This window comes from Asticcacaulis aquaticus (assembly GCF_028550415.1).
Lineage (GTDB): Bacteria > Pseudomonadota > Alphaproteobacteria > Caulobacterales > Caulobacteraceae > Asticcacaulis > Asticcacaulis aquaticus.
The window spans coordinates 56105-112310 of the sequence record NZ_JAQQKX010000012.1 but is presented as its reverse complement, the minus strand read 5'-3'; the positions used below and the strand labels follow the sequence as shown (position 1 = coordinate 112310).

58 protein-coding genes, 4 pseudogenes and 1 riboswitch (1 of these 63 only partly in view) are annotated in these 56206 nt (G+C 56.7%); of the genes and pseudogenes, 38 read left to right on the top strand and 24 right to left on the bottom strand.

Features of this window, described 5'->3' with window-relative positions; genetic code table 11:
• Positions 1 to 70 precede the first annotated feature (70 nt).
• The gene (locus PQU92_RS14450) at positions 71 to 199 is read left to right on the top strand and encodes a type II toxin -antitoxin system TacA 1-like antitoxin (RefSeq protein WP_368407114.1); all 129 of its coding nucleotides are present in this window, start codon (positions 71 to 73) and stop codon (positions 197 to 199) included.
• Here the strand turns inward: PQU92_RS14450 and PQU92_RS14445 are convergent.
• A protein-coding gene (locus PQU92_RS14445) for an IS3 family transposase (RefSeq protein WP_272748993.1) occupies positions 196 to 1352 on the bottom strand; the annotation gives its coding sequence in 2 pieces (ribosomal slippage) (positions 196 to 1112 and positions 1112 to 1352; 1158 coding nt in all). The two genes, PQU92_RS14450 and PQU92_RS14445, sit on opposite strands and share 4 nt — an antisense overlap.
• On the opposite strand from PQU92_RS14445, the gene PQU92_RS14440 reads away from it, so the two are divergent.
• From PQU92_RS14440 to PQU92_RS14335, 23 genes and pseudogenes are all read left to right on the top strand, one after another.
• Positions 1318 to 1590: a type II toxin-antitoxin system TacA family antitoxin gene (locus PQU92_RS14440; protein WP_272748954.1), complete on the top strand. Its 273-nt coding sequence runs from the start codon at positions 1318 to 1320 to the stop codon at positions 1588 to 1590. The two genes, PQU92_RS14445 and PQU92_RS14440, sit on opposite strands and share 35 nt — an antisense overlap.
• Positions 1591 to 1664: 74 nt before the next feature.
• Complete coding sequence (locus tag PQU92_RS14435; RefSeq protein WP_272748953.1) at positions 1665 to 2114, top strand: GNAT family N-acetyltransferase; 450 nt, start codon at positions 1665 to 1667, stop codon at positions 2112 to 2114.
• Between the two features lie 364 nt (positions 2115 to 2478).
• Positions 2479 to 3258, top strand: coding sequence for a transcriptional activator FtrB (gene ftrB / locus PQU92_RS14430; protein WP_272748952.1), 780 nt, complete (start codon positions 2479 to 2481; stop codon positions 3256 to 3258).
• A gap of 127 nt (positions 3259 to 3385) precedes the next feature.
• Positions 3386 to 4084: an alternative oxidase gene (locus PQU92_RS14425; protein WP_272748951.1), complete on the top strand. Its 699-nt coding sequence runs from the start codon at positions 3386 to 3388 to the stop codon at positions 4082 to 4084.
• Positions 4085 to 4130: 46 nt separating this feature from the next.
• The gene (locus PQU92_RS14420) at positions 4131 to 4310 is read left to right on the top strand and encodes a hypothetical protein (RefSeq protein ID WP_272748950.1); all 180 of its coding nucleotides are present in this window, start codon (positions 4131 to 4133) and stop codon (positions 4308 to 4310) included.
• Positions 4311 to 4499: 189 nt separating this feature from the next.
• Positions 4500 to 5216: a sulfite exporter TauE/SafE family protein gene (locus tag PQU92_RS14415; protein WP_272748949.1), complete on the top strand. Its 717-nt coding sequence runs from the start codon at positions 4500 to 4502 to the stop codon at positions 5214 to 5216.
• Positions 5217 to 5245: 29 nt separating this feature from the next.
• A complete protein-coding gene (ccoN, locus tag PQU92_RS14410; protein WP_272748948.1) occupies positions 5246 to 6736 on the top strand; it encodes a cytochrome-c oxidase, cbb3-type subunit I in 1491 nt (496 codons plus the stop codon).
• Positions 6736 to 7500, top strand: a complete 765-nt coding sequence (gene ccoO / locus PQU92_RS14405) for a cytochrome-c oxidase, cbb3-type subunit II (protein WP_272748947.1) — start codon at positions 6736 to 6738, stop codon at positions 7498 to 7500. The genes ccoN and ccoO overlap by 1 nt, the downstream gene beginning before the upstream one ends.
• The gene (locus tag PQU92_RS14400) at positions 7497 to 7655 is read left to right on the top strand and encodes a cbb3-type cytochrome oxidase subunit 3 (RefSeq protein WP_272748946.1); all 159 of its coding nucleotides are present in this window, start codon (positions 7497 to 7499) and stop codon (positions 7653 to 7655) included. Before ccoO ends, PQU92_RS14400 begins: the two co-directional genes overlap by 4 nt.
• Positions 7645 to 8523 (top strand): cytochrome-c oxidase, cbb3-type subunit III, encoded by an 879-nt coding sequence (gene ccoP, locus PQU92_RS14395; RefSeq protein WP_272748945.1) that lies wholly within the window; start codon positions 7645 to 7647, stop codon positions 8521 to 8523. The genes PQU92_RS14400 and ccoP overlap by 11 nt, the downstream gene beginning before the upstream one ends.
• 54 nt (positions 8524 to 8577) lie before the next feature.
• Positions 8578 to 10026, top strand: a complete 1449-nt coding sequence (gene ccoG / locus PQU92_RS14390; protein WP_272748944.1) for a cytochrome c oxidase accessory protein CcoG — start codon at positions 8578 to 8580, stop codon at positions 10024 to 10026.
• Positions 10004 to 10495, top strand: coding sequence for a FixH family protein (locus PQU92_RS14385; RefSeq protein ID WP_272748943.1), 492 nt, complete (start codon positions 10004 to 10006; stop codon positions 10493 to 10495). The genes ccoG and PQU92_RS14385 overlap by 23 nt, the downstream gene beginning before the upstream one ends.
• A 1-nt stretch (position 10496) precedes the next feature.
• Positions 10497 to 10646: a cbb3-type cytochrome oxidase assembly protein CcoS gene (ccoS, locus tag PQU92_RS14380; protein WP_272748942.1), complete on the top strand. Its 150-nt coding sequence runs from the start codon at positions 10497 to 10499 to the stop codon at positions 10644 to 10646.
• The gene (locus tag PQU92_RS14375) at positions 10639 to 12810 is read left to right on the top strand and encodes a heavy metal translocating P-type ATPase (RefSeq protein ID WP_438263829.1); all 2172 of its coding nucleotides are present in this window, start codon (positions 10639 to 10641) and stop codon (positions 12808 to 12810) included. Before ccoS ends, PQU92_RS14375 begins: the two co-directional genes overlap by 8 nt.
• Positions 12807 to 13226, top strand: a complete 420-nt coding sequence (locus PQU92_RS14370; protein ID WP_272748940.1) for a DNA-directed RNA polymerase subunit alpha C-terminal domain-containing protein — start codon at positions 12807 to 12809, stop codon at positions 13224 to 13226. The genes PQU92_RS14375 and PQU92_RS14370 overlap by 4 nt, the downstream gene beginning before the upstream one ends.
• Positions 13217 to 13294, top strand: a pseudogene (locus PQU92_RS18930) (hypothetical protein); the annotation flags it as partial. The gene PQU92_RS14370 and the pseudogene PQU92_RS18930, both read left to right, overlap by 10 nt.
• Positions 13295 to 13387: 93 nt before the next feature.
• A complete protein-coding gene (locus tag PQU92_RS14365; RefSeq protein WP_272748939.1) occupies positions 13388 to 13780 on the top strand; it encodes a helix-turn-helix domain-containing protein in 393 nt (130 codons plus the stop codon).
• A 139-nt stretch (positions 13781 to 13919) separates the two neighbouring features.
• A complete protein-coding gene (locus tag PQU92_RS14360; RefSeq protein ID WP_272748938.1) occupies positions 13920 to 14240 on the top strand; it encodes a hypothetical protein in 321 nt (106 codons plus the stop codon).
• Positions 14241 to 14302: 62 nt separating this feature from the next.
• Positions 14303 to 15688 carry an oxygen-independent coproporphyrinogen III oxidase gene (gene hemN / locus PQU92_RS14355; RefSeq protein WP_272748937.1) on the top strand — a complete coding sequence of 462 codons (1386 nt, stop codon included), beginning with the start codon at positions 14303 to 14305 and terminating at the stop codon, positions 15686 to 15688.
• Positions 15689 to 15859: 171 nt separating this feature from the next.
• Positions 15860 to 17875, top strand: coding sequence for a TonB-dependent receptor domain-containing protein (locus PQU92_RS14350; protein ID WP_272748936.1), 2016 nt, complete (start codon positions 15860 to 15862; stop codon positions 17873 to 17875).
• Positions 17875 to 19158, top strand: a complete 1284-nt coding sequence (locus PQU92_RS14345) for an alpha/beta hydrolase-fold protein (protein ID WP_272748935.1) — start codon at positions 17875 to 17877, stop codon at positions 19156 to 19158. Before PQU92_RS14350 ends, PQU92_RS14345 begins: the two co-directional genes overlap by 1 nt.
• Before the next feature lie 2 nt (positions 19159 to 19160).
• Positions 19161 to 20030, top strand: a complete 870-nt coding sequence (locus tag PQU92_RS14340) for an alpha/beta hydrolase (protein ID WP_272748934.1) — start codon at positions 19161 to 19163, stop codon at positions 20028 to 20030.
• Between the two features lie 14 nt (positions 20031 to 20044).
• Positions 20045 to 20854: a DUF4198 domain-containing protein gene (locus PQU92_RS14335; protein WP_272748933.1), complete on the top strand. Its 810-nt coding sequence runs from the start codon at positions 20045 to 20047 to the stop codon at positions 20852 to 20854.
• A gap of 85 nt (positions 20855 to 20939) precedes the next feature.
• On the opposite strand, the gene PQU92_RS14330 is transcribed toward PQU92_RS14335, so the two are convergent.
• Positions 20940 to 21425: a response regulator gene (locus tag PQU92_RS14330; protein ID WP_272748932.1), complete on the bottom strand. Its 486-nt coding sequence runs from the start codon at positions 21423 to 21425 to the stop codon at positions 20940 to 20942.
• A 160-nt stretch (positions 21426 to 21585) separates the two neighbouring features.
• A pseudogene (locus PQU92_RS14325) lies at positions 21586 to 21858 on the bottom strand (ATP-binding protein); the annotation flags it as partial.
• On the opposite strand from PQU92_RS14325, the gene PQU92_RS14320 reads away from it, so the two are divergent.
• Genes PQU92_RS14320 through PQU92_RS14310 form a run of 3 tightly spaced genes read left to right on the top strand, consistent with a single transcriptional unit; the run spans position 21762 to position 23890 of the window.
• Positions 21762 to 23225, top strand: coding sequence for an efflux RND transporter permease subunit (locus tag PQU92_RS14320; protein WP_368407117.1), 1464 nt, complete (start codon positions 21762 to 21764; stop codon positions 23223 to 23225). The pseudogene PQU92_RS14325 and the gene PQU92_RS14320 overlap by 97 nt on opposite strands.
• Complete coding sequence (locus PQU92_RS14315) at positions 23158 to 23463, top strand: ArsR/SmtB family transcription factor (RefSeq protein WP_272748931.1); 306 nt, start codon at positions 23158 to 23160, stop codon at positions 23461 to 23463. Before PQU92_RS14320 ends, PQU92_RS14315 begins: the two co-directional genes overlap by 68 nt.
• A 31-nt stretch (positions 23464 to 23494) precedes the next feature.
• A complete protein-coding gene (locus PQU92_RS14310; protein WP_272748930.1) occupies positions 23495 to 23890 on the top strand; it encodes a SirB2 family protein in 396 nt (131 codons plus the stop codon).
• Positions 23891 to 24359: 469 nt separating this feature from the next.
• Here the strand turns inward: PQU92_RS14310 and PQU92_RS14305 are convergent, their stop codons facing one another.
• The 5 genes from PQU92_RS14305 to PQU92_RS14285 all read right to left on the bottom strand — a co-directional run bounded on the left by PQU92_RS14305 (position 24360) and on the right by PQU92_RS14285 (position 27570).
• Complete coding sequence (locus PQU92_RS14305; RefSeq protein ID WP_272748929.1) at positions 24360 to 25094, bottom strand: ATP-binding cassette domain-containing protein; 735 nt, start codon at positions 25092 to 25094, stop codon at positions 24360 to 24362.
• Positions 25091 to 25780: a molybdate ABC transporter permease subunit gene (gene modB / locus PQU92_RS14300; RefSeq protein ID WP_272748928.1), complete on the bottom strand. Its 690-nt coding sequence runs from the start codon at positions 25778 to 25780 to the stop codon at positions 25091 to 25093. Before modB ends, PQU92_RS14305 begins: the two co-directional genes overlap by 4 nt.
• Before the next feature lie 2 nt (positions 25781 to 25782).
• Positions 25783 to 26529 carry a molybdate ABC transporter substrate-binding protein gene (gene modA, locus PQU92_RS14295; protein ID WP_272748927.1) on the bottom strand — a complete coding sequence of 249 codons (747 nt, stop codon included), beginning with the start codon at positions 26527 to 26529 and terminating at the stop codon, positions 25783 to 25785.
• 99 nt (positions 26530 to 26628) lie between these two features.
• Positions 26629 to 27030 carry a winged helix-turn-helix domain-containing protein gene (locus PQU92_RS14290; RefSeq protein WP_272748926.1) on the bottom strand — a complete coding sequence of 134 codons (402 nt, stop codon included), beginning with the start codon at positions 27028 to 27030 and terminating at the stop codon, positions 26629 to 26631.
• Positions 27031 to 27054: 24 nt separating this feature from the next.
• Positions 27055 to 27570: a MogA/MoaB family molybdenum cofactor biosynthesis protein gene (locus PQU92_RS14285; protein WP_272748925.1), complete on the bottom strand. Its 516-nt coding sequence runs from the start codon at positions 27568 to 27570 to the stop codon at positions 27055 to 27057.
• A 119-nt stretch (positions 27571 to 27689) separates the two neighbouring features.
• Between PQU92_RS14285 and PQU92_RS14280 the strand changes: the two genes are divergently transcribed.
• Positions 27690 to 28916 (top strand): alginate export family protein, encoded by a 1227-nt coding sequence (locus PQU92_RS14280; RefSeq protein WP_272748924.1) that lies wholly within the window; start codon positions 27690 to 27692, stop codon positions 28914 to 28916.
• Here the strand turns inward: PQU92_RS14280 and PQU92_RS14275 are convergent.
• The 4 genes from PQU92_RS14275 to PQU92_RS14260 all read right to left on the bottom strand — a co-directional run bounded on the left by PQU92_RS14275 (position 28888) and on the right by PQU92_RS14260 (position 34063).
• Positions 28888 to 30066: an NnrS family protein gene (locus PQU92_RS14275; protein ID WP_272748923.1), complete on the bottom strand. Its 1179-nt coding sequence runs from the start codon at positions 30064 to 30066 to the stop codon at positions 28888 to 28890. The two genes, PQU92_RS14280 and PQU92_RS14275, sit on opposite strands and share 29 nt — an antisense overlap.
• Positions 30067 to 30069: 3 nt before the next feature.
• Positions 30070 to 30759: an anaerobic ribonucleoside-triphosphate reductase activating protein gene (locus tag PQU92_RS14270; RefSeq protein ID WP_272748922.1), complete on the bottom strand. Its 690-nt coding sequence runs from the start codon at positions 30757 to 30759 to the stop codon at positions 30070 to 30072.
• 3 nt (positions 30760 to 30762) lie between these two features.
• The gene (locus tag PQU92_RS14265; RefSeq protein ID WP_272748921.1) at positions 30763 to 32754 is read right to left on the bottom strand and encodes a ribonucleoside triphosphate reductase; all 1992 of its coding nucleotides are present in this window, start codon (positions 32752 to 32754) and stop codon (positions 30763 to 30765) included.
• A gap of 82 nt (positions 32755 to 32836) precedes the next feature.
• Positions 32837 to 34063, bottom strand: a complete 1227-nt coding sequence (locus PQU92_RS14260) for an NnrS family protein (RefSeq protein ID WP_272748920.1) — start codon at positions 34061 to 34063, stop codon at positions 32837 to 32839.
• Between the two features lie 116 nt (positions 34064 to 34179).
• Between PQU92_RS14260 and PQU92_RS14255 the strand changes: the two genes are divergently transcribed.
• The gene (locus PQU92_RS14255; protein ID WP_272748919.1) at positions 34180 to 35229 is read left to right on the top strand and encodes an FAD-dependent oxidoreductase; all 1050 of its coding nucleotides are present in this window, start codon (positions 34180 to 34182) and stop codon (positions 35227 to 35229) included.
• A gap of 39 nt (positions 35230 to 35268) precedes the next feature.
• Here the strand turns inward: PQU92_RS14255 and PQU92_RS18925 are convergent.
• The 11 genes and pseudogenes from PQU92_RS18925 to ubiT all read right to left on the bottom strand — a co-directional run.
• A pseudogene (locus tag PQU92_RS18925) lies at positions 35269 to 35427 on the bottom strand (energy transducer TonB); the annotation flags it as partial.
• A 49-nt stretch (positions 35428 to 35476) separates the two neighbouring features.
• Positions 35477 to 35953 carry a hypothetical protein gene (locus tag PQU92_RS14250; RefSeq protein ID WP_272748918.1) on the bottom strand — a complete coding sequence of 159 codons (477 nt, stop codon included), beginning with the start codon at positions 35951 to 35953 and terminating at the stop codon, positions 35477 to 35479.
• A gap of 10 nt (positions 35954 to 35963) precedes the next feature.
• On the bottom strand, positions 35964 to 36653 hold the full coding sequence (narI, locus tag PQU92_RS14245) for a respiratory nitrate reductase subunit gamma (protein WP_272748917.1): 690 nt from the start codon (positions 36651 to 36653) through the stop codon (positions 35964 to 35966).
• 9 nt (positions 36654 to 36662) lie between these two features.
• Positions 36663 to 37337, bottom strand: coding sequence for a nitrate reductase molybdenum cofactor assembly chaperone (gene narJ / locus PQU92_RS14240; protein ID WP_272748916.1), 675 nt, complete (start codon positions 37335 to 37337; stop codon positions 36663 to 36665).
• A complete protein-coding gene (gene narH, locus PQU92_RS14235) occupies positions 37327 to 38853 on the bottom strand; it encodes a nitrate reductase subunit beta (protein ID WP_272748915.1) in 1527 nt (508 codons plus the stop codon). Before narH ends, narJ begins: the two co-directional genes overlap by 11 nt.
• Before the next feature lie 4 nt (positions 38854 to 38857).
• The gene (locus PQU92_RS14230; protein WP_272748914.1) at positions 38858 to 42634 is read right to left on the bottom strand and encodes a nitrate reductase subunit alpha; all 3777 of its coding nucleotides are present in this window, start codon (positions 42632 to 42634) and stop codon (positions 38858 to 38860) included.
• 33 nt (positions 42635 to 42667) lie between these two features.
• Positions 42668 to 43996: a NarK family nitrate/nitrite MFS transporter gene (locus tag PQU92_RS14225; RefSeq protein ID WP_272748913.1), complete on the bottom strand. Its 1329-nt coding sequence runs from the start codon at positions 43994 to 43996 to the stop codon at positions 42668 to 42670.
• A 30-nt stretch (positions 43997 to 44026) separates the two neighbouring features.
• Positions 44027 to 45361, bottom strand: a complete 1335-nt coding sequence (locus tag PQU92_RS14220) for an MFS transporter (RefSeq protein WP_272748912.1) — start codon at positions 45359 to 45361, stop codon at positions 44027 to 44029.
• A 121-nt stretch (positions 45362 to 45482) separates the two neighbouring features.
• Positions 45483 to 46382, bottom strand: a complete 900-nt coding sequence (ubiV, locus tag PQU92_RS14215) for a ubiquinone anaerobic biosynthesis protein UbiV (RefSeq protein ID WP_272748911.1) — start codon at positions 46380 to 46382, stop codon at positions 45483 to 45485.
• On the bottom strand, positions 46379 to 47368 hold the full coding sequence (gene ubiU / locus PQU92_RS14210; protein WP_272748910.1) for a ubiquinone anaerobic biosynthesis protein UbiU: 990 nt from the start codon (positions 47366 to 47368) through the stop codon (positions 46379 to 46381). The genes ubiV and ubiU overlap by 4 nt, the downstream gene beginning before the upstream one ends.
• On the bottom strand, positions 47355 to 48038 hold the full coding sequence (ubiT, locus tag PQU92_RS14205; RefSeq protein ID WP_272748909.1) for a ubiquinone anaerobic biosynthesis accessory factor UbiT: 684 nt from the start codon (positions 48036 to 48038) through the stop codon (positions 47355 to 47357). The genes ubiU and ubiT overlap by 14 nt, the downstream gene beginning before the upstream one ends.
• A gap of 163 nt (positions 48039 to 48201) precedes the next feature.
• Between ubiT and PQU92_RS14200 the strand changes: the two genes are divergently transcribed.
• The 9 genes and pseudogenes from PQU92_RS14200 to PQU92_RS14160 form a co-directional block, all read left to right on the top strand.
• A complete protein-coding gene (locus PQU92_RS14200; RefSeq protein WP_272748908.1) occupies positions 48202 to 49782 on the top strand; it encodes a nitrate- and nitrite sensing domain-containing protein in 1581 nt (526 codons plus the stop codon).
• 68 nt (positions 49783 to 49850) lie between these two features.
• Positions 49851 to 49984: riboswitch (molybdenum cofactor riboswitch) on the top strand.
• A complete protein-coding gene (gene moaA / locus PQU92_RS14195; RefSeq protein ID WP_438263828.1) occupies positions 49952 to 50947 on the top strand; it encodes a GTP 3',8-cyclase MoaA in 996 nt (331 codons plus the stop codon). It overlaps the preceding riboswitch by 33 nt.
• A 1-nt stretch (position 50948) precedes the next feature.
• Positions 50949 to 51935 (top strand): bifunctional molybdenum cofactor biosynthesis protein MoaC/MoaB, encoded by a 987-nt coding sequence (gene moaCB, locus PQU92_RS14190; protein WP_272748906.1) that lies wholly within the window; start codon positions 50949 to 50951, stop codon positions 51933 to 51935.
• Positions 51932 to 53170, top strand: a complete 1239-nt coding sequence (locus PQU92_RS14185; RefSeq protein ID WP_272748905.1) for a molybdopterin molybdotransferase MoeA — start codon at positions 51932 to 51934, stop codon at positions 53168 to 53170. The genes moaCB and PQU92_RS14185 overlap by 4 nt, the downstream gene beginning before the upstream one ends.
• A complete protein-coding gene (locus PQU92_RS14180; protein WP_272748904.1) occupies positions 53170 to 53442 on the top strand; it encodes a ubiquitin family protein in 273 nt (90 codons plus the stop codon). Before PQU92_RS14185 ends, PQU92_RS14180 begins: the two co-directional genes overlap by 1 nt.
• A gap of 1 nt (position 53443) precedes the next feature.
• Positions 53444 to 53890: a molybdenum cofactor biosynthesis protein MoaE gene (locus PQU92_RS14175; RefSeq protein WP_272748903.1), complete on the top strand. Its 447-nt coding sequence runs from the start codon at positions 53444 to 53446 to the stop codon at positions 53888 to 53890.
• Positions 53891 to 53892: 2 nt separating this feature from the next.
• A complete protein-coding gene (gene mobA, locus PQU92_RS14170) occupies positions 53893 to 54447 on the top strand; it encodes a molybdenum cofactor guanylyltransferase (protein WP_272748902.1) in 555 nt (184 codons plus the stop codon).
• 63 nt (positions 54448 to 54510) lie between these two features.
• Positions 54511 to 55194: a hemerythrin domain-containing protein gene (locus PQU92_RS14165; protein ID WP_272748901.1), complete on the top strand. Its 684-nt coding sequence runs from the start codon at positions 54511 to 54513 to the stop codon at positions 55192 to 55194.
• 46 nt (positions 55195 to 55240) lie between these two features.
• Positions 55241 to 55767: pseudogene (locus tag PQU92_RS14160) on the top strand (Mu transposase domain-containing protein); the annotation flags it as partial.
• Between the two features lie 40 nt (positions 55768 to 55807).
• On the opposite strand, the gene PQU92_RS14155 reads toward PQU92_RS14160, so the two are convergent.
• On the bottom strand, positions 55808 to 56206 hold the 3' end of the coding sequence (locus tag PQU92_RS14155; RefSeq protein ID WP_272748900.1) for an IS110 family transposase. 543 nt of this gene lie beyond the right edge of the window; only the last 399 of its 942 coding nucleotides appear in the window; its start codon lies beyond the right edge, outside the window; its stop codon occupies positions 55808 to 55810.

The window sequence follows — 56206 nt, the reverse complement described above, 5'->3', positions numbered from 1 at the left end:
ATGGCGTACAAAATTGACATTTGCATGCTTGCGTGTACAATGAGCTCGAAATCTGTGTGTGGAGCTTCCGATGCCAAGCGTAGCCATTGATGACAATAAGCGGATGCATTTGAGGGTCTCGCCAGAAGCGAAAGCCAAATTGATGCGAGCTGCGGCGATTCAAAATACGGACCTCACTGAGGTGCCCCTAGCTTTCTAGACACTTTGCGCCTTCAAAATGCGTTGCCTGTCTTCGAAGTCAATGGGCGACAACATGCCGTTGTTGGTGTGCTTGCGCTTGGGGTTATAGAACATCTCGATATATTCGAAGACGTCCTGCCTTGCGGCTTCACGGGTTGAATATGCTTTGCGCCTGATCCATTCGCGTTTCAGCAGTTGGAAGAAGCTTTCCGCGACGGCATTGTCATGGCAGTTCCCCCGCCGGCTCATGCTGGCTTCCAGATTGTGCTGGCGCAGGAAGGTTTGCCACTCGCGGCTGGTATATTGTGAACCCTGATCGGAATGTATGGTGACGGTGGCCTTGGGCTTACGCCGCCAGACGGCCATCAGCAAGGCCTGCAAAGCCAGGTCAGTCGTCATGCGTGATTGCATCGACCAGCCGACGACACGGCGCGAAAACAGGTCGATGACGACCGCGAGATAAGCCCAGCCTTCGTACGTCTTGATGTAGGTGATGTCCGTCACCCAGACCTGATCGGGAAACGATGCATCAAACTTCTGTTCAAGCCTGTTCTCGGCAACGATGGCAGGACTGCCTCCATGGCGGCCAGGGCGCCGCCTGTAGCCGATCTGGGCTGCAATGCCGGCAAGGCTCGCTAAGCGGGACACGCGATTGGGCGAGCAGGCCTCGCCTTGATCGCGCAGATCATCGTGCAACTTGCGATAACCATAGACCTTGCCGCTGTCTTCCCAAGCCTGCCGGATCAGCGCGGTCTGACGGGCATCCTCAATAGCCCGCTGGCTTACAGGCGTCTTCAGCCAGGCATAGAAGCCGCTAAAATGCACACTTAACATGCGGCACATGGCCCGGGTCGAAAACTCAGGCCTGTGAGCTTCGATAAATGCGTACCTCACCGAGACTCTCGCGCGAAGTACGCTGCGGCCTTTTTTAGGATATCCCGCTCCTCCGTCACGCGGGCCAGTTCGGCCTTCACCCGGCGAAGCTCCGCCGCCACCGCGTCGTCTTCCCGCCTGACCTTGGCAGGCTTCGAATACTCAGCCTTCCACGTGTAGAGAGACTTCGTGCTGATACCTAGCCGCGCAGCGACCTCTTTGACCGCATAGCCACGGTCAACAACCTGGGCAACCGCGTCTTGTTTGAACGCCTCCGAAAACCTGTTCCCCGTCTTCATCATCAGCTCTCCTTGCTTCCAATTTGTAACAAGCAAAGCGTCTACTTTTCTAGGGGCACCTCACACCAACTTCATCGTGCAGACTGCGTTAAAAGAAGCAGACTCAGTGATCGCGGCCGCCGAAGCCGTCATCCTTTCTCAGCGGGACTTCGCTCGCGTTCTTGAGCTGCTCGAAAACCCTCCTGTGCCAAATGCGAAACTACGGGCTGCTATCGCCGCTTTGCCATCCACACTATGATCCTCCGGGACTGGCACGAAGCGCCAATTTCGAAGTCGCATGATAGAAAATCGTTTAATTGTGGCGACGCCCAAATGAACGAATTTCTGCAGCGTTTTGCGCGGCAGAGCCACGAGCAAAACGCGTCAAAAACCTTTTGCGCTATTGAAGCTGGAGAGCCACAACGGATTATCGGCTTTTACACGGTAACGCCGTCCGCGGTATCGTACGATCAGGTCCCAGCACATTTTGTCAAAGGACTGGCGAGGCACGAGATCGCGGGCTTTAAGTTGGCACGTATAGCGACGGACCTCTCTGTAGCAGGGTTAGGGCTCGGCGGCCAACTACTAGCGGCCGCAGCCCTTAGATGCTTACGAACTTCAGAACAGGTTGGCGGAAAGTTTCTCATCATCGATGCCAAGAACGAACGTGCTGCAAGCTGGTATGCTTCATACGGCGCTGAACCGCTCAAAAATCTCCCACTAACATTGGTGATGCCATTGGCCACCTTTTCGTCTAGTCTCAAGATTAAGGGTTTACTGTAATTCCATAGGTGAGATCTATGTTGAATGTTAGGGATACCCTGCTCTCCGGCATGTAAGGTTCTACTCCAAGGCCGTGCTCTGGATATACCTGCCCGGCTGGTCCGCGCAGACGCCAACTTTGGATTTGGCTTATGGATCACACTTCAATTTCGTTTCGTTCGCTTTGCCGCCTGAGAGGTCCTGCATAGTTGGTATTTGCTCTCCGCCTGCGATCGGGTCCGAAATACGTGCTGCATCTGATAAACTGCCTTGGAGATTCGAAAGGGGGCTTGCGGTTACCGGCGATACTCAATCTATGAACTCTGTAACTGTTCAACTGAGGCGAGACGAAATATGCTCTCCCTGAAAAGTTATGGAGGCCCGAATGAGGGAAGCAGACGCAAACAGAATACGAAGCCTGCAGTTGTTTGCGTCAATGCAGTCAGAACGCTTCGGCGCGCTGACTCGGGGCGCACTCTTGCAAACGTTTCCTGCAAATGGAAATCTGATCTACGAAGCCGATAACGTCGACTATCTCTATATCCTGCTCGATGGATCGGTGGAGCTTCAAGGACGCTGGCACGACAAAGAGAGCACCTTGGCCGTGCTTCGGCCAGTGTCGACTTTCATTCTTGCGGCCGTGGTGCTGGATGCCCCTGCCCTCATGTCGGCCAGGACGTTGGAAAAATCTCAGGTTGCCATGTTGCCGGCTGAGCATTTCAGAGCCGCCATGCGAGAGGATGCAGCGTTCGCCGTCGCCGTTGCCCAGGAGTTATCGGGCTGCTATCGCGGGCTTGTTCGCACGATCAAGAACCACAAGCTGCGTTCCGGCAATGAAAGACTGGCAAACTATCTGCTGACCCAGCAAATACGGCAGGGCGGCGACACGACAATAGAGCTTCCCCACGAAAAGCGAATTCTGGCCTCGCTACTCGATTTGACACCAGAGAGCCTGTCCAGAGCTTTTGCCAGTCTTGCTAAGTACGATGTGGAGGTCACGGGCAGTCGCGTCAGTATCGGTAATCCTGCAGGCCTCAGACGCCTCGCTCGACCCAATGCGCTGATTGACAATCACGCGCTGCCAAAGGGTGTTGCGCAAGGCAAGGCAGACAAGGAGCTCTGGCCCCTGCGCAATGACCGGGGCTGCGGCGCGGAGGTGGAGTAACATCGAGACGCCTTAACAAAAATCAAGTGGTCGAACGTACTCGATCAATAGGCCGTTTATCCGACATTAAGGCGGTACCGCGGGCATGAGGGCATAAAGGCGTTACCTAAGTAGAAGGAACGCATACATGTTCATCGAGCCCACCATCGACCTCACCGTCCACCATAAGCCTCAGTCGTTCGCCGATCGCTTCGCCTTCGGCTTCACCAAACTGTTGCGCTTCTGCGCTGACACCTTCTTCGCCAAGCGTTACGGCCACCGCGCCATCGTTTTGGAGACTGTTGCCGCCGTGCCTGGCATGGTCGGGGCCACCCTCACGCACCTTAAGTGCCTGCGCCGGATGAAGGACGACAACGGCTGGATCCGCACTCTGATGGAGGAAGCCGAGAACGAGCGCATGCACCTCATGACGTTTATAGAGGTCGCTAAGCCGACTCTTTTTGAGCGTATGGTTATTGTCGGCGTGCAGTGGGTCTTCTACCTCGCCTTCTTCATGCTCTACCTGATCTCGCCGAAGACAGCTCACCGTGTGGTCGGCTATTTCGAGGAAGAGGCCGTTATCAGCTACACGCACTATCTCGCCGAAATCGATGAGGGGCGCAGCAAAAATGTTCCGGCACCGGCCATCGCCAAGCGCTATTGGAAGCTTCCAGAGACCGCCACGCTTCGCGATGTCGTCCTGGTCGTTCGCGCTGACGAGGCCCATCACCGGGACGTCAACCATGCTTTCTCAAATGAGCTGCATGGTTTGGCCGTCGATCACACGGCAGTAGCTGCTTATCCCGTGCACGACGAAAGCGTCTGCATTCAGAAAATCGCAGCCTGAACCACTGGCGCCCGGCTTTTGCCGGGCGCCTCTCCGCGAGGACGCCATGAAAATCTCAATCGACAAAGCCCTTAGAACGCTACGTGAGCGCGGTTGGCCGGTGGCCACCACAGCCGAAGGGCAATGGATTCTGGAAAGAGTTGTCATGACGACCGAAGAGCTTTTGGGTGTCGCAGCCCTAATAATTGGCGATTCTGGCGAAAGAAATATGACTGAAAAGTCTTAGTGAATGTGTTGAGTTGTGATTGCGACATCCTGACGCGCGACAACGGTCAGTCAATGCGGTAACGAGAGCTCAGATTTGTCGGCCTTAATGTTCAAAGTTTTGGCTGATGTTGCGAAAGTGTCGGGGATTTACTGCTCGTATAGTAGAAATGCTCTAAGCATCACTATGGGCGGAAACGGGTGAACGTCAATGGAATTGAGTAATCACTGGCTCGCAACGTGCGGGCAAATCATTGAGGGGCAAAAAACCTTATTTTTTGTAATGTTTTTTGCGGGGCTTACTGGAAGCGTCGCCCATTGCCTCACAATGTGTGGGCCTTTTGTGTTGATGCAAACCGCTGCGAACACGGCAAAAACGGGATGGATCCGACTTCTTCTTCCCTATCATGCCGGGCGTCTGACAACCTACTCGGCTCTGGGGGCACTGGCTGGCGGGACGCTGCTTTTCCTTTCGCCTCATCCTGAGTTCGAACTCCTTCGGCGTGTGCTTTTGGCGCTGGTGGCCACGGCCTTTCTTTTTATTCTCATCGAAAGCCTCCTGGCGCGCGTGGGTCTGCGCCTGCCTTTCCGCTTTGGCATAGGAATACCATGCGGACTCAAGGCGTTTGGCCGACTTGCAGCCACAAAGAACGTTCTGCCTCGCTATGCATTGGGTCTGGCGCTGGGACTGCTGCCGTGTGGTCTGCTCCTCACCGCGCTCCTGGCTGCCGCAACAACCGCAAACCCGCTGCGTGGCGCTGTGGCCATGCTGCTTTTTGGACTGGGTACAGTCCCTGCTCTCGCTGGCCTCGGCTGGTTCGGAGGCCCGATACTTAAGCGGTGGCCGTGGTTGCAAGACGCTCTCCGCTTAAGCGCGCTGGGCATCAATGCCTGCCTCCTCTTCGCTCTCAGCCTCAGACCACAATGACCCTTCGGATACCGCACAAGGATAACCACATGCCGGATATCGCACAGTCGCCCCCGGTGCTTGCGCCCCCCACCGAAACACGCGCAAAGCCGCGTTTCGACGAGACCATCCTCAAATATTTCACGATCGCCTCCGTTTTCTGGGCTATCGCGGGTATGGCGGTGGGCGTCCTGATCGCATTCCAGATGGCGTTTCCGCAGCTTAACGTCGAACCTTACCTGACGTTCGGCCGCCTGCGCCCCCTGCACACCTCGGCGGTGATCTTCGCCTTTGGCGGCAATATCCTGATGGCCACCTCATACCACGTGGTCCAACGCACCTGTCGCGCACGGCTCTATTCGGATTTTCTGAGCTGGTTCACCTTCTGGGGCTATCAGGCCTTCATCCTAATGGCGGGTCTTGGTTACGTATTTGGCGTGACTCAAGGCAAGGAGTACGCCGAGCCGGAGTGGTATGCGGACCTGTGGCTCACCATCGTCTGGGTGGCTTATCTCGTCAACTTTATGGGCACGCTGGCCAGGCGCCAGGAAAAGCACATCTATGTCGCGAACTGGTTCTATCTCGCCTTCATCGTGACGGTGGCCATTCTGCATCTGGTCAACAATGTCACTGTTCCCTTCGAAATCGGCAGTGTCCATAGCTACAGTGCCTGGGCGGGCGTTCAATCGGCCCTGATACAGTGGTGGTACGGCCACAACGCGGTCGGCTTCTTCCTGACCGCAGGCTTTCTGGGCATCATGTATTATTACATCCCCAAGCAGGCCAACCGCCCGGTCTATTCCTACCGCCTGTCGATCATCCACTTCTGGGCACTGATCTTCATCTACATCTGGGCCGGCCCGCACCACCTGCTGTACACCTCGCTGCCCGATTGGGCGCAGACCCTGGGCATGACCTTCTCGATCATCCTGTGGATGCCGTCGTGGGGCGGCATGATCAACGGCATGATGACGCTGTCGGGCGCCTGGCACAAACTGCGCGACGATCCGGTCCTTCAGTTCATGATCATTGCGCTCAGCTTCTACGGCATGGCGACCTTCGAAGGTCCGCTGATGTCGATCAGAGCCGTCAACTCCCTCTCGCACTACACGGATTGGACCATCGGTCACGTGCATGCCGGGGCGCTGGGCTGGGTCGCCTTTATCTCTTTCGGCGCGATTTACTATCTGGTGCCGCACCTGTGGAAGAAGGCGGGCATGTATTCGACGAAGCTGATCTCAGTGCATCTGTGGATCGGGACCATCGGCATCGTTCTCTACATCACTTCCATGTGGGTCGCCGGCATCATGCAGGGCCTGATGTGGCGAGCCTACGACGAAATGGGCTTCCTGACCTATTCCTTCGTCGAGACGGTCCAAGCCATGCACCCCTACTACATCATTCGCGCCGTGGGCGGCGTGTTGTTCCTGCTGGGCGTACTGATCATGACCTTCAACATCTGGAAAACCATCAAGACTCCCGATGCTGCTGAAAACGAAGCCCTGCCCGCCTCCCCTGCGCCTCTGCCGGAGCATGCCTGATGCTTGAGAAACACGCAAAACTCGAACGCAACTCGATCTGGTTGCTGATCTTCACAGTGATTGCCGTGTCGATCGGCGGCATCATCGAGATCGTGCCCCTGTTCCGCATGGAAACCACTGTCGAGCCGGTGAAGGGCGTGCGTCCCTATACGCCACTCGAGCTTATGGGTCAGCAAATATACATACGCGAAGGCTGCAATACCTGCCATTCCCAGCAGATTCGCCCCCTACGAGACGAGCAGCAACGCTATGGCCACTACTCGCTGGCGGCGGAAAGTATGTACGATCACCCATTTGTTTGGGGTTCGAAACGCACCGGTCCGGACCTGGCCCGCGTGGGCGGCAAATATTCGGATGAATGGCATGTCGCACACTTAAAGAATCCGCGCGCTGTAGTGCCGGAGTCGATCATGCCGAGCTATGCCTTCCTGGCCGACAGACCATACGGCGACTGGCGTATCAAAAGACGCCTGCAGACGCTTGCCGGCCTCGGTGTTCCCTACACAAAGGAAATGATCTCCGAAGCCGCGAATGACTATGAAGCCCAGGCCAACCCGGATCCAATCATCGATCCGACGGGCCTTTTGGAACGGTACGGAGAGAAGGTTGCGGTCCGCGACTTCGATGGCAATCCGGATGAGATTACCGAAATGGACGCCCTGATCGCCTACCTGCAAAAGCTGGGTACGGACGTCGATTTTACGACCTACAATCCCGACTACGTCATCAAGAAGCAAGCCAAGCCTGCGGAGAAATCCAAATGATGAATACCTCCCTGCTTGGAGGCCTGATCACGCTCGCCTTCACCGTCGTTTTCCTCGGCATCGCCGCATGGGCCTACTGGCCCAAAAACAAGGACAAGCTCCAGGCCCATCGCCTGATTCCTCTCAATGACGAGGACACCCACAATGATCAATGACCACGAAAAGCGAAAAGAGATCGATGAAACAAGCGGTGTCGAAACAACAGGGCACGAATGGGACGGTCTGAAAGAACTGAATAACCCAGCACCACGCTGGTGGCTCATTGTCTGGTTGGTTACCATTGTCTGGGCTGTCGGCTACTGGATTGTCTATCCCGCGTGGCCGACCTTAACCGGTCACACGAAGGGCATCATGGGATGGACACAGTATGACAAGCTCAAGCGCGAGGAAGCGCAGATCACACAGCGACAGAGCGTGTGGCTGACCAAGTTTCGCGCGTCCGATTTTGATCAAATCAAAGCCGACCCCGGTCTTTACGAATTCGCGCGGGCCGGCGGTGAAGTTGTTTTCAAGGAGAATTGCGCCGCCTGTCACGGATCGGGCGGTGAAGGCCGCAAGGGTTACCCCAATCTGAACGACGACGACTGGCTGTTTGGAGGCACTGTCGAGGATATCTACCACACCATAAAGGTCGGCAGCCGGTCCTCCCATCCCGATACGCATCAGACCTTGATGCCAGCATTTGGCCGAGGCGGCATGCTTACGGCCGAGCAGGTCGACGATGTAGCAACCTATCTCGTCAATATGCGGGCTGGTACCGGGAATGACGCCTTTACGCGCGGGCAGGCCGTATTCGAACAGAACTGCGTCAGCTGTCACGGCGCCGGCGGCGCCGGAAACCGCCAAATGGGCGCTCCGCGCCTTAACGATTCCATTTGGCTATATGGAGGCGATAAGGCCTCGATCGTCCAAACCATAACAAATGGTCGGGCTGGAGTTATGCCAACATGGGAAGGCCGACTAAGCGACGATTCACGCCGTCAGGTCGCCATCTACGTTCACAGTTTGGGCGAAGGTGAGTGACTGAGCATCTCCCGGCGTTCCCCTGCGCCGGGAGACGAACTCAAAGTAATCCATATGTCGTACTTCGAAAAAGCTGCCAAAATCTATCCTCGCCGGGTGAAAGGGACGTTCCGATCTGTCAAATGGATCGCGATGTGCGTCCTCCTCGGCATCTACTATCTGGCACCCTGGCTGAGATGGGATCGGGGGGCTCATGTCCCCGATCAGGCCATATTGGTGGATCTAACCGGACAACGCGGATACTTTTTCGGCATCGAGATCTGGCCGCAGGAAGTCTACCTGCTCGTGGGTGTTCTTATTCTGGCAGCCATAGGACTCTTTTTTGCCACTGCGCTCCTCGGCCGGGTCTGGTGCGGATACGCTTGTCCTCAAACGGTATGGACAGATCTTTTTGTCTGGGTAGAGCGTTTTGTCCAGGGTGATCGCAATGCGCGCCGAAAGCTCGACGAAAGTGCCTGGACCTCCGAAAAGATCTGGAAAAAGGCTGTTACCCATCTGAGCTGGTTGTTGATTGGGGCGCTAACCGGCGGTGCCTGGGTGTTCTACTTCAATGATGCGCCTGCGCTCTTTACGGACATAATCCATTTCAACGTTTCATGGACAGTGTTGGGCTGGGTGATTGCCCTTACTCTCTCGACCTATTTTATGGCGGGTTTCGCGCGCGAGAACGTTTGCACCTACATGTGTCCTTATGCGCGCTTCCAGTCGGCCATGTTCGATAAGGATACCCTGATTATATCGTACCAACCCGAACGGGGGGAACCGCGCGGCAAGCATAAGGCGGGCGCAACCTGGGAAGGACGAGGACACTGTATCGATTGCAAGGCGTGCGTCGTTGTCTGCCCAATGGGTATCGACATACGAGAAGGCCTGCAAATGGAATGCATCTCCTGTGGGCTCTGTATAGATGCATGCGACGACATAATGACCAAGGTCAACCTGCCAACCGGGCTGATACGTTATGACACCGAAAACAATCAGTTGGCCCGTCGTAGCACCAGCCACAGATTGAATATTGGGCTCGCAGCCAAACCGCCCGAATCGAAACGGAACGACAGCGCTTCAAATCAATCGCTCCGCTGGGCGCGGCCCCGAACGCTTGTCTATGCGGCAATCCTGCTGAGCGTCGGCATGACCATGGTTGGTGCTATTATTACCCGTCCCCTTACCGAATTGAATGTGATTCATACCCGTGCGCCGCAATTTGTCAGATTGAGCGACGGCGAAGTCCGCAATACTTACAGCTTGAAAATCCTGAACAAGTCTCACGATGATCGGGCCTACAATCTGTCAGTCGATGGCGTCAGAGTTAATGAACTTACGGTTCTGGCCGCCGGGGACACACCTGTTCAGCGTCTCCTGGTCCCCGCAAACAGTGTGGGCACATTCCGCGTAAGACTGGTCTCTGACGGCAACGCCGCCGGCCGCACGGAAATCCGCTTTATTCTGACCGATCCAGTAACCCGCGAAAGTGCGCACCATGAAAGCTATTTCGTCCGCTGAAACCCAGGCAGACATTGATCGTCGTCGTGGACGTTTCGTGCCATGGTTCATCGCTGCCTTTTTTATCAGCTTCATGCTGCCCCTGATTGCCTTTACCGTGCTGGCTTTCCGCCATGCGCCCAGCGAAGTGACGGCTCAGGCATACGAAAAAGGGTTGGCCTACAACAATGCCCTCGATGCTGAGGCCGCGCAGGAAGGGCTCGGCTGGAAAGTAAATGGGGCGTTCCGCGACGGTGTCTATCGAGTTAGTGCTTCAGATCGAGGAGTCGCCATGGAGGACGCAAGGGTCGAGGTTTGGTTTGTTCATCCTTCCGTAAAGACGAACGATCGTCACGCCGTTCTCACCCACAGCGGCCGCGGGATATACGAGGCAAAGATTGACCTGCCCGTCAGAGCCGGCTGGTCAGCGCACGTAACCGTCGAGGACCACGGTCAACAGCTGCAAACTCGATACATCTTCGAGAACTGATATGGATATTTTCCTCCTTCTCTTCGTGGCGGCAGGATGTCTGGCAGGTCTTGGGGTCGGGGCGTTCATGTGGGCGGTGCGCACCCATCAATTCGAAGACCCGGATATGCAGGCTCAACGCATCCTTCACGAGGATGATGAACGTGACTGACTATGCATGTTATGCCACCGAAGAGAAAGATGGCCGCACCGGTCTGTTTCTGCAGATTGACGGAATGAGCTGTGCTGCGTGCGCCTGGAAGATCGAAAGCGCCCTTAACGCAGAGCCCGGAGTCGAAGCTCGCATAAACTATTCAACCCAGCGGTTGAGAATCGTATGGGATAACGTAGGTGAGCGAGCCCGGGCCCGAGCGAACGAACTCGCAGAGATGATCGAGGGCATGGGGTTTTCTGTGGCACCCTTCGATCTTAGCGCCAAGCTCGCCGGCCAACATGACGAAGAACAATTCATACTCCGCTGCATGGCGGTAGCGGGTTTCGCCACGACCTATGTCATGCTCTTCTCGGACGCTTTGTGGTTTACGTCTGAAGCCGCCCTTACTGGTGCTACAAGAGACCTCATGCACTGGGCAATGGCGCTCGTTGCCCTGCCCGCCATGCTCTATGCCGGTCGTCCCTTCTATCTGAGCGCAGTTTCGGCCCTTCGTCACGGCCGCACCAATATGGATGTGCCCATTTCGATCGCGGTCCTGCTCGCCGGGGGAATGAGCTTATATGAGACGGTGACCCATGGGCGCTTTGTTTACTACGACGCTTCGGTCATGCTCCTCTTCTTTCTTCTGATTGGGAGGTTCCTCGATGTAAAGGCGCGAGGCAAGGCTCGCGAAGCCGCAGAGGGCCTGCTGGCTATGCTAGACGGGACGGCAACTGTCATTGAAGATGGTGCTGTACGTACGCTTCGAAATTGTGAGCTTGTCGCTGGAATGATGTTGCGCATCGCCATCGGCGAGAAGATCGCCGCCGACAGCACGGTTGTGAACGGCGTATCTGAAGTCGATGCCAGCCTTATTTCGGGTGAAACGCTTCCTGTAAGTGTTCAGCCTGGCCAGCGACTTTTTGCCGGGACTATTAATCTCTCGGCGCCGCTGGAAGCTCGGGTTGACGCCGCGTCGGGCGATAGCCTGTTGTCCGAGGTCGTTCGGATGATGGAGATCGCAGAACAGGGGCAGGCTCGCTATGTTCGCATCGCTGATCGCGTAGCCGCCATCTATGCGCCAGCCGTACATATCCTCGCTGCAATTACATTTCTTGGCTGGCTGCTGGTGGCCCATACCCCTTGGGAGGACGGTCTGCTGAAGGCCACTGCGGTCCTGATCGTTACCTGTCCCTGCGCATTGGGTTTGGCTGTACCCGTAGCCCAGGTCCTGGCGTCGGGCCAGTTGTTTAAACGCGGGGTGCTGGTTAAGTCCGGCAAAGGTCTCGAGACCTTGGCGACGATCGACACCGTAGTACTGGACAAGACCGGCACGGTCACAATGGGCCAGGCGGAATGGACCAATCCCGACGCTTTGTGCGAGGCAGACAGGCGTGCGGCTGTGACCATGTGCTCCCTGAGCCGGCACCCGCTTTCTGCGGCAATTTGCAGACATCAGGTTGAGCTTGATGCCGGAATTGGCAGTGTGGAAGAACTGCCGGGCTTCGGTCTGCAGGCCTCTGTAGGAACTGATACCGTGCGCCTGGGAAAGGCGTCATGGATTGGCGTGCCGTCGTCATCCGATGTCGAGCTCGAAATGTGGTTCAAACGAGGAAACCAGCCAGCCATTCGTCTGACATTCGAGGACGCGCTGCGTTCCGACGCCCTGTCCACTGCCCAGGCACTCAGGAGCCGTGGCTTGAACGTCATGATGCTGTCCGGCGACCGGGCAAAGGTGGTTCGTCATGTTGCCGCCGGAATGGGGATCGAAGATGCCAGAGGCGAATTGACTCCGGCCGACAAATTGCGCGTCGTCGAGACACTCCAGGCCGAAGGAAAACGGGTGCTGATGGTGGGAGATGGGCTGAACGACGCCGCTGCTCTGTCAGCTGCGACGGTATCTATGTCGCCGTCGAGCGGACTGGATATTACTCAAAACGCCGCTGATCTCGTCTTCCGCGGCCAGGCCTTGGGAAGTGTGGTGTTTGCGTTTGACATAGCCCGCCTCACGCAGCGTATCATCCGCCAGAACTTCCTGCTGGCACTCGGTTACAACCTGGTCGCAGTCCCCTTGGCCGTTGCAGGATTGGTAACGCCAATGCTGGCAGCGATCGCCATGTCGGCATCATCCCTACTGGTCGTCCTGAATGCGTTCAGGTTAAGAGTGAGACTGTCCAAATGAGCCACGATAAAGAACGTATGATATTGGACTGCGAGGTGGTTCGTCGCACGCCGTTAGCCGACGGTGGGGAAATTCTTGAGCTGCTTGCCACAGGCGTGAAAGCCGGCACGATCGTAAAGCTCCACATCGCGCCTAATCAGGGCCCTCTCCGTCCCGCCAAATCTCCATTTCTCATGCGCCTCGATGAGCTAGTCTGGCCGCCGAGGGTCCGTGACGCTTTTCGAAATGAGGATGTCCATTTCGTGGGCGACCTCTGCCGTATCTCTGCCGACGATTTGCGCCGGAATCCTCGGATCGGTGCGCGCTCTATTGCCCTGATTGAAAAAACACTGGCCTCGTTCGGATTAAAGCTCGGTGAGGAGATTTCGGAAACGGCAGAGGTTTACATCCACCCCGTTGCACCTGCCTGGCTCTGAGAAGTGTTCACTTTCATCATGAGGCGCCCGCAAGAACTGATCTGCACGCCGAAATCTATGGCTGCCCGGTAGTTTTCAACGCTCCTTACAACGAGATCGTATTTGACGCTGACGTGCTCGACTTGCCCACACGCGGTGGCCTTGGGATGTTTAAAGCAGTCATGGAAACCTATCTGAGAGGGCAAATATCGGGAATTTTGCCGATGCAGAAGACCCTTAGAACCGCTGTATTTCAAGCTATCGCGATCGTTATCGGTAGCGAGCTATGCACGGCCGCCCAAGTGGCGCGATCGCTTGGAATGAGCGAGAAAAAGATGCAGCGGTTGCTAAATGATGAAGGTGAGTCCTTCCGCACCATCCTTCAGAACGTCCGCGAGGATATGGCCTCGAACCTCCTGGCGCAAACCTCCATCCCAATAGATTCCGTCAGTGAATTCCTGGGATACGCATCGAACGCCGCGTTTACCCGAGCCTTCACAGGCTGGTCTAACTGTACGCCGTCCCAATACCGGCGGCGGCAACAGAACGAGGCCGAAGCCGTTGATGTTCTCTGACTAAGTGATCCAACGCTCGCCAATGATCGCAAGCGCTCGAATTTTGCATTTTTGGACAGAACATTGTTCGTAGTTTGCAAAATCAATTACCTGAAAACGCTTTCAGGCTAAAATTGCGTTGGGCAACTGGGGAACGAATTTGCGACAGTATGTGTATGACAGTGCGACAGGGCAAAAAGCCTATTTCCTTTACGGAGACTACGTTTACGAACTGAAAACGGGCCAGCCAATCTACCGTATTCATTCAGCCCGTTGGTTTTCCCCTGAAGGCAAAGAAATGATGGTTGTGCGACACGGGCTAGTGTACAGCAGCGACAATACCGACACGGCGGTTTTCTATGTAGGCGCTCGTCAGCTCGAAGAAGCAGATGGCCAATTTCCAGGCAACATGCTGGTTGATGTGGCTCGTGCATCTGACGCTGAAACCCAGGGATCGCAATCGGTTGCCTGCGGCCAATAACCACATCCGAACAGCGATGAAAATAAGGGTATACTGACGGGTCTCCGAGAGGATGTTCGATTATGCCTGACTCGCTGTTTCCGCAAAAATCCTGGCAGGACCATGATCTCATGCGCTTCATGGGGCGAGAGGCGCCGCGCTATACCTCCTACCCCTCAGCCCATCATTTTGGCAGCTTGACGCTTCAGGTTTATCAGGGGTGGCTCTCCACCCTCTGTCCAGATCAGCCCATCGCGCTTTACCTTCATATCCCCTTTTGCGAGCAGATGTGCCACTTTTGCGGCTGCAATACGCGCGCGACACTGAAATACGCCCCGGTCGAAGCCTATGTCGCGGCGCTGGTTGCCGAGATCCGCATGGTCGGCACGCATCTCGGTTTCCGCCCTAAGGTCCACAGTGTGCATTTCGGTGGCGGCTCGCCCTCCATGCTGACGCCGGCCGACATGGGCCGCGTTTTCGACTCGCTCAACGAGTCTTTTGCTTTTCTGCCTGATGCAGAGATCAGCATCGAACTCGATCCTCGTCGCATGAACCTGACCAAAATCAGAGCCTACGCCGCTTTCGGGTTTAACCGTGTATCGCTTGGGGTACAAGACACTGACCCGTTAGTCCAACAGGCGATCAATCGCATCCAGCCCCTGGAGCAGGTCATGGCCGTGATGGGGCATTTGCGCGACCACGGTATGGATCATATCGGGATAGATCTCATCTACGGCCTACCCAAACAAAGTCTTCAGAGCATCGAGAATACGCTCGAACACGTTGGCGCGCTCGACGCAAATCGTATCTCAGCCTTCTCTTATGCTCATGTGCCGTGGATGAAGAAGCATCAAAGCCTGATGGATGAGAGAGCCTTGCCGGGTATCGAAGACAAGGTTGCCATGTTCCTGCGCCTGTCGGACTACCTGACCGCCAACGGCTACCGCGCTATTGGTATCGATCATTTCGCCAAGCCCGAAGATGAGATGACGCGTGCCCTCGATGGGCGTACCTTGCGCCGTAATTTTATGGGTTACTCGACTCTGCCAAACGATTATCTCCTGGGCCTGGGGGCTTCATCGATTGGGGAGCTCGAAGGCGGAATCGTACAGAACATTCCGCAATCGACGACCTATCAAAACCGCATTCTTTCCGGCGACTGGGCCAGCGTGCGAGGGTGGACGTACCGGGGCGACGACAAGCTCCGCAAGGCGGTAATCAGCGATCTGATGTGCTACTTTGAAGCCGAGATCCCTGCTATTCTTGCACGGCACGGCTACGGAGCAGACTACCTCGACGCAGATATCGCCCGGTTGGCGGATTTCATTGACGCGGGAATGATTACGGTTGAAGACCGCCGTGTCAGTTTCCATTCTCCCTTGAAGATGCTTGTCCGGAACGTGGCATGCGCCTTCGATTCTTATGCCCGAGGCTCTGACGCTCAGAACCGGTATTCGAAAGTCGCCTGACCATTTTGGATTGAATGCCAGTCAATTGGCTGTGTGAAGGCCGCTCAACTGTCCGTTTTATAAGCGATAAAATGTCTGCGGCAGACTGGCGCACCCAGATGCAAACGATTCTCATTGAATATGCGAATGAAATGCACTAGCAGAAATCGCGTATTGATTAGGGGATAGCCCATGGCACATCATATTCGAAAAACCGGTTTGGCCGCAGCGGCCTCAGCTCTCGCGATAGTCTGGGCAAGCGGTGCCGCATTTGCCGCCGAAGCGGACGTTTCGCCGACTGCAGAGCCAACGACAGAAGTCGTCATCACGGCCTCATCGACCAAGCTCAAACTGGTTGATGCTCCCGCCAGCGTTTCGGTCGTCACCCAGGAACAGCTTCACGAACGCCCTGTCCGCGATCTGACCGAGATCCTGAATCGCACCGAAGGTGTAACGATGAACCGCGCCGGTAATCAGCGGACCATCCAGTTACGCGGCCTGGGCAGCGCCTACACCTTGTTCATGATTGATGGAAAACGCGTCTCCTCGACGAATGCCATGTTCCGCGGCAATGACTTCGACGCCGGCTGGGTGCCGGTCGAAGCCATCCAGCGCGTCGAAGTCGTCCGCGGTCCAATGTCGTCTCTTTACGGCTCGGACGCGATCGGGGGCGTGGTCAACATCATCACTAAACCGGTAGGGGATGAATGGTCGGGCTCTGTCAGTGCCGACTACATACTTCAGGAAAATCAGGACGCCGGCGATGCCTATAAGGTCGGATTTTTCGCTGCTGGCCCGCTGGTTCAGAACCAGCTCGGGCTCAAGGTCTACGGCGGGTACAATCGCCGTGAGCGCGACAAGGGGCAGGTGAATCCCGTGGCCACGGTCCCCGGCTTCGCCGACAAGCGCGAGCAATATCTCGACGGTACGCTCGTCTGGACCCCGGATGCCGCACAAACCATCGACTTCAATCTGGGCTATAACCGCTTAAACCACGACAATTTCCCTATGGAGCGCAAAAACTATGCGGTTACGCATAAGGGAACTTTCGGTTTCGGTGAGACACTTTTGCGGCTGTCGGGGGACACCATCAAGAACGAAATCGGCAACGTCACTGGCCAGGTCAATCCAAACGAAGCCGAAAACCAGCAATTGGAAGGCCGGATTACGCGCCAGTTCGCCCAGCGTTACAGTGTGACGCTCGGCGCAGAATGGCGCAAACAAGCCCTGACGGATCCGGCTAACCTGAAAGGTCTTCCCGGGACGCCCACCTATGGCAAGAACCCTGAAGCGGAAGTTACCCAGACGGCTGTGTTTTTCGAAGGCGAAATTCGTCTGACGGACGATTTTAGAATTACTCTGGGCGACCGCTACGACGATCACGAGAATTTCGGCGGTCACCATAGCCCACGTGCTTATCTCGTGTGGCATATCACCCCGCAATGGACATTGAAAACGGGAGTGTCCGAAGCTTTCCGTGCGCCCACCTTGCTCCAGAATAGCCCAAACTGGGGTTCTGTTTCGTGCGGTAGCGCGACCACGGGCTGTTTTATTATCGGCTCAACCGAATTGGAGCCAGAAACGGCGTCTTCCAAGGAAATTGGTATCAGCTATCGTGGAAAGGCAATTACAGGCGGTGTCACGTTCTTCGAGACGGATCTGAAGAATATGATCGACATCACCAGCCGCACACGCGACGTTGTCCTGGCGCCCACCTATCCCAATTTCGTCGGATTCCTGCCGGATGGCCGTCCGATATTCCGCTACCAGAACATCGCAAAAGTGAAGAGCAAAGGCGTTGAAACCCATCTCTCAGTCGATTTTAGCGAATCAGTCGAGCTTTCCGCCAACTACACCTATCTCGACTCCAAGAACCTGAGCAATGCCTCGCCTATTGCGATGATCTATCAACCTGAGCACAGCGCAAATGCGACCCTGTATTGGCGCCCGGCAAATGGCTGGAAGTTATACGCCGCCGTAAATTATGTCGGTGAGCAATATCTGGCGGCTTATACAAACCCGGCTTACGATGTGATCATGAAGGGCTATGCGACCTGGGACATTGGCGGATCCTACGATCTCAGCGATGCCATCACCTTGCGTGCCGGCGTCCTCAACGTAGCCGACAAGCAAATCGTACGCGAGAACACGACCGAGTACAACGAGGATGGCCGCCGCGTCTTCTTCGCTGTGACAAAGCGGTTCTGATGCGTCTACGCGCCCTTCGAGTTCTTTTGGTCGCCGGCTTCGCGCTGGCGGCCAATTCAGCGTTGGGTGAGGAGCAGGGACGATCCTCTCCCCCAATTACCTTACAGGATATTCAGGTTGTTACCCCTGGATTTTGGGAAAGGGTCGCAGCGAATGGCGGCACTCCTCTGGTTGAGTATGGGAAAACACCTGACGACCCGGTGAAGGTGACTTTTCTTTGGCGTGGAGACGATTTGAGAGAAGTCGAACTAAGTTGGCCGGTCTGGACGCCAGACCGTCGGGAAAACCATCTGCAAAGAATTGATGGCAGCGACGTATGGTTCAAGACGGTCATGCTGCCTCCCCGAACGCGATTGTCCTATCAGATCGCCCCGGACCTCGCTCGTGGCGCTCCCGGAGATCGCGAAGCCTATCGCGCCAGTCTAATGGCGGCGCTGCAGTTTGATCCGCGTAATCCCAAGCGTTTTGGGCAAATGTCATTGCTGGAACTGAAGGGCACGCCCGACCAGCCTTTCGTGGAGAGTCGGCCAGGCGTGCAGAAGGGGCGGGTTTGGTCTGAGAGCATTGACAACCCTCTTAACGGCCGGACCTACGAAATTACCTTCTATCGCCCCGCGGGCGTCGCGAAAAATGAGGCCACACCGCTCGTCGTCTTGTTTGATGCCGAACGGTACCTCAAAGACATTCCCACACCGACCATTCTGGACAACATGATCGCTGATGGCGCCATTGCGCCAATCAGCGCGATCCTTATTCGAAATCCGACCCGACAATCGCGTTCCGAAGATCTCGCCTGCAATCCCGCTTTCTCAGAAGCTATGGTCAAGGGACTGATGCCCTGGGTCCGTGAACGTGTGAAAATATCTGAAGATGCGAAGGACATCGCCATAGCAGGTTCCAGCTATGGCGGCTTGATGGCTGTCTGTACCGTTCTCACCTACCCGGATGTATTCGGAAATGCGCTCAGTCAGTCCGGATCTTTCTGGTGGGACCCGGCGGGTAAAGAAGGCAAGGCGCCCGACGATCTCCTCGTCATCCGCCGTGTCCGAGAAAGCCCGCCTTCCCCGGCCCGCTTTTATCTCGACGCCGGGGTGCTGGAACAGCGTCCTGCGGGAGAAGATAATTCCGGGAGCATTTTTCAGACTACGGAAGCCCTCTACAAGGCAATGAAGGCAAAGGGTTACGACGCAAGCTTTCATCCGTTCGCTGGGGGGCATGACGACGCCGCGTGGCGTGGAACACTTTCCGATGGTTTGATCATTCTGTTTGGAGACCGCCAATGAGTATGTCCCGTCGTTTCGCCGTGCTTGGCGGATTGGCTCTGGCGACCGGCGCTGGCGCCCAGCCTGCCTCGGAAGTCGGCCCGTTGGTGTCTTCGCTCGGCGTCGGGACTCATCGATTTGCGACCTATAGATTCGTCTCAGTAGACGGTGAGCGCAAATACAGGGTCGAAGTCGCCATTCCCAATCGGCTGCCGCCAAACGGCGGATACCCGTCCCTGTGGCTGTGTGATGGCAATGCTGCGTTCATGGCGCTGACGGCGGCACAGGTCGAAAAAGAGCCCGATCTGGCGTTGGTCGCGCTAGGCTACGACGCCGAAGTGCGCTTCGATCTCAGATCACGAAATTACGACTACACGCCCGCGGTCAATGGCGAAGGCACAGTCGACGAGGTCAAGCGCGAATGGCGGGCAGGTGGTGCAGATGTATTTCTGGCTCTGCTTCAAAAAGAAGTGTGGAGGACATTGAGTGCCGACATTGCGCTCGATGAAACGCGTCGTGGACTTTGGGGGCATTCGTACGGTGGCCTGTTCGTCTTGCATACTCTCTACCGTCATCCATCACTTTTTACCGCCTATGTGGCCGCAAGCCCTTCCCTGTGGTGGTACGAGGGCAGCGCCTTTGCGGCACCGCCCCTGCATTCTGATGCCCGCCCGGTTCTCCTTATGACGGGAGATGCCGAGAGCCACAAACGCGAGATCCCCGGGCGCCAATTGCCCTCACCCGACCAAACCGTGGCAGAGATAAGAGCGACGGCGGCCCGACTGTCGACGTTGCACAAGGTGCAAACCCTGGTCCTGCCGGGATTGGGTCACGGCGCGATGTTCAAAGCCTCTTTGGAGGCAGCGCTCCCCTTTGCCAGCCGGTCCTTATAATGAAAGGAATGCCTATGAAACGGATACTTGCTGTTACTGTCGCCACAATGATGCTTACGACGCCGGCGGTCGCACACACGCCCTACCTGGTGCCCTTTAATTTCGCACCGACTGAAGGCGTAGTCACCGTTCATAACGGACTAACCAACAATACCTTCTTCGTGCCGGAGTTTCCGATCAAAGGTGACGACTACGAGGTTACGGACGCCGATGGAAAGGTCACTGCAGGCAAAGGCGTCAGCTTTACCGAGGTCGGCTTGTTCGAAGCGAAGTTGTCGGCCGAAGGCACCTATCGGATTTCAACTGGAAACCGTGATGTTCGCACGCTCAATCTTGCGCGAATTGATGGCAAGTGGAGGCCTGTCAAAATGCCTGTGAATGGCGTTGTGCCAGAGCCGTTCGTAGACCAGTCGAAACTGTCGCCCACGAGCCGAATAGTCCCCGTTAAGACTATGGTTCGTGCGGAGACCTACATCTCCTATAAAAAACCTTCTACTATGGCGCCACCCCCGGACGGAAAGGGGCTGGAAATTGTGCCTCTCACCCATCCCAACCAGTTATTCGCCGGCGGCATTTTCCAGTTTCGCCTCGCCTTCGATGGCAAACCTTTGGCAGACACCGAATGGCAGGCATTTCGCGCCAATGACGCCTACGCCGCGCGAACTTTCAATATGTCTGGCAAGACAGCAAGTGATGGCACCGCGCAAATCAACTTCGCAGAGCCTGGCGTCTACGTGATCGAAATCCTGCGCAATTGGGAAAAGGGAAACCCTGAAGATCCGCGCACCTGGCTTTCCAGTTTGACGCTGGAGGTGGCACAATAGGCCGAGCGCCAAGGGGCGTCTTCAGTGCCCGCCAAAGCCAGGCTTCGCCAGATATATGCCCCGTTGGGACGCGAGTAGGGTGGCGCTAATTCGTGCTTCCCACCGCACTATCGGAGGTTGGAGCCTGCTGAGTGTGGATATCTGAAACTGATACATCGCCCAGGAACCGGTTTTCCGACTTTCTTCGGATAGCAATGGCACGTACCAGCTTCTGCTCCAGTACTCTGCCGTCGAACGGTTTGGTGATGTAATCGTCCATTCCTGCCTCAAAACATTCTTCGCGATCTTTCGCCATCGCGTGCGCGGTGATCGCGATAATCTGGTTGGCGGTGCCTCCGGTTTCCCGTTCGAAGGCTCGAATTCGTCGTGTTGCTTCACGTCCGTCCATCACTGGCATTTGGACGTCCATGAGAATGGCGTCGAATTCCTCGCCTGCCAGAATGCGATCAAGTGCCTGTTGGCCATTGGTAGCAAGATCGTGGGCAAAGCCGAATTCTTCGAGAAAATGCTGGGCGATAAGTACATTCGCCGGAAGATCCTCGACCAGTAAGATTCTCGGTGCCCCGGCCACGGCCTCGGTGACAGAGGGGTCATCGTTGTGTCAAGGGCGGAGCAAAATCCGGCCACGGGGCGGCGCAAAATCAGGCCAGTTGAGGCGCGCGTATGGAAGCGCCTGGAGGGCGTAGCCCGTAAGGTGCTCCCATACGCGGGCGGCCTGTTTTTGGGGGTGATTAGGGAGTAGGACTGGCCTTGCGGGCGCGGCTATGGGCCAGACGATAGCTGTCGCCATTCATCTCAAGGATGCTGACGCGGTGGGTCATGCTGTCCAGCAAGGCACCAGTGAGGCGCTCGGATCCGAAGGTTTCGGTCCATTCATCGAAGGGCAGATTGCTTGTGATGAGGGTCGATCCGCGCTCGTAGCGCTGCGAGATCAGTTCGAACAGTAACTCAGCCCCGGTCTTCGACAGAGGCACAAAGCCCAGTTCATCGATGCAAACGACCTGAGCAGGGTGACCTCAACGTTATTCTGGCCGCCAAGCACCATCGCAAGCGCAACAGCCACCATATCGCCCTGGACCTGCGTGAACGGCTCAAGGCCGTGAAACTGCCGCAGGGAGGCGTTATAAAGGTTGTCGAAGCCCCGCCGGGGCCGCCGGTCATGGCTACTCTTCTGGCGGAAATCTACGGTCCCGACACCGCCACGCGCCGTGCGGTGGCCGAGAAGGCCAAGGGCATTTTCCACAGTGTCGGTTATATCGTCGATATTGACGACAGCTATGGCCAGCCGCGCCCGTCGCTCAGCGTCGTGCCCGACCGGCCGCGTCTGGAAACCCTGCGCGTGTCGGAAAGCGAGCTTTACGGTTCAGTCAGTATGCTGATGAACGGCCGGGTGCTGGGCTACGCACAGCAGGCGACCCGGACGGGTGAAGGGCGTGAGCCGCTGGAAATCGCGCTGCGCCTGCCGCAGAACGCACGCTATCTCAGCGACACCCTCAAGGCGATGCCGGTGGCATCCTCGGCAGGACGCCTCATCACGCTCGATGAAGTGGCTGATTTCGAGGTGACAAAGGGCTCGACCGCCCTGTTTCGCCGCGATGGCCGTGACGCCGAAATGGTGATGGCCGAGCTGGCGGGCCGTTACGAGGCCCCCATCTATGGCATCGGCGCCGTCAATGACGCCATCAACAAAGCCGACTGGGGCAGTTTGCCGAAGCCTGTCATCCGCCTCAACGGGCAGCCCGCCGACGAAACCGTGCCGACGGTCCTTTGGGATGGGGAATGGGAGATCACCTGGGTGACCTTTCGCGATATGGGCGCGGCCTTTGGCGTGGCATTGCTCGGCATCTATATCCTTGTGGTGGCCCAGTTCAAAAACTTCCGCTTGCCGCTGGTGATACTGACGCCCGTGCCTTTGACCCTGATCGGCATTGTCTTCGGCCACATCCTGTTCAGCGCGCCGTTTTCGGCCACCTCCATGATCGGTTTTATCGCTTTGGCGGGGATCATTGTTCGCAACTCGATCCTGCTGGTCGATTTCATCCGCCATTCCGAGTTCGACGCCGCGGGCAACCGCCGTCCGTTGCGCGACATTCTGCTTGAGGCTGGCGCGACCCGTTTCAAACCGATCCTGCTGACCGCTCTGGCGGCCATGATCGGGGCGGCGGTGATTCTGTTCGATCCAATCTTTCAGGGGCTGGCCATCTCGCTGCTGTTTGGCCTGCTCTCGTCGACCCTGCTGACCGTTCTCGTCATTCCGGCTATCTATATTGTGTTCAAGGAAAAGTCGTGGGAAGAAGGCTCCGATGACCGTAACTGCTGGAGAGCTGAAGTCCCTCACACCCAATGTCTGCAAGGCCACGCGGCTTCTTAAGCTGCTTGCCAGCGAGCAGCGGCTGATGATCCTGTGCAAGCTGTTCGAGGGGGAAGCCAGCGTGTCTAAACTGGCTGATTACCTTGGACAGAGCGTTCCAGCTACCTCGCAGCATTTGGCCAAGATGCGCGCTGAAGAGCTGGTCGAAACGCGCCGTGAGGGACAGACGATCCACTATTCGATCAGTGATCCGGCGGCGAAGCGGATTGTCGATACGCTCTGCGAAATATACAAGTAGGGATAGCGAGAGTTTACCGAGGTTTGCCCGCATGGTCCTCTACCCTTACGTCTTAACCTTGCATATCTGCGCGGCCGTGCTCAGCGGACTTTATTATTTCGTTCGGTCGGTCGCTATGTTCCGAGGGGCTCATTGGCCCCGACAGCGCGCTTTTCGAATGGCATCCTACCTCATCGATTCCCTCCTTCTTGCCGCGGCAATTACCCTCGTCTTTATCCTGCCAAAAGAGGTCTTCTCGAACCAATGGCTTACGACAAAGATTTTTCAGGTGGTCCTGTATATCGGTCTGGGGATAGCAACAATGAGAGAGAAGCTCCCTTTTAAAGTCAGGATCGCCACCTTTGTGGCCTCGGTCCTCGTTTACCTGAATATCATCGGAACCGCCCTCACCCATCACCCCCTCGGATGGATAAGTGTCTGGTTTTAGAAGGTGCGATGTGTAGTTAAGCCGATTGAATCCGGTCCACGAACTCCGCGACCTCCTGTCGATGCTGCGTGGTCCGGTCGGATCGTGATCGCTCGATCTGACTCTCCCGATTTCGTTAGTCGGCTTTATGCCGGTGGCGCATTTCTTGTCTTTAATCCCTAACAGGACTTGGGAGCAACAACTCTGCGCACAAATTGTTGTCGTGCACCCCTCGACGCAAAACGAGGTTATTTTTTACCACAGGAGGAGTCAATCCCTCATTGTAAAATATATGTACTCTATTATGGGTGGATTTTATGCGGCTGCACGGAATCAGCCGATGGCTATCTTTTCACGTGCTTCCGACATCTTAAATACCGCTGTTCGATCACGCTATACCGCGAACTCGGGATGTCATTGCGCCGCACGTAAACTTCCTTTATTGCGACCTAAGGCACTCTTCAATTGCCAGGCTGGACGTTCAGGGTGATCAACCATCTGAACTGAGACGGCTATTTGCCGCGCTAGGCCGTGCGATTTCGTAACCGAGCGCTTTCATTGCCAGCGCCTCGATCTCGGCCTGAGACAACCCGTCCAGGGTCACCGCAGGTCGTCCGCTTAGCTGTCCGTTCTCCATATAGATCACGCGCTCGGTCAGGCGTGCGACTTCAAGCGGATCGTGACTGACGTACAGTACCGGCACGCGCGCCGCCACATCGCGGATCAGCGGCAATATCTCCGCCCGTGCGGCCTGATCGAGGCTCGACAGCGGCTCGTCCATCAGAAGTAACTCCGGCCCAGACAATAACGCCCGCGCCATCGCCACGCGCTGGCGCTCCCCACCGGACAGCCGCGCCACATTGCGCGGCAGGAGCGCACCGATGCGCAGCAGATCGATGATGGCCGCCCTGTCCGCCCCCTTGAGATTTCGTTTCAACGCGAAGGCCAGATTGCCCTCGACCGACAGGTGACTGAACAGCGACGGTTCCTGAAACACATAGCCGACCGCGCGTTTGTGGACCGGTACGAAACTCTGGCCCTCCTGCCACACGGCGTCTCCCACCTGCACCCGCCCGCTCAAACGCTCCAACCCGGCGATGGCGCGCAGCAATGTCGTCTTGCCCGACCCCGACGGTCCCATGATCGCCGTAAGCCCCGCACCCGCCTCGAAGGCCACGGACAGGTCAAGATCGCCGATTTCTCCGCTCAGATCGATGCTGATCATGGACGTATACCCGCCGAGCGCGCGCCGAAGCGCCGATCAACGACCAGCATGACGATTAGCGCCACGAAGGAGAAGGCCAGCAGCCCGCCAGAAATCAGATGCGCCTCGGCAAAGTTCAGTTGCTCGACCGCCTGGAAGATGCGGATCGACACCACCTCGGTCTGCCCCGGAATGGAGCCGCCGATCATCAGCACCACGCCGAATTCCCCGATCGTGTGCGCAAAGACCAGCAGCGCCGCCGTCACATAGCCACGTCGCGCCTGCGGCAGGGCCACCGACCAGAAGGCGTCCCACGGCGAGGCGCGCAAGGTCGCGGCCACCTCAAGCGGACGCGGGCCCATACTTTCAAATGCATTGCGGATGGGCTGCACGGCGAAGGGCAGCGAATAGACCAGCGAGCCGATGACCAGCCCGGTAAAGGTGAAGGCCAGAGTCCGCACGCCGAAGGGCTGCAATAAACCCATCAAAGGGCTGTTCGGGCCCATGGCGATCAGCAGATAGAAGCCCAGCACGGTCGGCGGCAGGACGATGGGTAGGGCCACCACGGCGGCCACCATATCACGAAGCCAGCCAGCGCTCCCCTTTCCACCTTTGGCGAGCCACCAGCCAACGGGAGTGGCCAGGGCCAGCATCAGCGGCGTGGTCACAGCGGCCAGCAAAATTGTGACCCGGATCGCGTCCCACATGTTTACCGTACCTCGTATCCGTAGGCGCGAATAATTCGGACGGCTTCCGGTGATTTAAGAAAATCGAGGTAGGCGCGGGCCGCCGGATTTCCAGCGCCCGTTTTCAGGAGAACTGCCTGCTGGTCGATCGGCGTATAATGACTTTCCGGTACCAGCCACATTGAGCCGCCCTTTGCTACTTTGGCTTGGGACAAGGCAATAAAGCCAATCTCCGCGGCACCGGTCGAAACGAAAGTGAACGTCTGTGATATGCTGCTTCCTTTTACGATTTTCGGCTGCAGCTTGTCATAAAGGCCCATCTTCTTCATGGTTTCGACCGCTGCAATCCCATAGGGCGCCGCGGCCGGATCGGCGATGGCGATCTTTTCGAAATTGCCCTTTGCGAGGATCAATCCGCGGCGGTCCACTCTTTTATCGGCGCTCCAGAGTACCAGCTTGCCGTAAGCGTAGACAAATCGTGAGCCTGCCACCGTCAAACCGTCAGCTTCAAGTTTCTGAGGCCGTTCAGCGTCGGCGCTGAGGAAAACCTCGAACGGGGCGCCATGGGCTATCTGGGCGTAAAACTGCCCCGAAGCACCGAATGTATAGACGATCTTGTGGCCTGTTTTCTTCTCAAACGCCGTGCCTAGCGCTTTTGCCGTGTCCGTGAAGTTTGCCGCGACGGCGACCTTTACATCAGCCGTACGACCGCCTGCAGCCGCCGGAGGTCCGAGAATCGACAGGAGCAAAAACAGGAGGAAAAGGCGCATTCAACGCTCCGAACACCTACAGAGCGAAACGATATATACAATTGAACATATCGCTGGTTTGACGTGCATCAAGCCATGACGAGGTAGTGAAGAAAATCTTTATGTATCTGTTTTCAAATATTTTCTAATTTCATCGAAGTGGGCCTCGGCAGTCTCCGAAACGTCGGATTGCATATTCCTGTAGAGCGCGAGGACGATTTCACCTGTTTCCGTCAGCCTGGCGCCTCCGCCTTTTGCGCCCCCGTGGCTTGTTGTTACCAGCGGTTTATCAAATCCCTTGTTTATCGCCTCAACCATATCCCATACTCGACGGTAGCTGATACCAAGTGCCCGACCCGCTTTTGACAACGAGCCGTAGGCCTGTATCGCAGCCATTAGATCCGCCTTGCCGGGCCCAATCGCGACGTCGCCCGCACTGACAACCCGCAGGTAAATCTTTAGATGTGGAGAAGCGGCTTCGAGCTCTCCCTCTGACTGGCTTTGACCTGGTTTTGCGGACATTACGACCCTCGAGGGTAGGCCTGCCTAGTCCTGAACGGGCTTTCGACCAGGACTGATAACGCGCCTAAGGGTGCATTGGTCTGTGTCCGGTGCGAGATGAAACGCCAGTATGTTTTCCCACGCATCTGTCACAGCGCCGATACTGCCGGGAAGACCAAATACAGCCGTCGAGCCGATCGTGCCGGCGAATGTCCGTGATAACATGCCAGGAAGCCCCGCCGTCTGATGGCTGTACATGTGAAAGAGCACCGAAAAACCATCAAAGCGTTTCTCTAGCAAGGGTTCGATCGCCTCCGGCGTAACGTCAAAAAGTCCCGGCCCGGTACCGCCAAGCGTTACTATGACCTGAACGCGTTTGGCGATCAGCCGCGTCACCGCATCTCTTATGGCGGTGATATCCTCATGCACCGTCTCGATAAGAACCTGTCCGTATCCGACGTCGGCAAGCCGCGCACCTAAGTAGTCTTCAGCCGCCTTATCAGTTCGCCCTGGCCTTGCGACTCTGACAAGCGCGCCCAACGGGTTCTCGGAAATATTCATAGCTCGCCTCCTCCTCTTTCATAGCCCCTGCGACCAGTTGTCCGCGTTGATACAGGTCAAGGCTTAAGACCAGCGTCACCGAATACAGAGAGCCAGCTTTTAATTAAGGTGATCTCGTCATGCAAAAACACCTGCTTCTGACCTCCTGTCTGTTGGGCGCCGGCTGCCTTCTTCCCGGTATCGCTGCGGCGGCGGATGTCAGCAACCCGCCTGCACCTTGGGGGCAGGTCAAGCTTGATCTCCGGCTCAGGTCGGAAAACGTCGACCAAAAAGGGCTCGCTGAAACCGCACACGCCAATACACTTCGCACGCGGCTGACCTACCTGTCCCCCGCCGCGAAAGGCTTTAGCGGTGTTTTCGAAATCGAGAATGTGTCGGTGCTGGGCTCGGCCCGCTTCAACGATACTCTGAACGGAAAGACGCAATACCCGACCGTTCCAGACCCGTCGGACACACTGATCAATCGCGCCTTTATTCAATATGTGTTGCCGTCTAAGCAAAAAATCACTCTGGGACGCCAGACCTTTGTAATCGACAATCAGCGGTTCGTCGGAACAGGTGGCTGGAGGCAGAACGACCAGACGCTCGATGGACTGAGCTTCGAAGGGCCGCTGAGCAAAAATCTCTCGTTCAAAGTCGCCCACATCTACCAGGTGAATCGTACCCTTGGGACGCGGGCACCTGCCGGCACCTGGGATGACACCAACATCAGTCTTGCCAATCTCGTCTGGTCAGTTTCTCCCACGATCAAAGCAACCGGCTACTACTATCATCTCGATATTCCGGACGCCTTGGCGCAATCCTCTGTAACTGCCGGCGTACGGATCGAAGCCCGCCATAAGGTGAGTGAAAACACGTTCGTACTGGTCGTCGATGCGGCGCGGCAAAAATCCCTGGACGGCGCTCCCCGTGCCTATGATCTTCCCTATTTCAGCGTCGAACCCGCCATTACACGCGGACCATGGACAGTCAAATACTTGCGGGAATCCGTCGGGAGTGACGGCCGTTCAGCTGTTCAGTTCGGTCTGGGCTCCAACCATCTCTTCAACGGTTGGGCGGATAAGTTCCTCACCACGCCGGTAAATGGCCTTGTCGATAAGGCGGTAACTCTGCAATACGCCCCCGTGCCGGCTGCGAAAGGCATCCCCTCCATCCGTGCGACCCTAAGCTACCATAGCTATGAAGCCTATAAGGGACACACGGGCTACGGGACGGAATGGAATGCGCTGCTCGAGAAGGACATCAACCCGCATCTCACTCTGGGCATTAAGTTCGCCGACTATTCTGCGGACACTTTCGCGACGGATACGCGAAAGATCATGCCCTATGTGCAGGTGAAGTACTGAACCTGCGCGTAGCCGCAAGAACGATCAGAAACCCAATAAAGGCGATGAGGGTCGCCGCCGTGGAAGCGCTCAGAGCTGGCATGCGCAGGCTCGGCACCAGGATGGCGGCGACCCGAGCGACGACTGCTACTTGCAGAGTGAGGAGCAGCCAGCCGACAGACTTTACCAGGGGCTTTGGATACCCCACACCACGCAGCAGTGACCTTAGCATGATCGTAAAGGTAAGCGTAAACATCGCGCCGATCATGAGAATATGCAGGGCGATGAGCTCATAGGCTGGGCCAGTCGCCAGCGTCATCAGGCCGACGCATACCCACGCATAGGCCGCGTACATGCCTTTCAGAAAAACATCTCTTGCCGGCCTCATCTCGAACCAGACGCCCAAACGCATGAAGGAGATGATGCTGGCGACCAGCAGCGAAGCAGCCGCAATCGTCTCAGACGGTGCCATCAGCCAGGCAAGGAGCGAGCACGCGGTCATGCCAGACATGATGTGCTGCGATAGCTTCGTTTCCATCGGCCGCCCGCTCGCGCTTTGACCCGCCATTCGCAAACGTTCCACCCTGGCATTTTCAGTAAAGCTATAGATCATGCGTCCGCCAATAAGCGTGATGATCATCACGATGGCACAGATCGCCAACCGAGGCGTCACCGCCACCAAGCCGATGTGAAAGGCGAGATTGCACCCTCCCAACGCGAGTATGGCGGTCAAAAACGGCAGGTTTGCGATTTTGCGCGCCGAAAGCACTTCTCTCATCAGTACGAAGAGCACCAATGCCCATAAGCTCAGGTCGATGGCTGCCTTAAGGACCGCAGGCGCCAGACTGAGCATGGCAAGCCGACCTGCGAGCCAGAGTGCCCACAGCGTCAACAAGCCGGTGCCGGCTACCGGCAGCTTGCCAGTATGGTTCGGGACCGATAGCAATCCATGTCCAATCAACACGGCAGAGAAATAGCCCCAAAGCATCTCATGGGCATGCCAGGTCGGGGTGAGCGCGGCGTGGTGCAGCAGCCTGCCAACCTGACCAATCCACAATATCAATGCCAGGCACGCCCACGTGGCGGCGCTCGCGAAAAAGAGCCGGTGCGGCGAACCCAGCCACCAGCTGCCCTTATAACTCCTGAGCCGTTCTGCCGTTGTCTGTTTCACAGCCTATTCCATGTTTCTGAAAACGAACGGGAAATGTCGCGGGGCTAAACGCGATCGATCGAACCGGCGCTTCTGTGGTGCGAGGCTTCCCAAGGTGGGACCATCCTTATACCCCTGCACCACATAGCTGTTCTGGTAGCCCAGATCCTGAAGTGTCGATGTTATGGCGTCGACGTCATGCTCATCCAGCAGGTCGGTGTGTACCGTGGTCCTGACTTCACGACCGACATCAGACCCGATCAACAATCTCAGGGAGCGCTCAAAAGACGCCCAATCGTCGAGGTGAGTTACCTGACGATATTTTGTCTTCGGCGCCTTGAAATCAAGCGCAACGAAATCGATCAGATCGTCACCCAAGAGCGCCTCAAGACGATCTGGCCGGGAGCCGTTGGTATCGATCTTGACCTTAAAGCCCATCGCCTTCAGCTTGCGACATAACCAGGGCAGAGCGCTCGATAGCGTACATTCACCACCGGAAAGAACGACGCCTTCCAGAAGCCCGCGCCGTGACTCCAGGAACCCCTCGATACGCTCTGAAGGCAACCGTTTGAAAGCTCCCGTCACCAGATCCGGGTTGTGGCAATAGGCACATGCCATGTTACAACCGGAGAACCATAAAATGCATGCCGTATGCTCAGGAAAATCCTGAAACGTAAACGGTGTGAGGCTGGTGACGGGAAGCTTCGCCCACATAGGTCAGACGGCTTCACAACTGAAGAGCGGCAACCTCGGTTCATTTTCACGGAAGTGCTTGCGCTCCCTGTGCTCGCCCTTCTTGCCAAGATTGAAACTAGCCACGGGCCGGTGATAGCCCATGACACGCGTCCAAACGAGCGTTTCGCGTCCGCACTGCGGGCAGTTCGATTGCTCCCCATTCAGATAACCATGCGTCTCGCAGACCGAGAAAACAGGCGTTATGGTGATATAGGGCAGCCGATAGTTTTCGATCACCTTGCGTACCAGCCGCTTGCAGGCTTCGCCGGATGAAATGCGCTCGTTCATATAGAGATGCAGCACAGTACCGCCGGTGTACCGGGTCTGGAGCTCATCCTGCAGGTTCAAGGCTTCGAACGGATCATCCGTATAGCCAACGGGCAACTGTGTTGAGTTGGTGTAATAGATGTTCTGGTCAAAACCTGCCTGGATCATCGCTGGAAACCGTTTGGCATCTTCCTTGGCAAAGCGATAGGTCGTCCCCTCGGCCGGCGTCGCTTCCAGATTATAGAGATGGCCCGTGCTCTCCTGATATATCCTCAGGCGGGCGCGCATATGCTCGAGGATATCTGCCGCCAGCCTGGCCCCGCGCACATCAGTGATATCGTACGCATCGGCCGTAAAGTTGCGGACCATCTCATTGACCCCGTTGACGCCAATGGTGCTGAAATGATTGCGGAAGTGCGGCAGGTACCGCCGGGTGTACGGATAAAGGCCGCGATCGTACATGTCCTGGACGAACCGGCGTTTCTTTTCCAGTGAAGCGCTCGACAGGTCCATCAGACGATCGACTTCGGAAAGTAGGCCATCCCAGTCTGCACGGAAGCGGTGGCCGAGACGGGCCATATTCAAAGTCACAACGCCGATCGATCCGGTCATCTCAGCTGAACCGAACAAACCATTCCCGCGTTTCAGAAGTTCCCGCAGATCGAGTTGCAGACGGCAACACATGCTTCTGACCGCATGAGGCGCGTAGGCGTCGGGATTGGGCACCCGCTCGCCATCCGCATTGGTCAGATACTGGCTCCCGATGAAGTTCTGGAAATAGGACGAACCGATCTTGGCCGTGTTTTCAAACAGGGCATCGGCCACCGGGCCTTCCCAGGCGAAGTCCTCCATGACGTTGACCGTCGGAATCGGGAAGGTGAAGGGCTGCCCCTGCGCGTCGCCCTCGGTCATGACCTCGTAATAGGCGACGACGATCTGCTCCATTTCCGGCTGGAAATGACGATAGGACAGGTCTTCCAGCGCTTCGACGCCCCTGGCCTTCGCGGCAGCCAGCAGGTCAGCGTCTTCGACACCCCTGAACAGGTGCAGGTTACCGGCGGTCGGGAAGTTGTCCTTCAGGTCGGGCGGGACCGTGATGTCGAGCGTAATATTGGTGAAGGGGCTTTGCCCCCAGCGCGCTGGCACGTTGAGATTATAAACAAAGCTCTTGATGGCTTTCTTGATGTCGGGGAAGCCCAGCTTGTCCTTGAAAACATAGGGCGCCAGATAGGTGTCGAACGAGGAGAAGGCCTGAGCGCCCGCCCACTCGGACTGCAGGATACCCAGAAAATTCGCCATCTGTCCGAGCGCCTCACGGAAGTGCCGCGGCGGGTTGGACGCAACCTTCCCCGGAACCCCGTTAAATCCTTCGTCCAGAAGCCCCCGCAGGCTCCAGCCCGCACAGTACCCGGTCAGACAGTCCAGATCGTGAATATGAATGTCGGCATCGCGATGCGCCCTCGCCTCTTCCGGCGCATACACATTGTCGAGCCAGTAGTTGGCAATAATCTTGCCGGCGGCGTTATTGATCAGTCCGGCATTGGAATAGGACGTGTTGGCGTTGGCGTTGATACGCCAGTCCTGTCGATGAATATATTCTTCCACTGTCTGTCGGCAGCTGACCTGGCTATCCGTCCGCTCACCGAACAGAAAGTCCAATGCCTGTGCTTCCGTCGCAAAATGCGTTCCATGCTCGCTGTCCGCCATAAGATCCTCCATAGATCAACATATGGTCAATTGTTGCAAATCGCATACTAGATGTAGTTGCGACTGCCGCACTTGACCCGGATCAAGTGGACTTAGAACGGGGAGATTCATCCGCGCGGGGGGATAGGAGATAAGGCGTATATCGATAGAGGAAGAATACGAAAGCCAGGCACCAGAAGGCTGCAGCCAAGGTGTAGAAGGTCCGCGATCCTTCAGGGAGCAGCCACATTCCAAAGACGCGACAGAATGCCGCGAGGTTTATAAGCCAGAATGCAACAGCCATATCAGTGCCAGCGACAAGAGGGCGGCCGGTGTGCCCCAGCGCAACGCGCGAAATGAAGCCAAGCGTCATGACGCCGATCGCACCTGACGTAAGAGCATGCGTTGCTATGGAGAACGAAATATCTGCACCGAGGAAATGGGCAGCCTTAAAGGCCAGACCGACGATGAGCCAGGCGTAGCCGGCATGCAGCACCCAAATCAGGGCATGCTTTCCCGTCTTCAGTGTCTCCCAGCTGCTGAAGCGCCAGGCATTTGCCGTAGCAGCGAAGAGAAAAGCTGTACCGATAATGGGTCTTGGCAAGCCGTCGTAAAGGTGCGTCGCGATTTCCAGCAGAAAGGCCGCCAAGGATGTAACAAGGACAATAACGTCAACCTTGGGGTGGCGCTTCAGCATCAACCCCAGCGGCCGCTCTGTGAACATGGCTATCACGCGGCCGCCAATGATAATGATCATCATCAGGACGATGTTCAGGGCGATTGCGATTCCAAGGTCGCTTTGACCCAGCCAGGTGAGACCATTTGCAACGGCAAGAAGCAGCAGCAGCACGATGAAAAACACATTTCGCTTGTTCTTGGCCTTGATCAAAGGGATGGCAATCCCAAACGCGACAGCCAGCGGAAAGAGCAAATCAAGGATCATGGCCTCCAGCGCCGGCATTGACGCAGAGAACAGGACCGCCACGCGGCCCACGATCCATATGCCCGCAATCGCCGCCAGCCACGCTCCCTTAGGTGTAGGCTGGCTAGTCCAGTTCTTAACCGCGGTAAAGAGGAAGCCGGCGATGATCGCCATGGCATACCCGAAAATCATCTCGTGGCGATGCCAGTCAACGGCTGAAAACCGGCTCGGCCAGGATGTCGAGCCGTGAGCGAAGGTATATATGAAATAGACCAGCGCCAGAGGCGCGAAGGCAGCGGCGCACAGAAACAGTGGCCGAAACCCTATGCTCAAAAAGGGTAAGCCGCTCTCCGGCTTTGCAGGCTGCGCGCCTGGACGTGAGATTACCTTGTGACGGGCTGCAGTCATCGCCGCCTCCATAATTTGCTTTCAGACAAAAAAGCACGTGCGGTGAATGAAGGCCTTGAGGAAGGTCAATTGCCCGCAAACGTTGCCATTCTAAGACGTAGTGAATGGAGGTGCCTATGACAGAGACCGTTGCCGTGATCGGCGCCGGCGTTTGCGGCCTAAGCTGCGCGCTCACACTCGCGAGACAGAATTACAAGGTGACTGTGTACGACCGAAGCGGCTTCCCTGGCACTGGGGCCAGCGCGTCGGCGGCCGGTATGCTTACCCCCATGGGCGAAGCCGGCGAACTGCCGTTCCGGTTTGTAGAAGCGGGTCGTGATGCAATTAATGTCTGGCAGGACTGGCTGCAGGAATTGGCGCCCGAAGCGCTCATCCGCAATGGCAGCCTCTATGTCGTAACGGACCTTCAGTTACACCTTCTGGAGGCCTTTAAGTCCAGCATTGCGGCTCAGACAGACGAGTGGGTGCAGCTTACACGGTCAGATTTGCGGGCTCTGGAGCCTCATCTGCCGGATCATTTTTCGACAGCGCTTTTCTTCCCGAACGACGCCCATCTTGTCGTCGACCGGGCGCTGAAAGCACTGGTCGACACTCTGTTGAAATCCGGTTGCCAGTTGATCCGCGAAGAGGCATCGCCAAGCCAGCTGCTCGAAGCCTACAATCGCGTGATCGATTGTCGTGGTTGGACGGAAGATAGCGATCCCGAACTTTATGCTGTGAAGGGAGAAGCTGTTCGACTTTTGCCCAGCTATGAGTTTCGCATATCCCGGCCGGTGCGTTTTCACGCTGAGGAAGCGCCTTTCTACATCGTCCCGCAAGACGGCGATACCCTCATCCTGGGCGCCACCATGCGCGAGGAGGAGAATCCGATCGAAGGTATGGCCCGCGCCGATGGGCTGCGGCAACTGATGTCAGCCGGGCACCTTTTCGGCGAAAGCCTGGGTACGGGATTAGTTGTGGAGATTATGTCCGGTGTGCGGCCGACTTATCCGCACAAGCTTCCGAAGATAAAATGGGGGTGCGAGAACCGCCTGATCAGCGCCAACGGAATGTATCGCCACGGGTATTTGCTAAGCCCAGTGGTGGCGCAATCGATAGCTACATCCCTATCAACCAAATGCGTCTACCGCCCGGATATTTTCGCGGAGCTGCAAAACCATTTTTAGCTGACGTAATGACAACAGAACACCCCGTGGGGACCACCTTCACCTATTAACAAAATACTCAACTGGAACAACCAGTTCTATTTCCTCGCCAGAGATTTCCGCCGGCGGTTTACGCAAGGGGGCGGCGCGTTTGAGCATTTCGAGAGTCGCCTGATCCAAAAGCATGTGGCCTGACGACTTGTCTAGCGTCTTAAAGAACCGCCCGCGCTCTCGGTGAACGCGGGCGTAGGTTGTTGTTGCAGGCTAACTATCTCACCAGCGGAGTTTCCGCAGCTTCAAGATCGATGCCCGCGAGCTTCGCTTTGCCCGCCAGAATCTTGATGTATTGGGTCACAGAGGTTCGCCAGCTGGAATCACGCAGGAAATCTATGATCACCTGCTTCATCTTATCGAAAGTGGGCAGGCCGTCCGGAACCAGGGACGCGAACTCCGATTTGTTGTTCTCAAAATAGCGCCGCGCTGTTTCCTCGTCCGCTTCCGGCACCTTTATCACCGTATCGAGCAACGTCTGGATGCGGTCGTCGTCCGCTTCAGGATCCCCCTCTTCCGAGCCCTCGCGGGGGCCCAAACCTTCGGAGACGTAAGCCTGAAGAAGAAGCTCCCGGATGGTTAGGGCCTCGGCCGCCATCTTCATAGCGGTCTCCCGGTCTTCCGCCGGATGATGTTGCATCTCCCGGAAAACCTGATCATCACTGATTTCGGTGTCGTTGACGAAAATAGGCATCTCTGTCTCCTCAGCGCTTCGCCATACGGCTGCGAACGACCTGATAGGGGCGCCATACATATTTTACCGGTACGCTCAGCATGTGCACCAGGCGGGTGAATGGGAACAGGACGAACATGGTGAGCCCCAGAATGATGTGGCTCTGGTACGGCCAGGCAAGCCCCTTGATGTAGTCAGCAGCGCCCGGCTGGAAGGTGAAAATAGACTGAGCCCAGTCGCACAGCTTCAGCATAATAGTGGCGTCGTGGTGCCCCAGCGAAAAGGGTATCGTGGTCAGGCCCAGAGTGATCTGCACCCATAACAAAAGCAGCACCGCCATGTCAGAGAAGGAACTGGTCTGACGGATACGCGCCACGAACAGCCGGCGAAAGACAAGAATGGTCAGGCCGACAAAGCCGATGACGCCGGCAATACCACCCGCGACAATCGCGACCATCTGTTTCTGCTCGGCCGTGATGAAAGGGGCATAGACCCAGTGTGGCGTTAGAAGACCGACAAGGTGTCCGCCGAAGATGAACAACACGCCGATGTGGAACAGAATATTCCCGATACGCAGCCCCTTGTCCGCCAGCAGAAGCGATGAAGACGCCTTCCATGTGTAGGGCTCCCGGTCGTAGCGAATGATGCTGCCGATCACGAGAATGCTCAGGGCGATATACGGGTACAGCCCGAAAAAAAAGGTGTAATATTGATCGATCATGACAGGCTCCTATGAACCGCAGCGCGCGTGGGGCTGCGCGGTGTCAGGCGCTGTGGCGCCGAGGAATTCCACGGGCATTTCGGCCCACTCCTTGTCGATGTCTTCAAGAGTGGGATCGGCCGTCTTCTGTCCGCCGATGATCACATGAGCCTTGCGCAGAGCGGGCTTGCCCAAGAGATGCAGAAGGGCATTGAACACCGCCAGGTACGGACTTTCCCGATCCTGAAGCCGCTTCGCCACGGCCTCGATAATATGCACTGGCTCAGACAGCGCTTCCTTGGCCTCGCGGATATCCAGATTACTCAGATATTCGAGGAACATCGGAAGGTAGTCCGGAAGTTCATTGGTGGGCGGAATCAGATCGACCTCCCTGTAGCGATCGATCAGATCGATCATCGCCTGACCGCGGTCGCGGGATTCGCCGTGCACATGCTCGAACAGATGCAGCGAGAGTGAGCGGACGCGGTCGAAGGTCGCGACATAGGACTCTTGCGCGGCGATGACATCCGAGCGCAGGTGATCGGCAAGTGCATTCACACCGTCAATCTGCGCCGGACCGAGAAGGCCTTCCGCCTGAATCACAGTGAGCAGTTCAGGCAGGTTGTCCGTCCATTCCGGTGTCGGATAACAGAGCATGAGGCCGAGAGCCTTGAAGGTAAGAGCTTTTTGATGTTCAGCCGACATGAGTGCCTCCGAAGAGATTTTTGCGCTTAGGGGAAACGAAGAGATTGGTTTTGCTGTCACCGGTCGAGCAGCCATTTCCGAATGAAAAGCCGCAAGAAGACTTCATGTCGAAGGCGTTCTCGGCATACTCCTTGTGCGAAGTCGGAATGACGAACCGGTCTTCGTAATTGGCGATGGCCAGATACCGGTACATCTCGTCGACCATGCCCGTATCCATGCCCGTCCGCTCCAGGAGCTCAGGCATTGCCACGCCGTCTACGTGCCGGCCACGCATATAGGCGCGCATGGCCAGCATCCGCTCCAATGCGAGTTGCACTGGCCGCTCCTCGCCTGCCGTAAGCATATTGGCGAGATAGGTCAGAGGAATGCGCAGTGACTTGACATCAGGGATGATTCCATTGAGGCCGACCTGGCCCTTTGCTGCTGCGTTCTGGATCGGAGACAGCGGCGGCACGTACCAGACCATCGGCAGGGTGCGGTATTCCGGATGGAGCGGGAAGGCGATCTTCCAGTCGATGGCCATCTTGTAAACGGGCGAACGGCGCGCCGCTTCAAGCCAGCTGTCAGGAATGCCCTCCGCCTTCGCGGCCCGGATGACTTCTGGGTCTTCGGGATCGAGGAACATGTCCAGTTGCGCGTGGTAGAGGTTCTGTTCGTCCTCAACCGACGCAGAGGCTTCGATCCGGTCGGCGTCATAGAGCAGAACGCCCAGATAGCGAATGCGCCCGACGCAGGTTTCCGAACAGACTGTGGGCTCACCCGCCTCGATACGCGGATAGCAGAAGGTGCACTTCTCCGACTTGCCGGACTCCCAGTTGAAGTAGATCTTCTTGTAGGGGCAGGCCGAAACGCACATGCGCCAGCCGCGACATTTGTCCTGATCGATAAGGACAATGCCGTCCTCTTCACGCTTGTAAATAGCGCCTGACGGACAAGCGGCCACGCACGCCGGATTGAGGCAGTGCTCACATAGCCGCGGCAGATACATCATGAAGGTATTTTCGAACTGCCCATAGATTTCCTTCTGGGTGTTCTCGAAATTCTTGTCCTTGCTGCGCTTCTCGAACTCGCCGCCCAGGATCTCTTCCCAGTTGGGACCCGAGTTAATCTTCTTCATCTTCTTGCCGGTGATGACCGACACCGGCTGAGCCGTCGGCATGGTCTTCGCTTCCGGCGACTTCTGCAGGTGCTCGTAGTCGAAGGTGAAGGGCTCGTAGTAGTCGTCGATAGACGGCATGTTCGGGTTGGAGAAAAGCCCGGCCAAGGTACGCCACTTGCCGCCTTGCTTGGGCGTGATCTTGCCCGAGGCGTGCCGTTTCCAGCCGCCCTTCCAGCGATCCTGGTTTTCCCAGTCGTTTGGATAGCCCACGCCGGGCTTGGTTTCGACGTTGTTGAACCAGGCGTATTCAACGCCCTGGCGTGAGGTCCAAACGTTCTTGCAGGTTACCGAACAGGTATGGCAACCAATGCACTTATCAAGATTCAGCACCATGCCGATCTGAGCACGTACTTTCATGGGATCAGGCTCCTTGCGCGGTGCGATTGTCGACAGTCGGGAGTTCGCCGCGGCCGTAGCCCTCGACATTGTCCCAGTTCACCTTCTTCATTTTTCTGAGGATGACGAACTCGTCCCGATTGGCGCCCACCGTGCCGTAGTAGTTGAAATCGTAAGCGAGCTGGACGTAGCCACCGATCATGTGGGTAGGCTTCAGAACGGTCCGCGTTACGGAATTGTGGATCCCGCCCCGCGCGCCCGTGATCTCTGACGTCGGCACATTGATGATCTTTTCCTGCGCGTGATACATCATGATCATGCCTTCCGGCACACGCTGGGACACGACCACCCGCGCCGTCAGCGCGCCGTTCGAATTGTAGGCCTCCACCCAATCATTGTCCTCGACCCCGATCTTCCTGGCGTCGATTTCGGAAATCCACACGATTGGCCCGCCACGCGACAGGGTGAGCATCAAGAGGTTATCCGAATAGGTCGAGTGAATGCCCCACTTCTGGTGCGGCGTGATGAAGTTCAGCACGACCTGCTTGCGGTCCTTCCCGAAGCGATGGATGACGGGCGCGGTTGTCTTCAAATCGACCGGCGGACGATAGACGCACAGGGATTCGCCGAAGGCCCGCATCCACTTGTGATCCTGATAGAGCTGTTGACGGCCCGTCAGGGTGCGCCAGGGGATCAGTTCGTGGACATTGGTATAGCCCGCCGTGTAGCTGACATGCTCGGACTCGATCCCGCTCCAGGTCGGCGACGAGATGATCTTGCGCGGTTGCGCCTGGATATCGCGATACCGGATATGCTCGTCTTCGCGCGCCTCAGCCAGGTGGACGTGTTTGCGTCCGGTCGCCTTAGACAGGGCATTCCACGCCTTGACCGCCACGTGTCCGTTGGTTTCGGGTGCGAGCGTCATGATGACTTCGGCGGCGTCGATGGCGGTATCGATCTTCGGCAATCCTTTCGAAATGCCGTCCTCGGTTACGGTATAGTTCATCTCGCCTAGCAGTTTCAGCTCCGGCTCGGTATTCCAGCCGATACCCTTGCCCCCATTGCCGAGCTTGGTCAGAAGCGGTCCCAAGGACGTGAACTTTTTGAACGTGTTGGGGTAATCGCGTTCGACCAGGGTCACCGTGGGCATCGTCTTGCCCGGGATCGGCTCGCATTCACCCTTATACCAGTCCTGGACATCCATCGGCTGGGCCAGCTCATTGGCCGTATCGTGCTTGATGGGGTTCATCACCACATCATGCTCGACCCCAAGGTGGCCCTCGCAAAGCTCCGAAAAGGTCTTGGCAATGCCTTTGTAGATGTCCCAGTCCGAACGCGCTTCCCAGGCCGGATCCACCGCCGCTGACAACGGGTGAATGAAGGGGTGCATGTCGGACGTATTGAGGTCGTTTTTCTCGTACCAGGTGGCTGTCGGCAACACGATGTCCGAATACATACAGGTGGTCGACATACGGAAATCGAGCGTAACCAGCAGGTCAAGTTTCCCTTCCGGCGCGTCCTCATGCCAGACGACCTCGTTCGGAAGCTTGGCGCCTTCCTGCCCGAGATCGACTCCCTGCACACCATGCTGAGTACCGAGCAGATGCTTCAGGAAATATTCGTGACCCTTGCCGCTTGACCCCAGAATGTTCGAACGCCACACGAACATATTGCGCGGCCAGTTCACCGGATTATCGGGATCGAGACACGACAGCTTGAGATCCCCGCTTTTGAGACCTTGCGCGACATGGCTGGCAGCATCGGCACCTTCAGCATGAATGCGACGGCCAAGCTCCAGCGGATTGACTTCGAGCTGTGGGGCCGACGGCAGCCAGCCCATCCGTTCTGCCTTGACGTTGCAGTCGATGAGCGACAAATCTGCCCACTCGTTGCGATCGGCCAGCGGAGACAGGATTTCGTCCATCTCCAGTTTTTCATACCGGTACTGGTCGGTATGCGCGTAAAAGAAGGAGGTCGAGTTCTGCTGACGTGGCGGACGGCTCCAGTCCGTGCCAAAGGCCAGCGGCGCCCAGCCGGTTTGGGGTCGCAGCTTCTCTTGGCCAACATAGTGACTCCAGCCGCCGCCCGACTTGCCGATACATCCGCACATCACCAGCATGTTGATGATGGCGCGATACGTCATGTCCATGTGGTACCAGTGGTTCAATCCGGCGCCGACAATGACCATGGAACGACCGTGCGTCTTGTGCGCATTCTCGGCGAACTGACGGGCAATCTCAATCACCTGATCGCGCGGCACACCGGTGATCGCCTCCTGCCAGGCCGGCGTGTACGGTACATCGTCATCGAAAGACGTCGCGACATTATCGCCGCCGAGCCCGCGGTCCACGCCATAGTTGGCCGCGAACAGATCAAAGACGCTCGTGACGTAGGCCGGACCATCCTTCAGGTCTAGCTTCACCGCCGGGACATTGCGTTCCAGAATGCTGTCGTGGCCGGTGGAGTTGAAGAAGTCGTGCTCAAGGTTACCAAAGTACGGGAACGCGACAGACTTTACCTCCTTTTGGCTGTGATCCAGCATGGTCAGAAGCGGCCATATATCCTCGCCCGTCTTCTCATCCTTGGGTTCGAGGTTCCACTTGCCCGTTTGGCCCCAGCGAGAGCCGGCCGTTCCATTCGGCACGCGGATCTGCTCTTTGCGACCACAGACCACGACCGGTTTCCAATCGGGGTTGTTGTCCATGTCGAGGCTGCCCTCAAAATCCGAGGCCCGGATCATACGCTCGGGCACCAGTCGGCCGTCTTTTTCGATCAGACGTACCAGGAACGGCATGTCCGTGAAGGAACGGCAGTAGTCGTCGAAGTAGTCGCTTTTTCCCTTCAGATGCCATTCGGTGAGGATGACGTGGCCCATGGCGAGGGCCAGCGCCGTATCCGTTCCCTGTTTGGGATGCATCCAAAGGTCGGCGAGTTTCGCCACTTCCGAATAGTCGGGCGTCACGGCAACCGTCTTGGTACCCTTATAACGCACCTCGGTGAAGAAGTGGGCGTCGGGGGTACGGGTCTGAGGAACGTTCGAGCCCCAGGCGATGATAAATCCCGAATTGTACCAGTCGGCACTTTCCGGCACGTCCGTTTGCTCACCCCAGGTTTGAGGGCTCGACGGCGGCAGGTCGCAATACCAGTCGTAGAAGCTCATGCAGACGCCGCCGATGAGCGAAAGATACCGGCTGCCGGCGGCGTAAGACACCATGGACATGGCCGGAATGGGTGAGAACCCGATTATCCGGTCCGGACCGTAGGTCTTGGCTGTATGAATATTGGACGCGGCAATGATCTCGTTCACCTCGTCCCAGCTCGCGCGGACAAAACCACCCCGGCCGCGGGCCTGCTGGTAGTCATTGCGTACCTTGGCATCGCCGACGACGGCGGCCCAAGCCTTGACCGGGTCGCCAAACCGCGATTTTGCCCGGCGCCATGCCTTCATCAGCTTCGAGCGGATGAGCGGATATTTCAGTCTGTTGGCGCTATAAAGATACCAGGAGTAGCTGGCGCCACGGGCGCAGCCTCGCGGCTCGTGGTTCGGCATGTCCGGACGGGTACGCGGATAGTCCGTCTGCTGGGTCTCCCAGGTGACAAGACCATTCTTGACGTAAACCTTCCAGCTGCACGAACCGGTACAGTTCACGCCGTGCGTGGAGCGCACGATCTTGTCGTGCTGCCAGCGCGCCCGGTAACCCTTTTCCCATTCGCGCGATTCCGTCGTCTTGGCGCCGTGGCCATTGGAGAAGCTTTGCTTCTCCTGACGGAAGAACGAAATTCTATCCAAAAACTGGCTCATTATTTTATCCTCGGTATTTTTGTTGTCTTTGGCTCAGCACTTCACTTCGGCGCGCTTGCCGAGGTACCAGACGTAGAGAACGGCTACGCAGGTCAGGTAGTAGAGGATGAAGCCATAGAGCGCGGCGTCAGCGTGCCCTGTGGACTCGATCGACCAGCCGAAGCCCTTGGGGATATAGAAGGCGCCAAAGGCTGCAACCGCGCCGGAGAAGCCCAGAACCGGGGCTTTTTCCTTCGGCGGAAAGATCACGCCGATCATGCGGAAGACCGAGCCATTCGCGACGCCCGACGCCGTGAACAGCACCATGAAGGCGATGAAGAAGCCCACGAAGTTGCGGCTGCCGTCCTGAATGAACCACACCACCCCAAGCGCAGCAGCGATCATGAAGAACAGTGACCACAGCGTCACGATTGCGCCACCCAGCTTGTCCGAAACCATGCCGCCAAGCGGGCGGATCAGTGCGCCCAGCAAGGGACCGATGAATGCCAGTTGCAGGGCGTTGATTTCGACAAACTGAGACTTCAGCAACATCGGGAAAGCAGCGGAATAGCCGATGAACGAACCGAACGACATGATGTAGAGCCAGGTCGTCAGATACATGTGCTTGCGCTTGAAGATGACGAGCTGCTCAGACAGCGGCGCGTTGGCGCACTTCAGATTGTTCATGCCGAAAGCCGCGGCCAGAACCGCCAGCACGATCGGACCGACAAGGACGAAACCTGCATTTTGAAGCCAGACGGTCTTTTCGACGCCTTCCTTGACCAGGGTCTGCGCTTCGCCGCCCAGCGAACCAAAAGCCGCGAAGCCGATGACCAGAGGTACGACGAACTGCACCGCGCTGACGCCGAGATTGCCGAGGCCTGCGTTGATGCCCAATGCTGCCCCTTGCGCCTTCTTTGGGAAAAAGAAGCTGATATTCGACATTGAGGACGAGAAGTTGCCGCCACCGAAACCGCATGACAAAGCCAGCAAAACCATCGTTGCATAGGAGGTGTTCGGGTTCTGCACCGCCAGTCCAATCCCAATCGCAGGGATGAGCAGTAGCGAGGTGCTGATAACGGTCCAGTTGCGGCCGCCGACGATCGGGACGATGAAGGAACAGAAGATCCGCATCACCGCTCCGGACAAGCCCGGCATGGCCAGAAGCGTGAACAACTGTGCCTGGGTGAAGTTGAAGCCCGCACTGTTGAGATTTACCGCCACCACGGAAAAGATCATCCAGGTGGCGAAGGCGAGAAACAGGCAGAAAACCGAAATCCACAGATTGCGGGTGGCGATCGATTTGCCCTTGGCGGACCAGAAGGCATCATCTTCAGGATTCCACTGATCCAGGGCCTGTTTGGCAGTCAGATTGGCATACATTTTTCTCTCTCCGAGAGGGAGGAATAAGGATCAGGCTTTTGGGCCGACGGCTTGATCGAGTTCCGGGAAGAATTTCGGTCCACGCAGTTCGGGATGACGGGCTTTCTCCATTCGTTGAATGGCGAGGTGCATCCAGGTCAGCGCTATGGCGACCAGAGCGAACATCAGCATGAAGCAGCTGGTCCACACATTGGTGAGATCGTTGAGAATGCCAAAAGCCAGTGGAAGGAAGAAACCTCCCAGCCCGCCGATCAGGCCTACAATACCCGCGACCGACCCAACGTTTTCGGGATAGTAGACGGGGATGTGCTTGTAGACCGCCGCCTTGCCGAACGACATAAAGAGGCCGAGGCAGAACACCACGACAGTGAAGGGCCAAAAGCCGAGGCTGATGGAGAAGCGGATGTCACCCTTGATGCCGTGCACCACATAGTCGGTTGCCGGGTAGCTGAGGATGAAGCAGCAGATCACGCAGACAATGAAGGTGATATACATCACCTTGCGCGCACCGATCGTGTCGGACAAATACCCTCCGACCGCACGAAACATCGAGCCCGCAATGGAGAAGCTGGCGGCCAGCAAGCCGGCGTGAGCGATATCAAGACCGTAGGCGCCGACATAATAACGCGGCAGCCATAGGGCGAGCGCCACATAGCCGCCAAAGACGAAGAAGTAGTAGACGGAGAAACGCCAGACCTGCAGCTTCTTCAGCGGGCTGAGCGCCCTAGCCGTCGACTTAGCCTTGGCGCCCGTCCGCCGCCTTTCGATCAGTTCCGGCTCATCCTTGGTCAGGATAAAGAACAGCACTGCCATGATGGCCAGTGCAGCTGCCCAGATTTGCGCGACGGCATGCCATCCGAAGGCCACCATGACGAACGGAGCGCAAATCTTGGTTACAGCAGAGCCCACATTGCCCATGCCGTAAATCCCCAGCGCCGTTCCCTGACGGGCTTTCGGGTACCACTTCGACAGGTACGAAATCCCGACCACGAAGCTTCCGCCGGCGACGCCCAGACCAAGGGCCGTCACCAGTAACATCTCGTAGGTCTTCGAATAGATGAGAAGCCAGGTGCAGATCGCTGATGAGATCATCACCAGGAACATCACGGGCCGGCCACCATACTGGTCGGCCCAGATACCCATGAACAGACGCACCAGCGAACCGGTGAGGATTGGCGTGCCCAACAATAGGCTGAACTGGGTCTCACTGAGCCCCAGCTCCTTCTTGATCTGAACGCCGACGATGGCGAAAATCGTCCAGACGGCGAAACTTATAGTGAAGGCAATGGTCGTCAGACTCAACGCCCGAACCTGGGCGGCACCCGAGACCTTGACCAAACCTTCCGATGAACTCTGCCCCTGCATGTGAGTTCCCGTCCTTTCCAGGCGCAACACGCCTGGCCGGAAATTCCCACAAAGCCGACATGGGCTCTTTGATGCACGTCAGGTGAAATCGGAAAGCTAAGTTTCCAGCACTTGATCAAGATCAACTCGCCTCAAAAAGGCGTCGTCCCTCCACGCCATGAAAATATCCGTTCGAGAATTGGAACTGCGGCATCAGTCCTTCAAGGTGAGCGAATGCCTCATCCCCTGCAAGTGTTCCGCGCTGGACTGCGCGGAAAACACGCGCGACTTCGATCATGTCCACATTTTGCGGAGACAGACGCAACTGGCGAATTCCAAGCGCTTTTAACGCCGCAGTTTCCCGGATAAGATTTACACAGGTCATGGATTGGGTCTGTGTACCGTTGACCGTGAGGAATTGCTGTTCATCAAGCGTGTCGACCACCATTCCATCCGGGTGTTGATCGCATACAAATCGGCAGCTGTCCTTCTGCAGTCTGAAAGCCCGGGCGTGGTAACACCGAGCTGAGATCGCCAAAGGGAGACGGCCGAAGACCTGAACCTCCAGCGCGCACTGCGCCGATGACGCAAGGCTCACCAAGGTTTTTTGAGGGAGTTCGAACGGCAGGGTAGCCCCTACTGCGCCCATGTCTTCGAAAACCGCAAGCGCGGACTCGTTGTAAATGTTGACGTAGGGGCCGACAAGAAACGGCTTACCTGTCCAACGCGACAGCAGGGTCAAATCATTGATCTCGACCAGCCGGTCCTCGCTGTCAGCGCAAAGCTCTCTCAAGCCTTTGATTTCCCGCTCCGTAGTGACCAGCGCCAAGGTTGAGAACACCACCTGCTTGCCAGCCCGTTCGAGGCGCTCGACAACCTCTGGCCAGTAGGTTTCGTGGAACGGCTGACGTTTTGAACAAACGACTTCACCAAGGTAGACCCGATCGACGTCCATCTCGTCCGCGACCCCGAAATAGAAGTCCCGCGCCTTTTCGGGAGACCAGTTATAGAGCAATGGTCCAAGCGTCAGCCTGTCTATCATCTCCAGCCCTTTTCATACGCACCTGTGGTCGCAACCTGACCTTCGCAGAGATGCTGAACACTCTCGGGCCCTGGACCGGGTCGATTGGCATAGAAGGCGTCGACGGCCTGACGGAACGTGCGAACGATGTCGCGCACATATCCCTTACCGCGTTGCCGACCTTCAATCTTAAGCGCCTTTACGCCGGTGGCTGCTATTTCAGGCAGAGAGGAAAGCACGTTCAGGCTGACGGGATCCTCGAAGATATAAGAGGCCTTATCCTGCGCGACGAACCTGCCCTTGCAAAGCGTTGGATAACCCGCCCCTTCTGAGTCGGAGAAGCGATTGATAGTGAAGCCGCCTAACCGCGTCGCCAATGCTCCCCCCTCGTTTGCATATTCGACATGGCTCGCCGGCGAGCATACGCCATTCCGGTTGGGCGATTGTCCGGTGATGTAGGACGAGAGTGAACAGCGGCCTTCGGCCATCGGGCACATGCCTCCAAATGCGAAGACCTCTGTTTCGACATCGACCTGACGGTTTATTGCGCTGATATCTTTCAGAGTAAGGACTCGAGGCAGCACCACGCGTCGAACGCCGAACCGGTGTACGTAAAAGGAAATCGCATCAGCCGTTGAAGCCGACGCCTGCACGGAAAGGTGCAGCCTGGCATGAGGGTGCGTTTTTCGTGCATAGGCAAGAAGCCCGATATCCGCCAATATGATCGCGTCTGCCTCCGAAGTGACGGCGTCGTCTACAGCCTGATGCCAAAGCTTCTCTCGTCCGGCATCGGGGAAGGTGTTGATCGCGACATAGACATGACGGTTTTTCGCGTGAGCGTATTTCACGCCTTCAACTAACTCGGCTCTCGAGAAGTTCAGGCCTGGAAAGTTCCTGGCATTGGTTTCATCGCGAAATCCCAAGTATACGGCGTCCGCTCCCTCGTCGATGGCGACGCGTAGCGCGGCCGGCGTGCCCGCAGGGCAGATGATCTCAATGCGCTTCATGTTCAGCGTCCTTGCGGGCTGTGCGATCCAGCCGTTGCAGCCGCTTTTCGATGTCCGCGATCCGGCGGCCCTGCGCACCCAGCGCCAATTCAAACGGCGAAAGCTTTTGGGAAAACAGGTCGTCGAACTGTAGAATCAGGCGATCCAGTCTGCCGGCTGCCAGAGTCAGTCCCTGACGTACCGTACGGTGGAAAGGTCTCCATCGCACGCTCAGCAGTTCGAATAGATCGATTTCTTCGCTTTCAAGGGCATTGCGCAGCACCAGCAACGCCTCCGTGTTGCCACTGGTCTCGATATCCCGCGTAAAGAACAAGGCATCACCGTCGCGCTCGCCTTGTAGCAATTCGAATAGTGCGGCCAGCCGTCCCGAAACCCGCACGTCCTCGCCGGCGACGGCGGATTTATCAAGGAGGCCTATCCGAAGCCGGCTCTTTTCCACCTTGGCCAGTGCATCAATCGGGAAATCCTTGAGCACGAAACGATACGAGCGCCCTTCGGCTTCCCCCAAGCGATCCGACAGGCCCGGATGTCGAAGGGCAAGAAGAGTCTCAAGTTCAGATGCCAGCCTCTCCAAAAGAGAACGAGGGACTTGCGACAGTAAGATGCCAAATAGTTGAAGAGCGCCCAGCCCTTGAAATGAACCATGAGCTGAACCGGCTTCCTGTGCCATTTCTTCCTCCGCGCCTACACCTTACGAGGCATAGGTTCGGGGCACTCCCGCGACCTTGATACAGGTCAACCCAACGGACTTGGGACGACATTTCGTCACATTTCTTTGGCGCGGATTCGTGCCATATGCGCAATTTTCGTCTGAGCGTTTCCGGATTCGTGTTATGATCGTGGCAACCAAAAAATCTTCCGGAATGGCCAAGATGAATCAGGCTGCAATCGGCACTCTGTGTGATTTCGTTCATGACACACAAAAAGAGCGTGGGGTCACCTCTCTCTATCTGCGAGGCACAACTGGTCGGTTCTCCGAACTGCTGGACGCTCAGTTTGTAAAGTCAGACCTGAACATTGGTAAGCTTACCGCGCTGCCGCGCAAGCAAAGCGCCAAAATTGAACCTCTTTTGAATGCAGTGAATTATCTGCCGTCCAGGCGGAAATACGTCATCTCGCGGATGGTCACGCCCGACGACATCCATAGCTTCTACACAAGCGAAATCATCAACCCGGCCATCGATATCATTCAGGAGTTGGCCGTGTTCGACCCGGACAATAATCCAGGCCGGGTATCAGCCTTTGTGAACTTTCTGCATTGGAAAGAACGCGTGGGACGGCAGCGGGCCCTCGGCGGCTATCTCCTGCAGTCTGACGAGCAGCAAGGCCCGGAGGACCGTAGCCTCCTGGAATATATCATCGCTAAACAGAATGCATACGAGCGCATGTTCCTCAGCCTGTGTGATGCCGACACAAGGGATTTGTTTGAGGAAATACGCGCGCGTACCCCCGCTTTTGATCGTATCCGCGAGCTCAACAAGGACCTTCTGAAGGGTGTGGGTGGACTCGGTCAGGCGGGGATCGATACGGCAGAGTGGTTTGAACTGTTCACGCAGAAAATGGATGCGCTGCACGAACTGAGCCTCGCCATGGTGGATTCGCTAAATCGTGAAAGCGCCGGTGTCGATCTTGAGGTGCCGGTCGCAAAGTCAAAACCGGGTTCGATTGAAATTACAGGAATCCTCGCCGCTCACACCGACCGTATCAAAACCCTGCCTCTGTTCGCCGGCATAGAAGGCGAGGACCTGAAAGAAATCCTTCGCTTTGCCCGCGTCACCCACCACGAAAAGGGGGCGCTTATTTTCATGCAGGGCGAACAGGCTTCTCGCTTCTATATCGTTCTGAAAGGCTGGGTGAAGCTTTTCAAGGGCGACATTGACGGGCAGGAATCCATTCTTCAGGTCTTGAGCGTCGGGGATGCACTGCTCGAAACGGCCATTTTCAACAACGCGATACTGCCGGTAAGCGCCCAGGCGATCGAGCCGGTGGAGCTTCTATCAATCCCATCCTCGATCATGCGCGAAAAGCTGCAGACTAATTCGACCCTGGCTATGAATATGCTGTCGACGGTCGCTGTGCGCTCGCAGGCCATGATAAGCCAGTTCGAACAGCTTACGCTCAAATCCGTTAGTCAGCGGGTCGGCCGTTTTCTGCTCAAGCTGTTGCTGCAGAATGAGGAACGCGGAACCCACTTCAAACTGCCCTATGACAAATCCCTCATTGCCGGATATCTGGGCATGAAACCCGAGACTTTTTCCAGGGCACTGCAGACCCTTAAGGACGAAGGTATAGAGGTGGAGCGAAACGAGATCACTTTACCCAGCCTTTTTGCTCTTTGTGATTACTGTGACATCGAACTGGCGGGCAATTGCCCCCGCCATCACACTGACGATTGTCCAAATCCTGATCTTTAAAGAGCCGGAAACTCAAGGCTTTGACGCGTGGTTGACCTTGGTCAAGTACGTCCAGATCCCATCTCTCTAATATCAAACCTATCCGAAGCCCAAAGCCTAAGTGATCCCATAAGGCTGACGGCCCGTGGCGCGTTGCCACCGGGTGGACGCGGAAACGCAGCCATCTCCCATGTTTGGAAAGGATAATGGTTTGCTGACCGATGCCTTTGGGCGCGCGTTCCCCTATCTGCGCCTTTCAATAACGGAAGCTTGTAACTTTCGTTGCACCTACTGCTTACCCGACGGCTATAAAAAGACGTCGTCGGAATCCTTTTTATCACCTCAGGAAATCATTCGCCTGGCTTCGGCCTTCTCCGATCTGGGTGTCTCCAAGATCAGATTGACAGGTGGCGAACCAACGGTGCGATCAGATCTCGCGACCATCGCGTCCGCGATCTCGGGTTTGCCTCGTATCACCACCCTGGCCATGACGACCAATGGCTATAATCTTAAACAGAAAGCTCGCATCTTCGCAGATGCGGGGATTAACGCACTTAATGTCAGCATCGACAGTCTCAATGCCGACCGCTTTGCGCAAATCACCGGCCATGACAAATTGCATGCGATTTTGGAAGGTATCGAGGACGCCCGGCGGTACGGTATCACCAATATCAAGATCAATTGCGTCCTTCTCAAAGGCATCAATGACGACGAGTGGCCTGATTTCCTGTCCTTCGCTCGCAGTCAGGCTGTCAGTCTGCGCTTTATCGAACTTATGAGAACGGGCGAGAACGCCGAATACTTCGCCCGCCATCACTATAAGGGCGAGGAAGTCGAGCAGCGGCTGCAGGGCGAGGGGTTTTGGCTGAAGCCTCGCGGCGACAGCGATGGGCCGGCTAAAGTCTATATCCACCCGGATTATCGCGGCAGTATCGGGGTCATAGCGCCCTACTCCAGAGACTTTTGCACCACGTGTAATCGCCTACGCGTAACTGCCAAAGGGCAACTCCGGCTTTGCTTGTTTGGAGAGTTCGGACACGACCTGCGCCCGCTTCTCCAACACCATCATCAGCAAGGCGAACTGAAGGCACGCATCGGCGACCTCCTCAGGTCGAAGGTTGCGACTCACCGACTTCAGGACGGCATGACCGGTCTTACACCTCACCTGGCCTCAATTGGCGGATAAAATGAACACCTATAAAATGATTGATGTCGGCGAGAAGAAAATAACCCGACGCATGGCGATTGCCGGCGGCACCATCGAGGTGGGGCCTCCAGCCTTTGTCCGTATCCATGACCGTTCCATACCTAAAGGCGATCCCCTGACCCTTTGCCAACTTGCAGGCATCCAGGGTGCCAAGGCTGCCGCGCAGACTATGATGCTCTGCCATCCCCTGCCCCTCGACCACGTGGACATAGGCGTCGAACCCGACCCAGAAAACCACGCAATACATGTCTTCTGCAAAGTCATCGCGAACGCCAAAACCGGCGTCGAGATGGAGGCGCTGGCGGGCGTCAACGCCGCACTCCTGAACATCTGGGATATCACCAAGATGATCGAACCGGGTTTGCGTCTCTCCAACGTGCGCCTTCTGGTCAAATCAGGGGGGAAGTCCGGTCTCTGGTTGAACCCTGGCGGCGTTCCAGATTGGGTGAACGAACATATCACAGCGGCAAAAGAGCCAGTACTCAAAGGGCGAAAAGCGGCCGTTATTACCTTGAGCGACCGTGCGGCTGCCGGCGTTTATGAAGACAAATCGGGCCCCGTCCTTTGCGAGAGCCTTTCAGAATACGGCGCCGAGATCGTTGATAAGCGGATCATCGCTGACGGAGTGCAGACTTTAACGGACGCGATAAAGGATCTTCTTTCAAACGAAGATTTGCACCTGATCATATGTACCGGCGGCACAGGCGTCGCCGAGCGCGATCTGACGCCGGAAACGCTTGAAGGCCTTTTTGACCGCTCAATTCCTGGGATCGGAGAGTTGCTCCGCAGCGATGGGGCAAGGTTCACCCCGCTTTCCTGGAGCAGCCGCGCTGTCGGGGGGCTTATCGGCAAGACACTGGTGGTGGCCCTTCCTGGTAGTCCGCGGGCGGTCGCTGAAGGCATATCGGCTCTGCTACCAGCCTTGCTGCCCCATCTCATCCGCATAAGCCACGGAGAGGCGCAATGATATCGTATGATGAGGCGCTCGACATCCTGATGTCGGAAGGGGCCTGTAGGAATACTGAGACTTTGGCGTTGTCGAGTACTGTGGGTCGTGTTGCGGCCCAGGCGATCGACAGTCCTCGCAATCTTCCCTCTTTCGACAACTCCGCGATGGATGGATATGCGGTCCGACAGGCCGATTGCCGCCTCGCATCGCCGCAAAAGCCGGCGGGACTGAACATTGCCGGCTTGGTGACAGCTGGTTCTAAACCTCAGCTGCCCACAGATCTGCGAGGAAAAGCCGTTCAGATTATGACCGGCGCGCCCATCCCTGAAGGATTTGACGCCGTCATTCCGATTGAAAGGGTGACGAGTGCCAATAATCGCCTTCTCACGCCCTATGCCCCGGAAACAAGTGAAAACATTCGCCGCATCGGAGAGGACCTGATAGCAGGGACACGTATTCTCCGGGCCCACGAGCAGATAACCGCGGAAAAGCTGATGCTGTGCGCGGCCGCCGGTGTCTTCGCCGTGGAGGTTTTCCGACGTCCAAAACTTTACGTCATCAGCACGGGTGACGAAGTCTCTGAATCTTCGGCAGCCCTGGACGACAAGACAAAGATTTTCGACGCGAATGGACCCTATCTTCTCGCCGCTGCTGCACGGGAGGGCATACCGTGTGATTTTGCTGGCCGCATCAATGACACTCCTGGACAGTTAAGGGCGAAACTTGAGACTATTCCTCCAGGCAGCGTCATCGTCTCTACAGGGGGCGTCTCGGCCGGCGTTCACGATTTCGTGCGCGGGGTTTTGGAAAAGGCCGGAGCGGAAATCCTCTTCCACAAAGCGGCCATCAAACCTGGCAAGCCTGTTCTCTTCGCCAAACTCGAAAACGGAAGCTACTTTTTCGGTCTGCCTGGTAATCCGGCTGCCGCGGCAGTTGGTTTCCGCTTCTTCGTCTTGCCTCTCTATCGCGCACTTCAGGAGCTGCCAGTTGAAAGGCCGCTCACAGGACGACTGAATGCTCCCGTGACGCGGAAGCCGGACCTGACGCTTTTTCTGAAGGCAAGCGTTACACTGGATCCGGATAATGGACTTTGGGTTGATCCTTTGGACGGGCAAGAATCCTTCAAAATTCATTCCCTGGCGCAGGCGAATGCTTTTATCAAACTCACCGGCAAGTGCACCCGGCTGACCATATCGACCTATGTTGACGTGTACCCTCTAAGTGCTCAATTCCCCTTCCTGGAAAAGCTCTGATGCCTCAAGAAACTTTGAAAATCGAACTTTTCGGTGCGTTCAAAAGGTTCGGCACCAACGGTTTTGTCGATCTGGAAGTCACGCTTCCCATTATGATTCGCGATCTTAGGCAGGTATTGGCGGACCACCTATCTGAGACGCACGATGGGTTTAGCCGGGAAGGCTTATACAAGGTGTCAGCCTTTGCGACTGACACAGCCGTGCTTCCTGCCGGCGCCATTATTGACGTCCCCACCCGTCTCGCAGTTATTCCTCCGGTATCGGGAGGTTGAGATGACATCATCGATCCATGCCGAAATCAAAGTTTCCCGTCTCAACATTGAAGACGCTATGGACTTCGCTGACCGCGCCGAGAATGGCGCCTGCGCACTCTTCGTCGGACGCGTGCGAAACCACAATCTCGGCAGGCCTGTAGACGGCGTATCGTATGATGCGTTCGATGATCTTGCCAGAAATACGCTGCGCGAGATTTGTACGGAGGCTGTCAGTCGCTTTGGGGAAGACCTGACCTGTTTCGTTGAACACTTCAAAGGCTTCCTGCCAATCGGCGGTATCAGTGTCATTATCGCGGTCGGCTCCCCTCACCGTGACAGCGCCTACCGGGCCAATCGATACATAATCGAAGAGCTCAAAAAACGTGTGCCGGTGTGGAAGGAAGAGCACTACACCGACGGCCAGCCGGAATGGCTTGAGGGCCAATCCGTCGAACCAGATCGATAGACATGATTACGGGGATCGTCCTGTGCGGCGGCAAGTCGCGCCGCATGGGCAGTGATAAAACGGAAATGTTGTTCGGTGAAAAAACCTGGCTCGAGCATGCCTGTGACACACTCGCAGAAGCTGGCGCGGCACATATCGTTTGTGCGGGCAGACCGGACGTCGAGCTCGGCGTTTTTGATGTGGTGGAAAACTGTGGACCTGTGGCAGGCATCTGTTCGGCTCTTTCTGGTCAGGAAGCGCTTCAAGATCTGGTCATCGTGGTGCCTGTCGATATGCCGACTTTGTCCGCCCCTGACCTTATAGGTTTGGCTGAGCAAGCTCAGTCGTCAAATCGGCCGACGTTTTATCTGGGCAGTCCCCTGCCCTTTGCTTGCCCAACGCAATTGTTGAGCGAACGGGTTATTCAAAACGCGCTAGGCCGGTTACATGCAGGCGAGACCTTATCTGTTCGCGCTTTTCTTTCTGAACTTGGCTCGGTCACTATCCCATTCGACGGGCGGACTGCGCTCAAAAATTTTAACACCCCAGAAGATTTGAAGTCACTGCCGCACTATTGACCTCGATCAAGTACGCTGAAGTTGCCTCTAAGGTACTCTTCTCCCGACATGAGGAGAATAGATATGGAATGGTCATCGCGTACTCTTGCGGAAATCGTTTCGGAAAACCCCCGCACACTGCGTTATCTGCAGGAAAACGGTTTTGACGTCCTGAATGAAGGATTCCAGGAGCTGGGCCTTACAGCAAAGCACAACAGACAAGACCTCAACGCTGTGATCGAACATCTCAAGCCGCTGCTTCAAAGCGATAGCGTGCCAGCCACGGACTGGCGTCAGAAAACCGCATCGGAGATTGTTGCGCATATTGTCGACCGTTTTCACGACACCCATCGCTCGCAGATGGCCGACCTTATCGCTCTGTCAGAGCGCGTTCTCTCCGTTCACCCGGATCATCCACAATGTCCGCATGGGCTGACCGAATACCTTCATGCCATGTTCGAAGATCTCTTCATGCACATGATGAAAGAGGAGAACATGCTATTTCCGATGCTCTGCAACGGAGCGCTCCCGATGGCTCAGGGTCCTATCCGCGTCATGCAGATGGAACACGTCCAGCACACGGACGCCCTCAAGCAACTGAAGGTCCTGGCCAATGATTTCATACCGCCGGCCGAAGCGTGCGGAACCTGGCATCGCCTCTATACCGAACTCGAAAGACTCTACGACGATCTCTTGATGCACATTCATATAGAAAACAACGTGTTGTTTGTGGGGGATTACAAACAGACGGTCGCCGCCGTCGGCTAATTTGGCCTTGCTCTGACTCCATCAGTCCAAGATGATCTCCAACGGGAAGAATAACAGCGGCGTCGCCCATGAGAACGGCGGCATCGAAAGCGTTCACGGTCATCTCAAAGCAGCCGTCGAGGACGCGGTGCTGCTGCGCGGATCCTGCGACTTCGATGACTTGGCGGCCTACCGTCGCTTTATCGATGAGGTGGTCGCGCGTCGAAACCGGCGCCATGGCGCCCGCATCGATACGGAACGCGCGACATTGCAGCCGCTGCCTGACCGCCGGACCACGGATTACGAAGAGGTCATCGTCACGGTGACGTCGACCAGCAGCTTCACCTTTAGGAAGGTGTTCTACACCGTCCCGTCGCGACTGATCGGCCATCGCTTGCGGGTTCGGCGTTACGTGATCGGCTGGATGTGTTTGTGGGCGGCACCCACCTCATGACGCTGCCGCGTGGGCGGTCGAAACGCAACGGCGCCCATGGCCACGTCGTCGATTATCGCCACATCATCCATAGCCTGCGCCGCAAGCCCATGGCCTTGCTTAATCTGGTCTACCGCGAGCAGTTGTTCCCCCGCAAAGCCTAGGCCCGGACTGTTGATTTCCGCTGAGTATCCGTCTTGATCAAGTGGTCTTATGATGCCACGCGCCGTTTCTGGCTATGCAGGCATTGGCGACGATTAGAAGCTTCCTCATGATCGCAGTGAGCGCCACCTTCGCTGGCTTGCCCGCGGCTCTTAGCGCTTCATATTTCGCTTTTAGATCTGGGTTGTGTCGGCAGGCGACTAATGCCGGCATATACAGTGCATGACGTAACGCCCGTCGCCCGCCAGTGATTTTGGACGCACCGGTCCAGATGCCAGATTGCCGCGCCATAGGAGCCAGGCCAGCCAAGCTGGCGGCTTGCTTGCTTTCAATTTCGCCAAGTTCCGGCATTTCTATGAGCAGGGTTAGTGCCGACTTGTCAGAGATGCCTGGGATGGTTTTGAGCAGACGTAGTTTCGCTGCGAAGCTTTCGTTTTG

Coding starts and splice junctions, on each gene's coding strand:
- ubiU (WP_272748910.1), bottom strand. CDS start 47,368: ATGAAGCGCATTGAGATCATCTGCCCTGCGGGCACGCCGGCCGCGCTA.
- PQU92_RS14385 (WP_272748943.1), top strand. CDS start 10,004: ATGAAAGCTATTTCGTCCGCTGAAACCCAGGCAGACATTGATCGTCGT.
- PQU92_RS14450 (WP_368407114.1), top strand. CDS start 71: ATGCCAAGCGTAGCCATTGATGACAATAAGCGGATGCATTTGAGGGTC.
- PQU92_RS14340 (WP_272748934.1), top strand. CDS start 19,161: ATGTCCCGTCGTTTCGCCGTGCTTGGCGGATTGGCTCTGGCGACCGGC.
- PQU92_RS14270 (WP_272748922.1), bottom strand. CDS start 30,759: ATGTGGGCGAAGCTTCCCGTCACCAGCCTCACACCGTTTACGTTTCAG.
- PQU92_RS14225 (WP_272748913.1), bottom strand. CDS start 43,996: ATGTATGCCAATCTGACTGCCAAACAGGCCCTGGATCAGTGGAATCCT.
- ccoN (WP_272748948.1), top strand. CDS start 5,246: ATGCCGGATATCGCACAGTCGCCCCCGGTGCTTGCGCCCCCCACCGAA.
- ccoO (WP_272748947.1), top strand. CDS start 6,736: ATGCTTGAGAAACACGCAAAACTCGAACGCAACTCGATCTGGTTGCTG.
- ccoS (WP_272748942.1), top strand. CDS start 10,497: ATGGATATTTTCCTCCTTCTCTTCGTGGCGGCAGGATGTCTGGCAGGT.
- PQU92_RS14415 (WP_272748949.1), top strand. CDS start 4,500: ATGGAATTGAGTAATCACTGGCTCGCAACGTGCGGGCAAATCATTGAG.
- ccoG (WP_272748944.1), top strand. CDS start 8,578: ATGTCGTACTTCGAAAAAGCTGCCAAAATCTATCCTCGCCGGGTGAAA.
- modB (WP_272748928.1), bottom strand. CDS start 25,780: ATGTGGGACGCGATCCGGGTCACAATTTTGCTGGCCGCTGTGACCACG.
- PQU92_RS14185 (WP_272748905.1), top strand. CDS start 51,932: ATGATATCGTATGATGAGGCGCTCGACATCCTGATGTCGGAAGGGGCC.
- PQU92_RS14400 (WP_272748946.1), top strand. CDS start 7,497: ATGATGAATACCTCCCTGCTTGGAGGCCTGATCACGCTCGCCTTCACC.
- PQU92_RS14425 (WP_272748951.1), top strand. CDS start 3,386: ATGTTCATCGAGCCCACCATCGACCTCACCGTCCACCATAAGCCTCAG.
- PQU92_RS14310 (WP_272748930.1), top strand. CDS start 23,495: ATGGTCCTCTACCCTTACGTCTTAACCTTGCATATCTGCGCGGCCGTG.
- PQU92_RS14250 (WP_272748918.1), bottom strand. CDS start 35,953: ATGCCTATTTTCGTCAACGACACCGAAATCAGTGATGATCAGGTTTTC.
- PQU92_RS14350 (WP_272748936.1), top strand. CDS start 15,860: ATGGCACATCATATTCGAAAAACCGGTTTGGCCGCAGCGGCCTCAGCT.
- PQU92_RS14260 (WP_272748920.1), bottom strand. CDS start 34,063: ATGACTGCAGCCCGTCACAAGGTAATCTCACGTCCAGGCGCGCAGCCT.
- PQU92_RS14165 (WP_272748901.1), top strand. CDS start 54,511: ATGGAATGGTCATCGCGTACTCTTGCGGAAATCGTTTCGGAAAACCCC.
- modA (WP_272748927.1), bottom strand. CDS start 26,529: ATGCGCCTTTTCCTCCTGTTTTTGCTCCTGTCGATTCTCGGACCTCCG.
- moaA (WP_438263828.1), top strand. CDS start 49,952: ATGTTTGGAAAGGATAATGGTTTGCTGACCGATGCCTTTGGGCGCGCG.
- PQU92_RS14175 (WP_272748903.1), top strand. CDS start 53,444: ATGACATCATCGATCCATGCCGAAATCAAAGTTTCCCGTCTCAACATT.
- PQU92_RS14370 (WP_272748940.1), top strand. CDS start 12,807: ATGAGCCACGATAAAGAACGTATGATATTGGACTGCGAGGTGGTTCGT.
- PQU92_RS14290 (WP_272748926.1), bottom strand. CDS start 27,030: ATGTCCGCAAAACCAGGTCAAAGCCAGTCAGAGGGAGAGCTCGAAGCC.
- ubiT (WP_272748909.1), bottom strand. CDS start 48,038: ATGGCACAGGAAGCCGGTTCAGCTCATGGTTCATTTCAAGGGCTGGGC.
- PQU92_RS14280 (WP_272748924.1), top strand. CDS start 27,690: ATGCAAAAACACCTGCTTCTGACCTCCTGTCTGTTGGGCGCCGGCTGC.
- ftrB (WP_272748952.1), top strand. CDS start 2,479: ATGAGGGAAGCAGACGCAAACAGAATACGAAGCCTGCAGTTGTTTGCG.
- PQU92_RS14335 (WP_272748933.1), top strand. CDS start 20,045: ATGAAACGGATACTTGCTGTTACTGTCGCCACAATGATGCTTACGACG.
- narJ (WP_272748916.1), bottom strand. CDS start 37,337: ATGTCGGCTGAACATCAAAAAGCTCTTACCTTCAAGGCTCTCGGCCTC.
- PQU92_RS14365 (WP_272748939.1), top strand. CDS start 13,388: ATGGAAACCTATCTGAGAGGGCAAATATCGGGAATTTTGCCGATGCAG.
- narH (WP_272748915.1), bottom strand. CDS start 38,853: ATGAAAGTACGTGCTCAGATCGGCATGGTGCTGAATCTTGATAAGTGC.
- PQU92_RS14305 (WP_272748929.1), bottom strand. CDS start 25,094: ATGATCAGCATCGATCTGAGCGGAGAAATCGGCGATCTTGACCTGTCC.
- PQU92_RS14230 (WP_272748914.1), bottom strand. CDS start 42,634: ATGAGCCAGTTTTTGGATAGAATTTCGTTCTTCCGTCAGGAGAAGCAA.
- PQU92_RS14345 (WP_272748935.1), top strand. CDS start 17,875: ATGCGTCTACGCGCCCTTCGAGTTCTTTTGGTCGCCGGCTTCGCGCTG.
- mobA (WP_272748902.1), top strand. CDS start 53,893: ATGATTACGGGGATCGTCCTGTGCGGCGGCAAGTCGCGCCGCATGGGC.
- ubiV (WP_272748911.1), bottom strand. CDS start 46,382: ATGATAGACAGGCTGACGCTTGGACCATTGCTCTATAACTGGTCTCCC.
- ccoP (WP_272748945.1), top strand. CDS start 7,645: ATGATCAATGACCACGAAAAGCGAAAAGAGATCGATGAAACAAGCGGT.
- PQU92_RS14255 (WP_272748919.1), top strand. CDS start 34,180: ATGACAGAGACCGTTGCCGTGATCGGCGCCGGCGTTTGCGGCCTAAGC.
- moaCB (WP_272748906.1), top strand. CDS start 50,949: ATGAACACCTATAAAATGATTGATGTCGGCGAGAAGAAAATAACCCGA.
- PQU92_RS14220 (WP_272748912.1), bottom strand. CDS start 45,361: ATGCAGGGGCAGAGTTCATCGGAAGGTTTGGTCAAGGTCTCGGGTGCC.
- PQU92_RS14285 (WP_272748925.1), bottom strand. CDS start 27,570: ATGAATATTTCCGAGAACCCGTTGGGCGCGCTTGTCAGAGTCGCAAGG.
- PQU92_RS14315 (WP_272748931.1), top strand. CDS start 23,158: ATGACCGTAACTGCTGGAGAGCTGAAGTCCCTCACACCCAATGTCTGC.
- hemN (WP_272748937.1), top strand. CDS start 14,303: ATGCCTGACTCGCTGTTTCCGCAAAAATCCTGGCAGGACCATGATCTC.
- PQU92_RS14200 (WP_272748908.1), top strand. CDS start 48,202: ATGATCGTGGCAACCAAAAAATCTTCCGGAATGGCCAAGATGAATCAG.
- PQU92_RS14265 (WP_272748921.1), bottom strand. CDS start 32,754: ATGGCGGACAGCGAGCATGGAACGCATTTTGCGACGGAAGCACAGGCA.
- narI (WP_272748917.1), bottom strand. CDS start 36,653: ATGATCGATCAATATTACACCTTTTTTTTCGGGCTGTACCCGTATATC.
- PQU92_RS14180 (WP_272748904.1), top strand. CDS start 53,170: ATGCCTCAAGAAACTTTGAAAATCGAACTTTTCGGTGCGTTCAAAAGG.
- PQU92_RS14420 (WP_272748950.1), top strand. CDS start 4,131: ATGAAAATCTCAATCGACAAAGCCCTTAGAACGCTACGTGAGCGCGGT.
- PQU92_RS14435 (WP_272748953.1), top strand. CDS start 1,665: ATGAACGAATTTCTGCAGCGTTTTGCGCGGCAGAGCCACGAGCAAAAC.